The sequence below is a fragment of the Luteimonas rhizosphaerae genome (assembly GCF_002849595.1).
Lineage (GTDB): Bacteria > Pseudomonadota > Gammaproteobacteria > Xanthomonadales > Xanthomonadaceae > Luteimonas > Luteimonas cellulosilyticus.
In genome coordinates, this window is record NZ_NRQR01000004.1 from 57,672 (window position 1) to 112,759 (window position 55,088).

Genomic DNA, 55,088 nt, shown 5'->3' on the forward strand with positions numbered 1-55,088 from the left:
TCCACAAGGCGTGCGCGGTGTTGAACGCGGGGTTGTTCGGCGCCAGCCGCTGCGCATACCAGAGGCCGGCCTGCGCTTCGGTCAGCGGCCAGCCCGTGCCCGACGTGGCGGCGTCGGCTTCGACGCGGGACGCCGTCGCGGTCATCCGGCGGCGGGCGCGTCGCGCTGCAGGCCCTGCACGACCTGCCACCAGCCGGCGAGCGTGGTGTGCTCGGCGAGCTGCGAGAACTCCAGCGCGATGCCGTGCTCGCTCCAGGCCATCACCAGGCCCAGCACGCGCATCGAATCGAGGCCGAGGTCCATCAGGTTGTCGTCGTCGCGCACGTCTTCAGGCGCTTCACTGATCAGCTTGGCGACATCGGCGCGCATGCGCTCGAGGGTCAAGGGGCCGGTGCGGTCCACAGTCACTGCAGCATCTCCAGAAGTCGGTCGGTGGTCAGCGGCACGCCGCAGGTGCGCGCGATCCAGTGCAGCGCGAGGTCGTGGTCGGCGCGTGAGAAATCGGCGACCGCGTCGGCGACGACGAAGGTCTCGATATCGCGCTGGAAGGCGTCGGTCGCCGTCGACAGCACGCCGATGTGCGCGTAGACGCCGGTGATCAGCAGTTGGTCTCGACCGCGCGCGCGCATCAGCGTGTCGAGATTGCTGCGCTGGAAGGCGCTGTAGCGGTGCTTGACCAGCACGTGGTCGCCTTCGGGACTCGCCTGCATGCCCGGGCCCCAGAGATCGGCCTGCAGGCCGCGATCGCGCCGGTCCTGGTGGCCGCGCTGCGCGGTGTAGAAGACCGGGATGCCGGCGCTGCGGCAATGCGCGAGCAGGTGCGCGAGGTTCTGGATCGCGGGCGCCAGCGGCGCGTCGTCCTGCGCGAAGGCGGCGAGGAAGTAGCGCTGCATGTCGTGGACGAGCAGCGCCGCGCGGGAGGGCTCAGGTATCCACCGGCCGCGCGCGGCCGGGAGTTCGGCCGCGGTAGGCAGCGGATACGGTGCGATCTTCGGCAGGCCCATCAGCCGGCGTCCTTCTGGTCTTCGAGGAAACGCGCGCGCAGCTGTGCACGCAGCTCGCGCCGGCTGATCTTGCCGACCGCCGTAGTGCCGAAGGCATCGACGAACACGATCTGGTCCGGCACCTTGAACGCCGCAAGGCCGCGGCCGCGCACCCAGGCCTTGAGCTCGGCCGGACGCGGTTTCTCGTCACCCGGAATCACGAACGCGCAGCTGCGCTCGCCGAGGAAGTCGTCGGGGATCGACACCACCGCCGCATCGAACACCTGCGGATGCGCGAGCAGGTGGTCTTCGATTTCCTCGGCCGAGATCTTCTCGCCCGCGCGGTTGATGTGGTCCGTCGCCCGGCCCTGCACGATCAGATGGCCGCTCGGCAGGCGCTGCACCATGTCGCCGGTGCGGTAGAAGCCGTCGTCGGTGAACGATCGCGCGTTCGCCGCGTCGTCGTTGTGGTAACCGCGGATCGTGTACGGGCCGCGCGTCAGCAGATGGCCGATTTCGCCATCGGCGACCGGTGCACCGTGATCGTCGACCACGAGGACTTCATCGTCGGCGCTGATCGGCCGGCCCTGTGTGGTCAGCACGAGATCGTCGGCATCGTCGAGCCGTGTGTAGTTCACCAGCCCCTCAGCCATGCCGAACACCTGCTGCAGCGTGCAATTCAGGCCTGCGACGACGCGGCGGGCGGCCTCCGGCACCAGCTTGGCGCCGCCGACCTGCAGCACCTGCAGGCTCGACAGATCATGTGTCGTCTTGCCTGCGGCATCGGCCCACAGTAATGCCAGCGGCGGCACCAGGCCGACGCAGGTCACGCGCTCAGCCGCGATCAACGGGAACGCGGCATCGGGGCCCGGACCGGGACTCAGCACCACGCGCGCACCGGCATACAGCGCGCCGAAGAAACCGGGCGAACTCATCGGGAAGTTGTGCGCGGCCGGCAGCGCGACCAGGTAGACGCTGTCCGCATCGATGCCGCATAGAGCGTTACTTGCGCGAAAGCTGTAGATGTAGTCGTCGTGCGTGCGCGGAATCAGCTTCGACAGGCCGGTACTACCGCCGGAGATCTGCAGGAATGCGACCGACTGCGGATCGGGATCGCCCGGCAGCGCGTCGCGCCGGCCATCGAGCGCATCGACGGCCACGAACTCGGCCGCATTGCCGACCACGAAGACATGCCGCACCGCCGGCACCTCGGCCTGCAGGTCGCGCGCGAGCGTGCGGTAGTCGAAGGCATCACCGCGTTCCGCGCAGACATAGGCGCTGGCCTCGGCCTTGCGCGCGAAGTGCGCGACCTCGGTCAGCCGATGCGCGGGCAAGGCGTAGACCGGCACCAGCTGCGCGCGGAACAGCGCGCAGACCACGGCGATGAATTCCGGGATGTTGCCCAGCTGCACCACGACGCGGTCGCCGGGCGCGAGACCTTGCGCGAGCAGACCCGCGGCGATGCGCTCGGCCTCCGCCCACAGGTGCGCATAGGTCCAGCGGGCGTCACCGCCGACGACGGCAATCGCGTCCGCAAACCGCGTCGCGCGTTCGCGCAGGAAAGCGGGGAAGGTCTCGCCGCGCCAGTGGCCGGCGGCGCGATACCGCGCGACGAAGGCATCGGGCCAGGTCTGGCGCAGCGGCAAGGGCGTGGGCGATGGATCGGACATACGGACAAACGGGTCTTCTGGATCGTCGGGAGAAAAGTCGCTCAGGCTGCGCCGGCGTCGTCGATGCCCAGCGCATTGCGGAGCGCCATGAACTTGGCGGCGGTCTCGTCGACTTCCGACTCGGGCTGCGAGCCGGCCACGATACCGGCCCCGGCGTAGAGGTGCATCGTGCGGCCCTGCACGCGCGCGCAGCGGATCGACACGTACCAGTCGCCATCGCCCGCCGCGTCGGTCCAGCCGACCGCGCCGGCGTAGAAGCCGCGGTCGAACGGTTCGTAGGCGCGGATCGCCTGCAGCGCCGCCAGGCGCGGCGTGCCGCAGACCGCCGGGGTCGGATGCAGCACGCCGGCCAGCGTCGCCGACGACACGTCGGCGTCCTTGAGCGTGCCGGTGATGCGGGTCGCGAGATGCCACATCGTTGCGGTGGCGTGCAGCGACGGGCGCGGCGGCGCCGCCAGTTCGCGGCACAGCGGCGCGAGGCCGTCGAGGATCGCTTCGACGACCAGCCTGTGTTCGTGCAGATCCTTGCCCGACGCCAGCAGCGCGTCCGTGCGATGCCGGTCTTCGACCGGATCGCCGATCCGGCGCGCCGAGCCGGCCAGGGGATGCGAGACCACCGCGCGGCCGCGACGCGAGACCAGCAGTTCCGGCGTCGCACCGACCAGCCACGCGGGCGCATCGCCCGGGGCGACCGGCAGCGGCACGACGAAGGTGGTGACGCTCGCATCGGCGCCGAGCCGCAGCGCCAGCGCCTGCGGATCGATCGGGGCGGCTGCTTCGACCCGCAGCCCGCGCGCCAGCACGACCTTGCGCAGGGCATCCGCGTCCCCGTCCGGCGCGTCGCGCAACATGGCCACGCAGCGCGCGACGGCGTCGGCATAGGCGGCCGCGGTCGGTACCTCGGACGTCGCCACCAGCGGGCCGATCGCGGCCGGCGTTGCCGGGTCCGAGGCCGGCGGCGACAGGCGCACCGGCTGATGCAGGGCGTCGTCGTGGCGCGGGTCGAACGGCAGCGCGCCGACGAGCAACGCCGGCCCGGAACGCGGCGCAGCGAAGAACGCGGCGACCCGCGCCCCCAGTGTCGCCGCCGGTCCGGACGGCAGCCGCGCCTGCACGCCTTCAGTGGCCAGATGGCGATCCGGCGCATGCAGCCGGAACGGCGCCTGCGTGCCGGCGTCGCGCAGCTCGTGCAGCAAGGACGCCGCGTGGTTCATGCGGCGCGTCTCACGTGCGCCGCCGCGGCCAGCGACAGGCCGAGCAGCACGACACCGACCAGCACATAAGGCGCGTTCGGCGACCAGCGGTACAGCAGCGTGCCCAGCAGCGGGCCGGCGACCATGCCCATGCCCTGCACCGAGGCGACCGTGCCCGCGGCGGCGCCCTGCTCGTGCGCCTCGACCGAATCCGCGGCCAGGCCCTGGAACGACGGAAACACGAATCCCATGCCGAAAGCCGCGACGCCGTAGGCCGCCAGCAGCTGCCACTGCGCCGCGACCAGGGCCGAGGACCCGAAACCGATCGCCGAGATCAGCGCGCCCAGCGCGATCCAGCGCGCCGGCGGCACCGACGTCAGCCGCATCACCAGCGCCTGGGCGAAGATCAGCCCGACGCCGACGGCGGTCAGCGACAGGCCGGCGACGCGGGCGCCATCTTCCGGCGACAGCTGCAGCCGGTCGATCGCGAAGAAGCCGACGACGACCTGGGCGATCGTCACCGACATCATCGCCGCGAACACCGCATACACCGGCAGGCGCAGGCGACGATCGAAGACCGCCATCGTCGGCCGCGGCCCGTTGCGGGTGGCATCGGCGGGCGTGGTGGCCGGCAGCCGCCACCACAGGGACAGCAGCGACAGCAGCGGCAGCGCGGCGGCGATGTACAGCGCCAGCGCGATGTCGTGGAACGCGATCCAGCCCGCGGCCGCCGGGCCGAGCACCATGCCCACCGCGTTCGCCGTGCCCAGGCGCGCCATCACGCTGGCGCGGCCGCCGGGCGGCACTTCGTCGGCGACGACCGCGGCCGCCGTCGGCGGCACCGCGGCGTAGAACAATCCGACCAGCGCGCGGGTGCCGACCAGCACCACGACCGACAGCCACACCGCCGGCGGGTTGCGCAGCGCCAGGTCCACGAACACCGCCATTGCGATGTAGACCACCGCGTAGCCGGCCAGCGAGATCAGCAGCACGCGCCTGCGGCCGATCCGGTCGCTGAGCACGCCCCAGCGGCGCGCCGACAGCATCCACAGCACGCCGGCCGCCGTCACCGACAGCCCCGCATGCCATTCGGCGAGCCCGAGGATGCGCACCACCGGGCCCACCACGGCGACGAACGCCATCATCGCCATGGTGCCCGCGAGGGCGGTGAACACGAGCGCGGGCAGACCGGAAACGGCGGGGCGGGACGACATGTCGGAACTCGCAGGGGCGTTGCGTCACGGCGCACGAGGGACGCGGAACAGCGCGCGACGGCGGCGCCGTCGGCGTGGACATCGGCGCCCCAGCAATGCGGTGCGACGACATCCGGTCGAGCTGCGAAATGATAGCAGTTCTCATCTTTGGCGCTGCCTTTGCCACAGGACGCTGGGTTGCGGAGGGTTGCCGACGAACGGGGAATTGCGCGCCGTCACGGCACGGATCCGGACCGCCATGCGCGGAGTTGACCGCTCGTGGTTGAGAATGACTCCTATTCACCCTATGATGCGCGCCTGCCGGCCTGGCCGGTGTCCATCCCTGCCCCCGAGGTCTCAGCTGCCGCCAGAGACACAGGCGTCTGCTTGCCGGAGTCCGCATGTCCGTCCGTCCGTTGCATCCCGCCCGCGCCGTCCCGCGCGCCCTGCTGTCCACCGCGATCGCGCTGTCGCTGTCCCCGGTCGCGTCGGCCCAGTCGCAGACCGACGACGATCCGCGGGAACTCGACACCGTCCACGTGACCGCGGAAGCCATCGCCCGCCAAGCGCTCGGCACCTCGGTCATCACCGTCGAGGACATCGAACGGCGGCCGCCGGCCAACGACCTGGCCGAACTGATCCGGACGATGCCGGGCGTCAACCTCACCGGGAACAGCTCCTCCGGCCAGTACGGCAACAACCGCCAGATCGACCTGCGCGGCATGGGGCCGGAAAACACCCTGATCCTCGTCGACGGCAAGCCCGTGGGCTCGCGCGATTCGATCCGCATGGGCCGTAGCGGCGAGCGCAACACCCGCGGCGACACCAACTGGGTGCCGGCCGAGGCGGTCGAGCGCATCGAAGTGCTGCGGGGTCCGGCCGCGGCCCGCTACGGCTCCGGCGCCTCGGGCGGCGTGGTCAACATCATCACCAAGCGGCCGACCGGCGACCTGACCGGTTCGCTGAGCCTGTACGGCCTCGTACCGCAGCACGGCGAGGAAGGCGGCAGCCACCGCGCCGGCGTGACCCTCAGCGGTCCGCTCACCGAGGCGCTGTCGTTCCGCGTCTACGGCAACGTCAACAAGACCGAGGCCGACTCGCTCGATCTCAATTCGGACTTCCTGACCGACGTCGGCGTCACCCCGCCCGCCGGCCGCGAAGGCGTGCGCAACCGCGACGTCAACGCGCTGTTGCGCTGGGACGTCAACGCCGCGCACGTGCTCGAGTTCGAGGCCGGCACCAGCCGCCAGGGCAACCTCTACGCCGGCGACCGCGCCGTCAGCCTCGACGGCACGCCGCTGCTGACCGAACTGGCCGAAGCAGGCGCCGAGACCAACCGCATGTACCGCAACAGCGGCGCGATCACCCATCGCGGCGTCTGGGGCGACGCCAGCTCGCGCCTGACGCTTGGGTTCGAAGGCACCAACAACAAGCGGCTCAACGAGGGCCTGGCCGGCGGACCGGAGGGCAGCATCGGCACCGCGACCGCATGGTCGACCTCGCGCCTGCGCAACGCCAGCATCGACGGCGAGGTGAACCTGCCGACGACGCTGGGCACGATCGAACACGTGTGGACCGTCGGCTTCGAGCATCGCGACAGCGAGCTCGAGGATCCGTACTCGGTCACGCAGTCGGGCAACAACGGCGGCGGCATCCCGGGCCTGGATCCGGACCGCGGCGGCGGCCGGGCCGATGCCCAGACCAGCGCGGTGTTCGTCGAGGACAACATCTATGCCGGCGAGCGCTGGATCGTGACGCCCGGCGTGCGCTTCGACCACCACAGCCAGTTCGGCAACAACCTGAGCCCCAGCCTCAACGTGCAGTTCGCACTGGGCGACGATCTCAAGCTCAAGGGCGGCGTGGCGCGTGCGTTCAAGGCGCCGAATCTCTACCAGTCGAATCCGAACTACCTCTACTACACGATGGGCTTCGGCTGCCCGGACAACTTCCCCAGCCTCGGCTCGGGCTGCTACATCCTCGGCAACGACGCGCTCGACGCCGAGACCAGCCTCAACAAGGAGATCGGCATCGAATGGGCGCCGCTGTCGGGCTACCACGCGTCGTTGACCTATTTCCACAACGACTACGAGGACAAGATCGTCTCGGGCGTGGAACCGGTCGGCCAGACGCCGGGCACGCCGGTGGTGGCGCCCGCGCGGATCTTCCGCTGGGAGAACGCACCGGACGCGGTGGTGCAGGGACTGGAGGGCAACATCAATGTGCCCCTGCTCGGCGACGCCGGCGACGTGCTGAAGTGGACCAACAACCTCACCTACATGATCGAGAACGAGAACACGCTGACCGGGCAGCCGCTGTCGGTGATCCCCGAGTACACGGTCAACACCGCGCTCGACTGGCAGGCCACCGACGCGCTGTCGCTGCTGCTGACCGGCACGTTCTACGGCCGCCAGGAACCGGCCACGCGCGACATGAACAACGACGACCGCTGCGACGAGGTCGGTGCCGACTGCACAGCGGTGCGCCAGGTCCGCGAGGCCTACAACGTCTGGGGCATCGGCGCGCGCTACCGCATCACCGATACGGTCAGCCTCGGCGGCGGCGTCAACAACCTGTTCGACAAGCGCCTGTTCCGCGAATCCAACAGCAGCTACGCCGGCGCCGCGACCTACAACGAGCCCGGCCGCGCCTACTACGTGAGCATGAACATCGGCTTCTGACCGATACTCGGACGCATGAGCAAACGCCCCCGCAAGCCCGCCCTGCGCACCCGCGCCGCGACGTTCGCCGTCGCGGCCGGCGTGCTGTTCGCGCTGCAGTCCATCGCTGCGCCGCCCGCATCCGCGCAGCAGCGCAACCCGACCCAGGCGATCGGCGAGACCGTCGCCGACCGCGCCTCGGCGCACTACGCGTTCACGCGTTTCAACGTGACCAGCGCCGATGGCAGCCGGGTCTGGCGCGTGCACGTCGCGGTGCCGAAGACGCCGGCGCCGGATGCGGGGTTCCCCGCATTCTGGATGCTCGACGGCAATGCCGCGCTGATCGAATTCGACGACGCGCTGCTCGCCGAACTCGCCGCGCAGCCGCAACCGCAGGCGCTGGTGTTCGTCGGCTACGACAATGCGCTGCGCATCGATTCGGAAGCGCGTACGCGCGACTACACGCCCGTCCCCGGCGAGCGGCCCGTGCGCGGCGGCGGCACGATCACCGGCGGCGGCGGCGCCGATGCGCTGCTGGAGACGATCGAGCGCGACATCCGTCCGCAACTCGCGACGCACGTCGCGATCGATCCGCAGCGCGAGACGCTGTGGGGCCATTCGCTGGCCGGCCTGTTCACCCTGCATGCGCTGTATACGCGCGCTGGCGCGTTCGCCACCTACGCCGCCGGCAGTCCCTCGCTGTGGTGGGGCGACGGCGCGCTGCTCGGTGCGCCGGAGCAGCGCTTCATCGCCCACAACGCCGGGCGCCCGGCGCGCGTGCTGATCGGTCTGGGCGAAGGCGAGCGCCAGGTGGCCCACCGCGACCTCACCGATCCGCGCGTCCAGGTGCACCTGCGCCGCATCGAGGCCGCGCCGCCGGATTCGGCCGAGAAGCTCGCGCAGCGCCTGTCCGCGGTCGACGGACTCGACGTCGAATACCGGGAATTCCCGGCGCTGACCCACGGCCCGATGTTCCGCGCGTCGCTGATGTGGGCGCTGCATGCGATCGCCGGCATCGCCGATCACAGCGCGACGCCGAGCCACGCCGACGGCGTGGACCCGAACCGGTGAACGCGGTCGCGACGGACATCGACGGCTATGTGGCGGATGCCGGTGCCGCCTACCCGATGCATTTCCATCGCGAACAGATGCCGGCGTGGCTGCACGCCAGCGCCACCGCGCTCGGCTTCCGCGCGCCGGATCTCGCCACTCCCTACCGCTGGTGCGAGCTCGGCAGCGGCGCGGGCCTCACCGCGCTCGTCGCGGCGGCCTGCAATCCGTCGGGGCGCTTCACCGCGGTCGATGCGGACACGGCGCAGATCGCACGCGCGCGCGGCATCGCCGAACGCGCGGGCCTGGCCAATCTCGACTTCATCCACGCCGACCTGCGCGAATACGCGACGCACGGCGGGGAACCGTTCGACTTGGTCGTCTCGCACGGCCTGTGGGCATGGGTGTCGGACGAGGTGCGCAACGCGATGCTCGCGATCGTTGATCGGCGCCTCGCACGCGGCGGGCTGCTCGAACTCGGCTACATGAGCCATCCGGGCGCCTCGCAACTGCAGGGCGCGCAGCGCCTGCTGCACGAGGCCGGGCGCCTTCTCGAAGGCGAGACGCCGGCACGCGTGAGCGGCGCGCTGTCGCTGCTGCGCGATCTCGCCGACGGCGGCGCCGGCTTCTTCGCCGAGCACCCGGGCGCGTCGCGCCAGCTCGATGCGATGGAGCGCGAGCCGGCCGGCTACATCGCCCACGAATTCCTCGGCGCGCACTGGCAACCGCAGCACGTCGCCGACGTGATCCGCGCGTTCGCCGGCGTGGGCTGCGGTTTCCTCGGCAGCGCGACGCCGATCGAGAACATCGATGCGCTGTCGATCCCCGGCCGGCTGCAGGCGCGTCTGCGCACCCTGCCCCCGGGCCCGCTGGCCGAAACCGCGCGCGATCTCGCCCGCAACCAGAGCCTGCGCCGGGATCTGTTCCAGCGCGACGCGCATCGGCTCGACGCCGCCGCACACCTCGCCGCGCTCGATGCGCTGGTGTTCGCCGCCCTGCCCGGCGCGCCGTCGACCCTCACCGGCGATCTGCGCTTCGAGACCCGCATCGGCCCGGTGACCGGCGCGCGCGATCTCTTCGCACCCGCGCTTGACGCATTGGCGCAGGGACCCCGGTCGTTCGCGACCCTGCGCGCGCTGGCGCCCTACGACGCCGCCCCGGGCCTGCTCAACCAGGCGCTGCAGGCGCTGACCTGGGCCGGGTTCGTGCATCCCTGCCTGTCGTCGCGCCGCGACACCCCGGCCGATGCGCTGGCGCGTCAACTCGCTCCGCTTGCGGACGCTCCCGCATTGGCGCTGCTGCCGGCGATCGGGTCCGCCGCCTTGCGCCGGGCACCGCGATGACCTCCCCCGCACGCCCGCCCCACGTCGTGTCCGCGCACCCCGCACTGTCTTTCCGGCGCTACGCAAGGCCGGTCCAATCCACGCTCCAGGAGTTCGTCATGCAAAAGCTGTCCTCGCGTCGTCTGCGTCTCGCCGCCCTGTCCCTCGCCCTGTGCGCCGCCGTCGGCGCCGTGGGGGCGCAGGGCTTCGGCCCGCCGGCGATCGACTTCAAGGGGTCCGTGCGCCCCGGCAGCCCGGTGATCAGGGCGGGCGATGCCGTCGAGATGACCGGCCAGGGCTTCCAGCCAGGCCAGGCCGTGACCCTGCTGCGCGGCGAGACCGTGCTCAATGCCACCCCGTGGACCGCCGATGCCGAAGGCCGTGTCAGCGGCCAGGTGCAGATTCCCGCCGATGCCGTCGTGGGCCGCCATCCGGTGGTGATGCGCGTCGCCAATCCGGATGCCGCCGCCGTGATCGATCTGAAGGTCTCCAAGGACGTGCCGCTGTCGGGCGCGGATCGTTACGACGTGACCACCAACAAGCTGGTGCAGGGCCTGTACCAGGTCGCGCACAGCGAGGCGTCGGACGCACTGTTCGTCACCGCCGCCGTCGGTCGCCCGCCGGTCACCCAGTCCGAGCTGCTCAAGCTCGATCCCGACACGCTGGAGATCACCGCGCGCGTCACGCCGGCCCAGGTCGAGGGGCAGACCGACGGTCGCGTCTATGCGGTCTACGGCGTGGCGGTGGACGATGCCAACGGCAACGTCTGGGTGACCAATACCCGCGACGACACGGTGGCCGTGTACCGCCAGTCGGACCTGTCGCTGGTCAAGCAGTTCGACACCGGCGTGCTCCCGCACGGCCGCGACGTCGTCGTCGACACCAAGGACAACCGCGTCTGGGCCAGCGGCTTCGGCGGCGGCAAGTTCGTGGCCTTCGACGCGACGACGCTCGAGGTGGTGCAGGACCTGACCGTGCCGTCGGAGGTGCGCGGCGAGGAATTCGGCCCGATGGCGCTGACCGTCGACCCGGTCGGCGGCAAGCTCTATTCGGTGGGCCTGTCGACGGGTGAGGTGGTGGTGCTCGATGGCGCCACCGGCGAGGTCGACAGGATGTTCCGCTTTCCGACGATCAACGGCGGCATCGGCGTCGCGATCGACCCCGAGGGCCGTCGCCTCTACGTCGCGGCGCAGGGCAGCGACAACCTGGTGATCGCCAACGCCGACACCGGCGAGGTGCTGCATGACGTCTACGTCGGCGCGGGCGCGGTGTACGTCGCGTTCGACCCGCACACCAAGCTCGCCTACGTCGCGAGCCGCGGCGCGGGCACGGTGACCGCAGTCGACGCCGACGGCACCATCGTCGCCAACCTCGACGGCGGCACCTTCCCCAACCACGTGCTGCCGGTCGGCGACGGCACCGTCTACGCGATCAACAAGTCGCGCGGCGCCGAGGACCAGGAAGGTGACCAGATCCGCCGGATCACGCCGAAAACCAACTAAAATCGTGCCCTCGCAGCGGCCGGACCCGGTCCGGCCGCTGCTTTTTTTTGCCGGGATGGAACTGCTGATGTCCGATCACCGCCTGCGCGCGCCCCTCGCCATCGCGCTCGCCTGCGCGCTCGCGGCCTGCGCGCCGTCGACGACGCCGCCTGCCGCGACCGAAACGGCAGACGACGCCGTCGCGCCCGCCGCCGACGCCCCCCTGCCCGCCGGCTGGCGGCGTATCGCCGGCACCGACATCCCGCGCGTCGCGCGCTCGGCGCAGGACCTGCCCGTCACCGTGCGCTCCGACGACGGCGTCGACGTCACCATCGCCGACACCGCCCGCACGATCGTCGGCAACGACGACATCGTCCTGGTCATGGAGGCGCTCGGCCTCGGCGAGCAGGTGTTCGCCGCCCCGACCAACAGCGTCACCACGACCGGCCGCAACGCGCCGCATCATTTCCTCTTCAACCGCACGACCGGCATCGAAGGCGTGCTGAGCCTCGACGGCACCCTGTTTGTCGGCAACAGCCTGCGCCGCCACGGCAAGCTCGCCCAGCCGCTGCGCGACGCGGGCCTGACCCTGGTCATCGTCGACGAACTGCAGCCGATCCCGGACAAGGTGCGCAAGCTGGCCGCGGTGTTCGGCCATGCCGACGAAGGCGAACAACTCGCCGCGCAGGTGCAGCAGCAGCTCGACGAGGCGCTGCGCATTGCCGCCACGCACACCCGCAAGCCGCGCGTGATCCACGTCTCGGCCACCGGCGGCGGCGGCACGCCGACGGTCGGCGGGGCCGACACCGCGGCCGCGGCGAGCATCCGCCTCGCCGGCGGCGTCAACGTCGGCGACGAGGCCAAGGTCGCCAACTATTCCCAGCTCAGCAACGAAGGCATCGTCGCGGTCGAGCCGGACGTCATCCTCGTCAGCGAGGACGACCTGCGCGTGTTCGGTGGCGAAGCCGGCCTGTGGCAGGCCTATCCGTCGCTGCGGCAGACGCCGGCCGGCATCGCCAACCGCGTCTGGGTCATGCCCGACGTGCAGCTCAAGGTCAGCAGCATCGCCGGCGGCGCCGGCGCGATCGCGCTGGCCGAAGCGCTGGCCACGCTGGCGGCCGAACTCGACGCCCCACCCGGCGCATGAGCGACGCGATGCGCACGGCCCACCGCGCTGGCGGCAGCGTGCGCCGCCCGCCCGGCGGCCTGCTGTTCGTCGTGTCGCTGGCCCTGCTCGTCGCGGTGATCGTGCTGTCGTTCGGCATCGGACCGCTCCGCATTCCGCCGGGCGACGTGATCCACGTCATCGCCCACAAGCTGGGGCTGGTCGACGCCGGCGCGCTGAGCCAGCGCGACATCTCGGTGGTGTGGACCCTGCGCGTGCCGCGCGCACTGCTGGCCGTGCTGGTCGGCGCGTCGCTGGCGATGGCCGGCGCCGGCCTGCAGGGCCTGTTCGGCAATCCGCTCGCGGATCCGGGCATCGTCGGCGTGACCCACGGCGCCGCGCTCGGCGCGGTCGCGGCGATCGTGCTCGGCGCGACCGCATTCGGCGCGTGGACGATCCCGGTCGCCGCCTTCGCCGGCGGCGCGGCGACGACGACGCTGATCTATTTGCTGGCGCGCCCCGATCGCGGCAGCGGCACGGCGCCCATGCTGCTGGTCGGCGTCGCGACTTCACCTACATCGCCGATGCCGGCGAACTGCAGTCGCTGGTGTTCTGGCAGATGGGGTCGCTGTCGCTGGCGAACTGGACGTCGCTGCTGGCCGCGGTGCCGGCGTTCGCCATCGGCACGGTCGCGCTGCGGCTGCTGGCGACGCCGCTCGACATGCTGGCGCTGGGCGAACGCCAGGCGCAGCACATCGGCTTGGACGTGCGGCGCGCGCGGATGCTGCTGGTCACCGTGTGCGCGCTGCTGGTCGGCTCGGCGGTCGCGTTCGCCGGCGTCGTCGGTTTCGTCGGCCTGGTGGTGCCGCATTTCGTGCGCCTGCTCGCCGGCCCCGGCCATCGCTGGCTGATCCCGCTGTCGGCGGTGGTCGGTGGCCTGCTGATCGTCGTCGCCGACACCGCCGCGCGCAGCCTGGATCCGCCGTCGGAAATTCCGCTGGGCCTGTTTTCGGCCGCGCTCGGTGCGCCGTTCTTCCTGTGGCTGGTGCTGCGACGCCGGCACCGGGGCATGGCATGAGCACGCAGGCGATCGACGACGTGCTCGCGATCGACGGGGTCAGCGTGCACATCGACGGGCGCGCGATCCTCGACGCGGTCGACCTGCGCTTCGCACGCGGCACGCTCACGGCGCTGGTCGGCCCGAACGGCGCCGGCAAGTCGACGCTGCTGGCCGTCGCGGCCGGCGACCTGGCGCCGCATGCCGGCCAGGTGCGGCTGGCGGGCACGGACCTGCGTGCATGGAAGGCCCGGGCGCTGGCCCGCGAACGCGGCGTGCTGCCGCAGGACCACGCGGTGCGCTTCGGCTTCAGCGTGCGCGAGGTCGTCGCGATGGGTCGCCTGCCGCATGCGCCCGATCCTGCGGCGGATACCCGCATCGTCGACGCGGCGCTGACGGCGGCCGACGTCGTGCCGCTGTCGGATCGCGACGTGCAGACGCTGTCGGGCGGCGAAGCCTCGCGCACCGCGTTCGCGCGCGTGCTCGCGCAGACCACGCCGGTGCTGTTCCTCGACGAACCCACGGCCGCCCTCGACCTGCACCACCAGGAAAGCGTGCTGCGCGAGGCGCGCCGGCTCGCCGATGGCGGCGCCTGCGTCATCGTCGTGCTGCACGACCTCAACCTCGCCGCCGGCCATGCGGACCGCATCGTCATCCTGCACGGCGGCCGCATCGCGGCCGACGGCACGCCGCGCGACGTGCTCACCCGGGACCTGATCGAACGCGTCTACGGCCAGCCGGTGCTGGTGCTCGAACACCCCACGCGCGGCGTGCCACTGGTCGTCAACGACGATCCGCGCGACTGAGCGCGCGGGTCCCGGCGGGCCGCCACAAGACGCGACCAGGAGCCGCGGCACGCTGCAGGCTGCGCGTGCGTGCCCGGTCTGCGACTAGCGCGGTTCGCCGACGATCGCGACCGCCGCCGTCGGCCGGCCGATCAGATAGCCCTGGGCGAAATCGCAATCCGCCGCCTGCAGCAACGCCAGCGTCGCCTCGTCCTCGATGCCCTCGGCGACGTGCCGACCATGCGCCGCGCGCGGATGTCGTCGCCGATGTCGCGGATGAAGCTGCGGTCGATCTTCAGGCTGTCGACCGGCAGGCGCCGCAGATAGGCGAGCGAGGAGTAACCGGTGCCGAAATCGTCGATCGCGATCCGCACGCCCTCGTCCCGCAGGGCGCCGAGCAGATGGCTGCACCGGGTGACATCGCGCATCAGCGCGCTCTCGGTGATCTCGAGCTCCAGCGCATCGCCGGGCACGCGCCACAGCCGCAGCAGGTCGAGCACCTGGTCGACGAAGCCCGGCAGCTGCAGGGCTTCCACCGACAGATTGACCGCGATGCGCACGGCGCGCCCGTCCTGGCGCAACGCGGCCAGGGTGCGCAGCGCGACGTTGAGGTTCCAGCGGGTCAGCTCGCCGATCAGGCCGCCGCGCTCGGCCACGCCGATGAACACGTCGGGCGGCACCACGCCGAGCACCGGATGGGTCCAGCGCGACAGGGCTTCGTAGCTGCCGATCGCGCGGTCCGGCAGCGTCGCGATCGGCTGCAGGAACATCTGCAGCTGGTTGTCGGCGATCGCGATCCGCAATTCGTCGTGAAGGATGTCGAGCGGCAGCGCCGGCGCGACCCAGAACGCGTGCCGCTCGGGCGTGGCCAGCGCATCGAGGCTCGCCTGGTCGGCGCGCCGGCACAGCAGCGCCGCGTCCTCGCCATCGTGCGGGCACACGGCGATGCCGACCACGACCGCGGGCTGCACGCTGCGCCCGTCGATCGCCACCGGCTGCTGCAGCGTGCGCACGATCTTGGCCGCGCCCAGCGCCGCGTGCGCGCGGCCGTGGAGACCGGGCAGCAGCACCAGGAAATCGTATTCGCCGATGCGCAGCACCGTGTCGCCCGCACGCACCGAGGCGCGGATCGCCGCCTCCATCGCCTCGCCCAGCGCCGCGCCGGCGTCGTAGCCGAGTGCAAGTTCGACATCTCGCGCGCGCGGCGTGCGCACGACGAGGAACGCCGTCGGCGCGTCCTCGCGCGCGTCGGCCGCGATCGCCGCGGCGCGAGCCAGGACCTCGGTCCGGTTCAGCACGCGGCGTCCGCCGGTCCGGAGGTGCGGCGATCCGCGTTCGGGCGCGTCAGGAGACTCACAGGAACAGCGCGACCGGATCGAGGCCGTAGGCGCCGGGCGCCAGCTGCGCTGCGATCCGCACCGGATCGTCGCCGTTGGCGCGCAGCATCAGGTCGAGGCTCTGGAAATCCGACAGCGGCTGCTTGTCCGGCGCGGTCAGCAGCATCACCTTGGGCTGCAGCCGGCGCGCGAGGTTCTGCGCCATGACGATCGCCACCTCGCCGGTGTTGAGCTCGACCAGCGAGCCCACCGGATACGCCCCCATGCACTGCATGAACTGCTCGACGACTTCGGCCGCGTAATGCTGCCCGCGCGCCCGGTACAGCGCCTGCAGCGCGACGTGCGGCGCGACCGCCGCGCGGTGCGGGCGGTCGCTGGTCATCGCGTCGTAACCGTCGACGACCGCTGCGATGCGGCCGAGCAGCGGGATCCCATCGCCTTCGAGACCATGCGGATAGCCGCGACCGTCGACCTGTTCGTGGTGGGTGCGGATCATGTCGCGCACGTGCGCCGGCACCGCGCCGCGTTCGTCGACCAGCGCGAGCGCGTGCTCGACGTGGGTCTGCACGGCCTGGCGCTGCGCCGGCGACAGCGGTCCGGCGTGCGCGAACGCCGCCGCGTCGACGCGCAGCTTGCCGATGTCCAGCAGGAGCGCGCCGCTGGCCATGTCGACCAGCAGCGATTCGGGAAAGCCGACATGGCGTCCGAATGCGGCGGCGAGCGCGCTGCAGTTCAGCGCGTGGTGATAGGCGTAGGCGCCGCGCGCGCGCAGGCTTTCCAGCCACAGGAACGCGTCGACGTTGCGCACCATGCTGCGCACCATCGGTTCGACCGCGCCGCGCACGTCCTCGGGTGCGATCGCGCGGCCGCTGCGCACGTCGTCGAGGATGCGTCGCGCGAATGCGGACGCCTGTGCCTGCGCATCGCGCGCATGCGGCAGCTCGTCGTCGAACGGGACCGGATCGGGATAGCGCACCGCGCCCTGCAACGCCTCGATCTCGCCGGGCGCGTAGTCGCGACGCGCGGGGGGCGCGGGCGGCTTTACCGTCTCCGCGCGCTCCAGCGTCGACAGGGACAGCGGCGGCAGCGTCGTGCTCTGGGCGACATCGACGAACACGTGGCGGCAATGCGCGGTCAGCGTCGCGATGTCATCGTCGCTTTCCACCATCACGCCCTGCAACAGGAACGGCGTGCCTTCCCAGTCGCGGTCGAGCCGGGAGACATACATGCCCGCCTTCAGGTCCGCGACCGCGACCCGGCGTTCCTCCAGCTCCATATGCACCCCTGACCGGTCCCCGAGGCGCGGATTCTAGGGGGCATCGCGCCACGACAGTGCGAAACTTCGCAAGCCCGGTGCGGCATGCCGGCGGCGGCGTTTCCGCACCCCCGTCACCTGCCGCAGACGTCCTGAAAGCGACCGCCCGGGCCCGTTTCCGCCCCACTGCGGCAGGCCGGTTCCGGACGGCTCCGTTCAGCTGCGCGGCGCGCCGGCGCCGTGCACTGGGATGGACCGTCCGACGCAGCGTCACGCGATCCGCGCGATCATGCCGGTCCCCCGCACCACCAGGCCCGAGCGGCCGCAGGACCTCCCCATGCAGAAAGGCACCGCACTCATCGTCGGCAGCACCGGCATTTCCGGCCACAACCTCGCCAACGTGCTCGTCGCCAGCGGCTGGACCGTGTACGGCCTTGCCCGCACGCCGCTGCCGCAGACCGGCGTGCTGCCGGTCGCCGCCGACCTGCTCGATGCAGAGGCCAGCGCCGAGGCATTGCGCGGCCTGCCGATCACGCACGTGTTCTTCTGCACCTGGACCCGGCGCGACACCGAGCGCGAGAACGTCGACGCCAACGGCGCGATGATGCGCAACCTCTGCGCCGGGCTGGCCGGTGCGCCGCTGCAGCACATGGCGCTGGTCACCGGCACCAAGCACTACCTCGGCTCGTTCGAGCACTACGGCAGCGGCCGCGCCGAGACGCCGTTCCGCGAGGACACGCCGCGCCAGCCGGGCGAGAATTTCTACTACACGCTCGAGGATCTGCTCTTCGCCGCGGCCGCCGAGCACGGCTTCGGCTGGAGCGTGCACCGCTCGCACACGATGATCGGCCGCGCGCTGGGCAGCAACGCGATGAACATGGGCGTGACCCTGGCGGTCTACGCGAGCCTGTGCCGCGAGACAGGCCAGCCGTTCGTCTTCCCCGGCTCGCGCACCCAGTGGGACAGCCTGACCGACCTCACCGACGCCGGCCTGCTCGGCCGCCAGCTGGAATGGGCGGCGCTGTCGCCGGCCGTGCGCAACCAGGCCTTCAATACCGTCAACGGCGACGTGTTCCGCTGGCGCTGGATGTGGGGCGAGATCGCCGCGTTCTTCGGCCTGGAACCCGCGCCGTTTCCGGAGACGCCGATGCCGCTGGCACCGCGCCTGCAGGAGTCCGCCCCCGCGCAGTGGGCGGCGCTGGCCGAGCGCCACGGCCTGGTCGAGCGCGACGTCGATCGTCTCGCCTCGTGGTGGCACACCGATGCCGATCTCGGCCGCGAACTCGAGTGTCTCAACGACATGACCCGCAGCCGCGAACTCGGTTTCCTCGGCTACCACGACAGCCGGGCCTCGTTCCTGGAACTGTTCACCAGCCTGCGCGCGCAGCGGATCATCCCGGGCGCCTGACGCGTCGGCGCGCGACGGCCGGGCCGTGAGGACGGGTCCGGTCGACGCTCTATGATCGGATGACCGAATCCGCAGCCGGAGCAGACGACCATGACGTCACGACGCCGTTTCCTGACCACCGCCTCCCTCGCCACCGCCGGTTTCGCGCTGGCGCCGCTGGTCGCCTGCAGCCGCGAACCCGCGCCGCCGGCGACGGGCGCAGCGCCGGGTCCCGCGACGCCGGCCGCGTCGCCCGCGACGGGCGGGCTGATGACGCGGGCGATCCCCGCGAGTGGCGAGCAGATTCCGGTCATCGGCGCCGGCACCTCGGGCAGTTACGAAGTCGCGCTCGGCTCGCCGGACTTCGAAACGCTGAAGCAGACCATCCGCACCTTCTTCGACGGTGGCGGCGCGGTCTTCGACACCTCGCCCAACTACAGCAACGCCGACGAGGTGCTCGGCGCCCTGCTCGCCGACGGCGGCGATCGCGACCGTTGCTTCCTGGCGACCAAGATCGCGGCCGACGACCGTGCGGCGATGGAGGCGCAGTGGGCCGAGAGCCAGCGCCGCCTGCAGACCGAAAACGTCGAGCTGCTGCTGGTGCACAACCTGCGCGCGCTCGACATCGCCTGGCCCTATGCGCAGGAACTCAAGGCGCAGGGCCGGGCGAAGTACATCGGCATCACCCATTACCTCGAGAGCGGCCACGCCGCGACCACGCGCGCGTTGCAGCAACTGAAGCCCGACTTCGTGCAGATCAACTATTCGGTCAACGCACCGCAGGCGGCACGGACGGTGTTCCCGGCGGCGCAGGACGTGGGCGCGGCGGTGATGGTCAATCGCGCCTTCGACGACGGCAAGCTCTTCGCCGCCGTGCGCGACCGGCCGCTGCCGGGCTGGGCCGCCGAACTGGGCATCACGTCGTGGGCGCAGGCCTTCCTCAAGTTCGCGATCAGCCATCCGGCCGTCACCGTTGTCATTCCCGCGACCAGCCGTCCCGACCGCCAAGCGGACCAGCTGCGGGCCGGCAGCGGCGCCCTGATGAGCCAGGCGCAGCAGGACGAACTCGTCGCACTGTTCGCGTAAGCGGAGACCCGACATGCGCGACCGGATCGCCGACCTGTTCAACCTGCGCCGCGACGAGGTCGCGCCCGTGCTCATCGCCGGCCTGTTCTTCTTCTGCATCCTGACCGCGCTGATGATGCTGCGCCCCGCGCGCGATGCGCTGGGCATGGAACGCGGCATCGAGAGCGTGCGCTGGCTGTTCATCGGTACGGCGGTGGTGACGCTGCTGGTCAATCCGCTGTTCGGCTGGATGGTAAGCCGCCTGCGCCGGCTGCAGTTCATTTCGGCGACCTACGCGTTCTTCGCCGCCAGCCTCGTCGGCTTCTGGGCGCTGCTGGCGTTCGCGCCGGGCGCGATCGGCGCGCGCAGCGGCCAGGTGTTCTATGTCTGGTTCAGCGTCTTCAACCTGTTCGTGACGATGGTGTTCTGGGCGCTGCTGGCGGACCGGTTCTCCAGCGAACAGGCGAAGCGCTTCTTCGCGCTGATCGCGGTCGGCGGCACGCTCGGCGCGATCTTCGGGCCGTGGCTGGCGTCGCGCCTGGCCGAGCCGCTGGGCACGGCCAACCTGCTGCTGGTCGCGGCGGGCTTCCTGACCCTGGCGATCGGCACCGCGTGGCTGCTGGTGCGGATCCGGCCGGACACGCGCACGCATGACGACGCCGGCACGGCGCCGGCGGACGACGAGGCCCGGCGCATCGGCGGCAGCGCCTGGGCCGGCATCCGCGCGGTGTTCGCGTCGCGCTATCTGATGGGCATCGCCGGCTACGTCGTCATCATGACCATCGTCGCGACCTTCATCTATTTCACCCGCCTGCAGATGGTCGCCGGCGCGGAGACCGATCTCGATGCGCGCACCGGGCTGCTCGGCAGCATCGACATGTGGACCCAGATCGCGGTGCTCGCGCTGCAGCTGACGCTGACCGGCCACATCATCCGGCGCCTGGGCCTGGCGTTCGCGCTGGCGCTGCTGCCGATCGCGATGGCGGTCGGTTTCATCGCGCTGGCGGTCTACGGCTCGTTCCTCGTACTGATCCTGCTGGAGGCGGCCAACCGCGCGATTCAGCGCGGCCTGACGCGTCCGGCGCGCGAGACGCTGTTCACCGTCGTGCCGCGCGAGGACAAGTACAAGGCCAAGGCGTTCATCGATACCTTCGTCTACCGCGTCGGCGACGTCGTCGGCGCGCAGACCGAAGGCGCGCTGGGCCGCCTGGGCCTGGCACTGGGCGGCCTGGTCAGCGTGGTCGTGCCGCTGGCGCTGGTCTGGGCGGCGCTCGGCCTCTGGCTGGGCCGCGCGCAGCAACGCCTCGCCGAGTCGGACGTAACGGACCCCGTGCCACCGCCGCCGCGTTGATGCCGTTGCGGGAGGGCATTGCGTCCTCGCCCGCGCGCGCCGCTCGACGGGCGCGCCGACAGCGCCGGATGCGGCCGCCCGCGCGCTCGTGAATAATGCGCAGCCCCGCTCCGTGCCGCCGCCATGACTCCTGCCGTCAAAGCCCAATGGCAGATCCACGTCTGCGTGCTGCTGTGGGGCGTCACCGCGATCCTCGGCAAGCTGATCACCCTGCCCGCGCTGCCGCTGGTCTGGTGGCGGATGCTGCTGGTCACCGCGGCGCTGGCGCTGGTGCCGCGCGTCTGGCGCGGCCTGCGCGCACTGCCGTCGCGCCTGGTGTGGTCCTACGCCGGCATCGGCGCGCTGGTCGCGCTGCACTGGCTGACCTTCTACGGCGCGGTCAAGCTGGCCAATGCCTCGGTCGCGGCGACCTGCATCGCGCTGGCGACCGTGTTCGTCGCGCTGATCGAACCGCTGATCGCGCGCAGCCGGTTCTCGTGGCGGGAGCTCGCGCTGGGCGTCGCCGTGCTGCCGGGCGTGGCCCTGGTGGTCGGCGGCATCCCCGACGGCATGCGCGTGGGCGTGGCGGTCGGCGCGCTGTCGGCGTTCTTCGTCGCGTGCTTCGGCTCGCTCAACAAGCGCCTGGTCGAACGCGCCGATCCGCTGACCGTGACCGCGGTTGAGCTCGGCGCCGGCACGCTGACGCTGACCCTGCTCGCGCCGCTGATGCCGCTGCTGTTCCCCGCCTTCGCCGGCAGCCTGCTGACCCTGCCGAGCCTGCAGGACGCCGGCTACCTGCTGCTGCTCGCGTTCGCGTGCACGCTGCTGCCGTTCGCGCTGTCGCTGGTCGCACTGCGGCACATGAGCGCGTTCGCCGCGCAGCTGGCGGTGAACCTGGAGCCGGTCTACGCGATCGCGCTGGCGATCGTGCTGCTCGGCGAGCAGCACGAACTGTCGCCGCAGTTCTACGCCGGTGTCGCGATCATCCTCGCGGCGGTGGTGGCGTATCCGATGCTGCAGCGGCCGCGCCGCATCGTGCACGTCGAGAACATCGCCGCCGGCGAGTCCAAGCAGATCACCGACTGAGCCCTCAATGCGCCAGGCGCACGCGGTCGCGACCGTCGCGCTTGGCCTGGTAGAGCGCGGCATCCGCGCGCGCGAACAGGCCGGTGGCATCCTCGCCCGCACGCAAGGCGGCGACGCCGATGCTGACCGTCACGGGCAGGCCGGTCGGCGCCAGCGCCACCGCTTCGCGCAGGTGCTCGCAGTGCAGCGCGGCCGCGGCGTCGGTGAGGCCCGCGAGCAGCAACACGAACTCCTCGCCGCCATAGCGCGCGACCCGGCCGCGCGCCGCGCCGGCATCCTGCTTCAGCAGTGCGCCCAGCGCCTGCAGCACGCGATCGCCTTCGGCATGGCCATGCAGGTCGTTGATCGTCTTGAAGTGGTCGATGTCGACCACCGCGATCGCGAGCGGCGTGCCGTCCCGGGTCGCGGCGTCGATGGCCGCGTCCACCGCCTGCGCGAACGCGCGCCGGTTCGACAGTCCGGTCAGCGGATCGGTCATCGACTGCTCGGTCAGGTCCGCGTTCTGCGATTCGAGTTCCTGCTGGTAATGCAGCAACTGCTGCTCGTACCAGCCGCGCTCCTCGATCTGCAGGCGCAACTCGCCGCTGACGCGCTGCAGCTCCATCAACCGCGAGGCCTGCCGCGACAGCGCCTCCAGCGCGGCGCGCTGGTCCGGCGCCAGATCGCGCGGGCGGTCGTCGACGACGCAGAACGTGCCCATCGGCAGGCCGTTAGTCGCCAGCAGCGGCGCGCCGGCATAGAAGCGCACGTGCGGCGTACCGCTGACCATCGGATTGTCGCGGAAGCGCGGATCCTCGGTCGCGTCGCGGACCACCATCGTCTCCTGCGGCTGCAGGATGGCGTGGGCGCAGAACGCGGTGTCGCGCGCCCCTTCCCGGTCGTCGAGGCCGAGCTTGGCCTTGAACCACTGCCGCTCGTGGTCGATCAGCGTGACCACGGCGATCGGCACGTCGCAGATCGCGGCCGCGATCGCTACCAGGTCGTCGAACGCCGCTTCGGGTGGGGTGTCGAGGATCCGGTAGGCATCGAGCGTCGCCTGTCGCAGGACCTCGTTGTCGGGAACGCCGGGGCGGATCACGCGGCGTCGCCTGGGCACGGGAACGAGCGTGGAAATGCGGGCATGCAGTAGGTCTCCAGAATGCGTAGGACTTACCTTACCCGACGCTTCCGGGGCGTATCGGATCACCTCCTGAACCGGCGGACCGGCGCAGACCCGCGTGGGTGACGCGTTGCGTGGTGAACCGCGCTGCTGCCCGCACCAGGCGACCGGGCCGCACGCAGGGTCGCGGACGCTGACGACACCGGTGCGATAATCGCGCCCCTCGTCGTTTCCACGGTTGTCCGCCATGCCCGCACCGGTGCCTTTCCTGCTCGAAGCCGAGCACGTCGAACTCAACCAGCTGCTGAAGCTGGCCGGCCTGTGCGACAGCGGCGGCGCCGGCAAGGCGCTGGTCGCCAGCGGCGCGGTGCGGGTCGACGGCGCGGTGGAGCTGCGCAAGACCGCGAAGATCCGCGCGGGCCAGCGGGTCGCGTTCGACGGCCACGAGATCCACGTGGTCGCCGGCGACGCGGCCTGATCCACGGGTCGCGGCGGCACGGGCCGGACACGACGACGGCGCCTCGCGGCGCCGTCGTGCGTTGTTGCGCTGGCGGGGATCAGCGGACGCTGTAGCCCGACACGCGCCAGGTCCGGTCGGGATCGAAGCGGAACGACACCAGCTCGCGGATCGGCGCCTCCTGGTTCGCGAACTTCGTCGGCGACCCGACGTTGATGTAGATGCCCTCCGGCACTTCCTGGCCGGCGCCGAACTGCGAGCGGCTGACGACCGGCTGGCTGCGCTGGGTCGCCGCGCCGAGGCGGTTGCGGTCGATGTTGATCTGGCGGACGAATTCGTCACGCGTGACCGACGTCTTCATCGCGTCCGAGGCGCCGTCCCAGACTTCGCCCGCGCGGTTGCCGTCGATCATCTGCATCACCTGCAGCGCGGCCTCGCCCATTTCCTGGTCCTGGCGCGCGATCTGGGCGGTCTGCTCCGGCGTCAACGCCGCCTGCTGCGGCGCGGCGGCCTGCGGCGCGGCCGGCGCCGGCGCGGCGGGCGGTTGTTGTGCGGCCACGGCCCCGCAGGCGGCGACGAGCACGGCGGATACAGCCAGACGAAGGGTATTCATAATCGTGACGTTCCTCGCGGTACGGGTGTGATTGGGTCGAGTGTACCGCCCGCCGGAACCGCGGCAAGTCGTGTCACCGCAATCTGGGTATCCTCCGGAATCCACCGCGATCGAGTCGCCCGTGCCGTCTTTCCGCCCTGTCGCAGCCCCCGTTTCCCGATGACTGCCGGCCTCGTCGTCGCCGCGTGTCTGGGCGTGCTGCTGGTCTGGGGCGTGGTCGTCTTCAATCGCCTGGTGCGCCTTCGCAACCAGGTCCGCACCGCATGGGCGGACATCGACGTGCAGCTGATGCGGCGGCACGACCTGGTACCGCCGCTCGTCTCCGCGGTGCAGGCGTATGCCGGCCACGAGCGCGCGACGCTCGAGGGCGTCACCGACCTGCGCGCACGCGCCCTGATGACCCGCGAGCCGACCGCGCTGGGCGATCTGGAGACCGCGCTCGGGCAGGGCCTCGACCGCCTGCTCGCGCTGCGCGAGGCCTATCCGGACCTGCGCGCCAGCGCCAACTTCCTGCAGCTGCAGCGCGATCTGGTCGATGTCGAGGCGCAACTGCAGTACGCGCGGCGCTTCTACAACGGCGCGGTGCGCGACCTCAACGATGCGGTGCAGCGCGTGCCCGACCTGCTGGTCGCGCGCGTCGCCGGCATCCGCGCCGCCGGGTTCTTCCAGGCCGGCGAAGGCGCACGCGACGCGATCGCCATCGGCGCGCTCCCATGACGGCGCGCAGCGCGGCACCGGGCCTGCGTCATCGCCTGGGCGTGCGCTGCGGCGCGGCGCTGGTGCTGCTGCTCGCGTTCGGCATGGCGCCGGCATCGGAACGCATCCTGGCCCACGACATCGACATCCGGGTGCTCGACGACGGCCGCCTCGACGTCACCGAGCGGCTCCACGTCCGCGCCGAGGGCCGCCGGATCCGCCACGGCATCGTCCGCGACATTCCCACGCACGGCGTCGACCGCCACGGCGCGCGCATCACCGGCGGATTCGCCATGGGCGACGTGCAGCGCGACGGCCACGTCGAGCCCTGGCGGCTGGAGCGGCACGCGGGCGGCGTCCGCGTCCACATCGGCGATACCGGCTTCCTGCCGCTGCCGTCGGAACCGGTCTACACGCTGCGCTACCGCACCACGCGGCAGATCGGATTCGGGCTCGACGGCGACGCGCTGGACTGGACCGTGATCGGTCCGGACCACCCGTTGCCGGTCGATCGCGCCCGCGTGCGCGTGACCCTGCCGGCCGCCGTCCCCGTCGCCCGCCTGCAGGCCGATGGCGTCACCGGCAACGCGGGCCGCGATGTCCAGGTCGCGCTGTCTGCGAGCGGCAGCGCGACCTGGACGACGACGCGCGCGCTCGTGCCCGGCGAGGCGCTGGCGATCCGGCTGGCCTTCCCCCGCGGTCTCGTCGCCCCGCCCTCGCGTGCGCAGACCGCGCGCTGGTGGCTGCAGGATCACCTCGGGCCGCTGCTGGCCGGCGCCGGACTGCTGGTGCTGCTGGCCTACTGCGCGCTCCGCTGGCGCCGGCTCGGCCGCGATGTCGAGGCCGGTGCGCCCGAGGCGCGGCCGCAACCGCCGCCGGGGCTGTCGCCGGGCGGCCTGCGGTACATCCGGCGGCGCCGCTACGACATCCGCTGCGCCACCTCGGACCTGCTGGCCAGCGCCGTCGACGATCATGTGCACCTGCGCCGCGAACGCGACGGGCGGGACACCGGCTGGCGCGTCACCCGGACCCGCGCCGGCGCGCACACGCTGCCGACGATGGAACAGCGTGCGCTGCTGGCCTCGCTGTTGCCGGACGACCGGGACACGCTGACGCTGGATCCGTCCGACGCCGCCCGCGTGCGCCAGGCGCTGCAGGCCCACCACACCGCGCTGCGGCGCCGCTTCCAGCCGGCGATGTTCCGCCCCAACGGCGCCAGCATCCTGATCGCGCTGGCCATCGCCCTGGTCAGCGGCAGCGCCGCCATCGCGGTCGCCGCCGGCAGCGCTATGCTGCTGGCGACACTCGGCCTCGTCACGCTGATGTTGCCGGTGCTGCTGGTGTTCGCCGCGCTGGTCAAGACGCCGACCGACGCGGGACGCGCGATGCTCGGCGAGATCGAGGGCCTGCGCCGTCATCTGGTCGCGAGCGGCCGCGTGACGCGCGACGCCGCGCCGGCGCTCGACGCCGCGCGCTACGCGTTCCTGTTGCCGTATGCGGTGGCGCTGGAGGTCGAGGACGCGTGGACCCGGCAGTTCCGCGCCGCGGTGGGCGATGCCGAAGCGACCCGCGCCGTCGACGCCCTGCCCTGGTACACCGGGATCGCCGTGACCGACCTGGGCCGCTTCAGCCGCTCGATGGGCAGCAGCCTGGCAGCGCGCCTCGCGGCGGCGTCGACCCCGCCGGGTCGCCGCGGCCCACCGCAACCGGATCCGTCGGCCGCAGGCGACGTCACGGATCGCTGAGGCGCCTCGCGCGGCGCCCCGTCGGATCACTCGACGCAAGGTGCCAGATAGCGCGCGCCAGGACCGTCGCGTCCGGCGGCGTCGTCCGGGTTGCGCAGCGGGCACGCGGCCAGCGACAGGCAGCCACAACCGATGCAGCCGTCGAGCTGGTCGCGCAGCGTCGTCAGCTGGGCGATGCGCGCGTCGAGCTCGCCGCGCCAGCGTCGCGACAGCCGTGTCCAGTCGGCCTGGGTCGGCGTGCGCGCATCGGGCAGCGTGTCCAGCGCGTCGCGGATCGACGCCAGCGGGATGCCGGCACGCTGCGCGACCTTGATCACCGCGACCCGGCGCAGCACGTCGCGGCCGTAGCGGCGCTGGTTGCCGGCGTTGCGCCAGCCGTGGATCAGGCCCTCGCGCTCGTAGAAATGCAGCGCCGACACGGCGACGCCGCTGCGGGCGGCGAGGTCGCCGACCGACAGCGGATGGAGCGACGGGGACGTGGCCATGCAGGCGCCTCTTGACCTCAACAATTGTTGAGGTTCTACCCTGACTGCCGTCGCCGCACAAGCGCGCGCCCTGCCGGAGCGTCCATGTCCACCGCACTGCCTGCCGTCCGCCCCTTCCGCCTGCCCGCCGACACCGCCCCCGAGACGATGCAGGCGATGGGCTTCAGTCGCTTCGGTGGCCCCGACGTGCTGGGGCCGATCGAACTGCCGGTGCCGCGCGCCGGTCCGGGCCAGGTGCTGATCCGCGTGCTCGCTGCCGGCGTCGGCCACTGGGACGTGCTCGAGCGCGAAGGCGTGTTCGCCGCGCGCAGTGGCCAGCCGCTGTTGATTCCGCACGTGCCCGGCTCCGAAGGCGCCGGCACCGTGGTCGAGGTCGGCGAGGGCGTGACCGCGTTCCGCGAAGGCGACCGGGTCTGTGGCCTGGTGCCGCTGCGCGCGCCGAAGGCCGGCTTCCACGCGCAGTTCGTCGTCCTCGAGGCGGATCACGTCTGGCAGATCCCGGCGCGCCTGACCCTGCCGCAGGCCGCGGCGATGCCGGTCGACGCCGCGCTGGCGATGCGCGGCGTCACCGACGTGCTGGGCATCGGCTCGGACCGGTCGCTGCTGGTGTTCGGCGCAAGCGGCGGCATCGGCCACATCGCGCTGCAGTTCGCACGCCAGCGCGGCGCGCGCGTGCTCGCCGTGGCCTCCGGCGCCGACGGCCAGGCGTTGTGCGAGCAGCTGGGCGCGGACATGGCGATCGACGGGCGCCGGCACAATCTCGCCGCGGCGCTGCGCATCTTCGCCCCGGACGGACTCGATGCCGCGTTGCTGACGGCAAGCGAGCCGGCGCTGGCCCGCACCATCGTCGGGGCCCTGAAGCGCGACGGCCGCATCGCCTGGCCGCAGGGCGTCGCGCCGCCGCCGACGCGCGACGGCATCGTCGCGAACGCGATCGGCACCCGGCACGATGCGGCGCTGATGCGCGCGGTCTGTCGCGCGATCCACGTCGGGCCGTTCCATCTGCGGGTGTCGCACCGGTTTCCGCTGGCGCGCCTGGCCGATGCCCAGCAGGCGCTGGCCGCGCACCACCTGGGACGCATCGTCGTCGACGTGCCCTGACACGGCGCGACAAGCACCGCGGCGATCCCGGACAATGGGGCACCGCCGCGCCCGCCGCGCACCTCATTCCTCGAGCACGCTCCGGCTGCCGCCACGCGCAGCCGATCGTGCCCATCCGACTGGACCCCCCATGTTCCGCTGGTTCGAACGCCGCATCGCCCCCTTCCCGCCCGCCGCGCCGACGCAACCGCCGACGACGCTGTTCGCGTTCTGCATGCATTACGTCCGCGGCAGCGGCCACTGGCTGCTGCTGATGGCGCTGGCCACCGCGGCGATCGCGATCGCCGAAGTGGTGCTCTACGCCTACGTCGGCTCGCTCGTCGACCGGCTCGGCGCGAGCACGCCGGAGACCTTCCTCGATGGCGAACGCGGCCGGCTGCTGGCGATGGCGCTGCTGGTGCTGGTCGGCCTGCCGGCGCTGACGCTGTTCAGTTCGCTGGTGATCCACCAGACCCTGCTCGGCAATTTCCCGATGCGGATCCGCTGGAACGTGCACCGCTACCTGCTGCGGCAATCGATGTCGTATTTCCAGGAAGAGTTCGCCGGGCGCATCGCCACCAAGCTGATGCAGACCTCGCTGGCGGTCCGCGAAACCGTCATCAAGCTGCTCGACGTCGGCAACTACGTGCTGGTCTACCTGACCGGCGCGCTGGTCGTCGCCGCGGCCGCGGACTGGCGGATGATGCTGCCCTTCCTCGGCTGGGTGGCCGGCTACGCGCTGCTGATGTGGCGTTTCGTGCCGCAGATCAGCCGCATCTCCGAACGCCAGGCCGACGCCCGTGCGGTGATGACCGGCCGCATCGTCGACAGCTACACCAACATCGCGACGGTCAAGCTGTTCTCGCATTCGCAGCGCGAGCAGGCCTATGCACGCGAGGCGATGGACGGCTTCCTCGACACCGTGCACCGGCAGATGCGCCTGGTCACGGTGATCAACGTCTGCAACTACACGCTCAACATGCTGCTGCTGTTCTCGGTGACCGCACTGGGCCTGTGGCTGTGGCACGGCGACATCATCACCGCCGGGTCGATCGCGGTCGCGGTGGCGCTGGCGCTGCGCATGCTCGGCATGTCGCAGTGGATCATGTGGGAGCTGTCGGCGCTGTTCGAGAACATCGGCACCGTGCGCGACGGCATCAACTCGATCTCGCTGGCGCCGACCGTCGACGACGACAGCGGCGCGCCGCCGCTGGGCCGCATCGCCGGCGACATCCGCTTCGAGCACGTCGACTTCCACTACGGCCAGAAGCGCAGCGTCATCGAGGACCTCAACCTGCACGTGCGGCCGGGCGAGAAGATCGGCCTGGTCGGGCGCTCGGGCGCGGGCAAGTCGACGCTGGTCAACCTGCTGCTGCGCTTCTACGACCGCGAGGCCGGCACGATCCGCATCGACGGCACGGACATCGCCACGGTGACGCAGGATTCGCTGCGCGCGCAGATCGGCATGGTCACCCAGGACACGTCGCTGCTGCACCGCTCGGTGCGCGACAACATCCTCTACGGCCGCCCGGACGCGAGCGAGGACGAGATGCTCGACGCCGCGCGCCGGGCCGAAGCGCACGACTTCATCCTCACCCTCAGCGACGCCAAGGGCCGCACCGGCTACGACGCGCACGTCGGCGAGCGCGGCGTCAAGCTGTCCGGCGGCCAGCGCCAGCGCATCGCGATCGCGCGCGTGCTGCTGAAGAATGCGCCGATCCTGGTCCTCGACGAGGCGACGTCCGCGCTCGATTCCGAAGCCGAGGCGGCGATCCAGGAAAACCTCTACCGGCTGATGGCCGGCAAGACGGTCATCGCGATCGCCCACCGGCTGTCGACGATCGCGGCGATGGACCGGCTGATCGTCATGGACCGCGGCCGCATCGTCGAACAGGGCACGCACGAGGCGCTGGTCGCCGGCGACGGCGTCTACGCGCAGCTGTGGAAGCGGCAGTCCGGCGGCTTCATCCCCGACGATGTCGTCGATGCGCCCGCGGCGCCCGGCAACGGCTGAGCCGGCCGCTCAGTCCCGGGCGTCGGCGCGCATCGCATCGGCGCGGTCATCCGCACCCGTCGCGTCCGCATGCCTGTCGCGGCGGCAGGGTATCGAGGCGCAGGCGGCTGGCATTGTCGGCGGCGTCGCCGAGCTCGCCGGCCAGGTCGTATTCCGACAGCGGGCTCTCGACCGGACAGGTCGCATCCGGGAAGCCGAACGTGGTGCGCAGCTCCAGGCCGCAGGCGGTCATCGCATCAACCTCGCGGTCGGGCGCGCTGCAGCGGCTGTCGAAGGCGCGTGCGAAGGCATCGCGGCGGGCGACGAAATCCTCGCCGCACTTGCGCATCAGGCGCAGGCGGTCGAGATCGTCCTGGGCCGGATTGATGCCGTCGAGGCCGTAGAGCTTGAGTTCGTCGGCGCTGAGGATGCGCAGGCTGCGGTTGGGCACCGCCATCATCATGTCGGCGACCGCGACCGCGGCGCCGTTGCGCTCCAGGTAGTCGCGGACGCGGCCGTAGACCGCGCGCAGCTCGCGGTTGAGTTCGGCGCGCGTCACCGCGCTGGAACTCATGCGGATGATGCGGTGGATGCCGACGCGACCGCCGATCAGGCGGTTGTCGCCGCCGGCCAGCACAAACACGCAGGCGCTGTGGCAGACCGCACCTTCGCGCACCCAGATCGTCCAGCCCGACTCGGCGATGACGTCGCCGCTGCGGATCGCTTCCTCGACCATGCCGCCGCTCGAATCGATGTCGAGCACGCGCTTGTCGATTGACAGCCCGTCGGCGACCAGCGCCACGCGCTGCATCAGGTGGGTGAATTCCTGGGTGACGCGACCCTTGAAGCGCAACCGCGCGACGCCGCGTTCGGCGCAGGGCGCGAGCAGCGCGGTCAACGCCTCCTGCTCCAGCGCCTGGAGCGGCTCGCCGTCGCCCTGGGTCGTGTAGTCGAGTTCGCAGCTGATCGATGCGGCGCCCTCGGTCAGTGCCATGTCGGACCAGTCCACGGGTTCGACGGCAGGCACGGCCGGCGGCGCGGGGGCGATCCCCATGTCCTCGACCGGCGCCGTGCTGACCGCGCCGCCCTCTTCGGGCGTGTCGACCTGCACCGTCTCGACCGGCGCAGCCGTCTCGGGCGCACGCTGGCAAGCGGCGGCCGTGAGGCAGGCGGTCAACAACAGGCACAACTGCCATTTCGACATGGGAAACCGGGGATCCGACAGGAAGGAACGCGCGACATGGAAGGTGCGGACGCGTGCGATCCAGTGTAGGGGCTGCCCCGATCCGCAGTCGAATGCCGAATGAACCGGACCGGCGGCCCGGCACTGCAGCGTCGGGCGGTTTCGCAGCGCGCGCCCGCGCCGGATGGCCGACAATGCAGCCTGCCCGACCGGACCCTTCCATGGACGCCACCGACCGCGACCTGCGCATCGACTACATCGAATTCGACGTCGTCGATCTCGACGCCAGCAAACGCTTCTACGCCGCCGCGTTCGACTGGACCTTCACCGATCACGGCCCGGCCTACTGCGAGTTCCGCGATGGCGGACGCATGACCGGCGGGTTCGCGCAGACCGACGTGGTGCGCACCGGCGGGCCGCTGGTGATCCTCTACGCCCGCGATCTGGCGGCCGCGCGCCGACGCGTCGAGGCGGCGGGCGCGAGTGTCGAACCGACGTTCGCCTTTCCCGGCGGCCACCGCTTCCACTTCCGCGATCCCAGCGGTCACACGCTCGCCGTCTGGTCCGACGCCGACGCCTGAACGCCGGCGCGGTTACTCCGCGCCGAGATTGCGCAGCAAGGCGGCGTGGAATTCGTCCGGCGACTCGACCTGCGGCGAGTGCCCCAGCGCCGGGAACTCGACCAGGGTCGCCTGCGGAATCGCCGCCGCGGCCGCGCGGCCGAGCGCCGGGTAATCGCCGAGCGTCGACGCGATCTCGGGCGGCGCGCGGTTCGCGCCGGGTGCCGTGCGGTCGGTGCCGCCGATCAGCAGCAGCGTCGGCACGCGCAGCCGCGGGAACTCTTGCACGACCGGCTGGGTGAACACCATCTCCGAGGTCTGCGCCTGGTTCCACGCGACGATCTCGCGGTCCGGCCCGGCGTACATGCCCGCCAGCATCGCGACCCAGCGGTCGTAGGCCGGCGCCCAACGACCGTTGTAGTAGAACCGCGTCTGGTAGGTCTTGATGCTGTCGAAGCTGGTCTTGCGCTCGCTCTCGGCCAGCTGGTCGATGGTCGCGTACGGCACGCCCGCGGCCTGCCAGTCCTCGAGCCCGATGGGGTTGACCAGCACCAGCTGCGACACGGCCTGCGGATACTGCAGCGTGTAGCGCGTCGCCAGCATGCCGCCCATCGAATGGCCGATGACGGTCGCGCGTTCGATGTCCAGTGCGTCGAGCAGCGCATGCGTGTTCGCTGCGAGCTGGGCGAACGAGAACTGGTAGCCACGCGGCTTGGTCGAGCTGCAGAAACCGATCTGGTCCGGCGCGATCACGCGCCAACCCGCATCCACCAGCACGGTGATCGTCGCGTCCCACGTGGCGCCGCAGAAGTTCTTGCCGTGCAGCAGCACCGCGGTGCGTCCATTGGCCGCATCCGCCGCCGGGCGCACGTCCATATAGGCCATAGACACGGCCTGCCCCTGCGATTCGAAGGCGTGCTGCTGGCGCGGATGCGGATAGTCGAACGTCGACAGCGTGCCGTCGTAGGGCACGGCGGGCCCGGCCGCGCGCGCGAGCGTGCCGGCGCACAGCAGCGACAGGCCGACGCCGGCAAGACCTAGAACGTGGCAACGCGTGACGGACATCGATCGAATCTCCGGATAAATGGTGGGTCGCCAGTATGCGCAGCGGGGACGACGACGGCGTGACCGCACGGCACGGCCCGGTCGTGCGACGCGGCGCGCGCGGAATCAGCGTTCCGGCACGGTCCACATGTAGATCGTGCTGCTGCCGACCTTCTGCGTGACCTCGGGCTCCCACTGGTCGGCCATGTCGAAGGCGTGGCTGACGATGCGCGTCCCCGGCTTCAGTTCCGACAGCAGCTTCGGGCGCAGCTTCACGTTGAGGCTCTGCAGCAGGTACAGGGTCACGACGCTGGCCTCGCTGATGTCTTCCTCGAACAGGTCCGCCTCCTTGAACGTCACCAGGTCGGTGACGCCGGCCGCCTCCGCGTTCGCGTTCGCTTCGCGGATCCGCACCGGGTTGATGTCGTAGCCCACCGCGCGCACGCCGAACCGCGTGGCCGCGGCGATCGGAATGCGACCGTCGCCGGAGCCGAGGTCGTAGAGCACGTCGCCTTCCTTGACCTGGGCGAGGTTGAGCATCGCGTCGACGACGGGCTCGGGCGTCGGCACGTAGATGACATCCGGCTCGCGCGCCGGCGCCGGCGCGCCTTCGGCATACGGCGAGTCCGGGCCGATCGAAGCGGTGACCGTGTGCGTGGTCTCCATGGCGGGCGCGTCGGAGTCCGCGGCGGTTTCGGTGATCTCCGCGTCTGCGGGCTCGTAGGCGTTGACGGCCTGATCGGCGCAGGCGAGCAGGAACGGCGTGCAGATCGCCAGGGCGATCAGGGACTTGGTCGGCTTCATGACGGCGACTCCTCGGGGCGGGTGGACGGTTTCAGAACGCACAGCAGCACGGCGCCGATCGCGAGGACCGCGACGCCGACGAGCGCGCCACGGCCGGTATAGGCCAGGCTGGAATACAGCAGATAGGCGCTGGTCGCGCAGAACAGCAGCGGCAGCACGGGATACAGGGGCACGCGGAACGGGCGCGGCAGGTGCGCATCGCGCCGGCGCAGGACGAACAGGGCGATCCCGACCAGCAGGAAGAACAGCCAGAACACCGGCGCGGTGTATTCGACCGCGACCTCGAAGCCGTCGCGCGCGAAGGCGCCGAGGACGACCAGCCCCAGCGCGAGCACGCCCTGCACCAGCATCGCGGCGCGCGGCGTGCCGGTGCGCGCATCCCAGCGTCCGATGAAACCGAGCGCCGGGAAATCGCGCCCGACCGCGTACACGCTGCGCGCGCCGGTGATCATCGTCGCGTTCGCCGAGGTCAGCGCCGCGGCGACGACGATCGCGCTCATCGCCACCGCGCCGGCGGGCCCCAGCACGCGGCCCATGACCTCGGCCGCGACCGCGTCGTGTTCGGCCATGCCGCCGAGGCCGAGGACCCGCAGATAGGCGAGGTTGACGAGGACGTACAGCGCGGCGACCGCGACCAGGCTCAGCACCAGCACGCGCGGCATCCACTTCTGCGCGTCGCGCACTTCGGCGGTGATGTAGACCGCCTCGTTCCAGCCGCCGTAGGTCAGCAGCACGAAGACCAGGATCAGGCCGATCGCGCTGTCGCCGCCGCTGCCCGGGATCGGCTGCAGGTCCGCCGGCGCGAACAGCAACCCGGCGCCGACGATCACCAGTACGCCGACGATTTCCGCGACCGTGAGCCAGGTCTGCACCGCCGCGCCCTGGCGCGTGCCGAGCCAGTTGATCGCGGTCAGCGCGAGGACCGCGAGACCGGCGTACAGCGCCGACGACCACGGCCCGAGATCGAACAGTTGCGCCATGTAGTCGCCGACGATGAAGCACAGCAGCGCGATGGACCCGGTCTGGATCACCGAGACACGCGCCCAGGCGAACAGGAACGCGAGGCGCCGGCCGAAGGCGCGGCGCAGATAGTTGTAATCGCCGCCGGCCTGCGGATACGTGGTCGCGAGTTCCGCGTAGCAGAGCGCCCCGACGATCGACAGCAGGCCGCCGCCGACCCAGGCCGCCAGCATGACGAACTCGCTGCCCGACGCGCCGGCGATCAGCGACGGGGTGCGGAAGATGCCGGCGCCGACGACGACGCCGATGGTGATCGCGATCGCGTGGCGGGCGCGGAGCGTGGCACGTGGCGACGCGGGGTCGACCGCGGCCACGCGGGGTGGGCTGGCATCCATGGCGCTCCAGAGTGACGCGACGGGTCGCCGGTGGAACGGCGATGCGGGGGCTGCTGGGCCGTCCGATTCAAGCATCACGGCGATGCCAGGCGCGTGAATGGGCCCCGCACGAAGCCGCCGCGCGACGCGCGTAGTGCGCCTCGACTCGCTCGGGCCGGTGACATCCCGCGCCCCACGCGCTGCCTGATTCCGTTGGCGTGCAGCATGTGTTTGTAGGAGCGCGCTCGCGCGCGACCACGGCGACGGAGCGGCCATTCCGCGCGCATCCTGCCCGGTCGCGCGCAAGCGCGCTCCTACACGCGCGGCGCTCGCATTTCGGATTCCTCACCCGATCCGTCGAACCCGTCGGAGATGCCGGCTTCGCACGCCTCGGAGGCTTCCGGCGCATCCCGCATCGCTTCGAGCACGCCGAACAGGCTGCGCAGGTCCTGCGCGTTGTGCAGGCCGACGCGGCGCAGCTTGTCGGCGCTGCCGCCGCGCAGATAGGCCAGCCACGCGCCCGGCGCCTCGCTGCCGGGCAGGTCGTCCTCGCGCAGCACACCGAGCAGTTCGCGCTCGACGGTCGCGAGCTTGCAGTTCGCCCACACGCCGCGATAACGCCGCCGCACCGGATGCAGCAGGTCGACGTGCCGCAGGGCCAGCACCGGATCCGGCAGCCGCGCCAGCCGGTAGCGGGTCGACAGCAGCGGCCGGTCGTAACTGCGGCCGTTGTAGCTGACGAGCACGGTCGCCGGCGACAGCCAGTCGGCGAAGGTGCGCAGCATCGCGCTCTCGGCGCCCAGGGTCGTCATGCACAGCTGCCGGATGCGCAGGCCGCCGTCGCGGAAATCGGCGGCGCCGATCATGAAGGCGCGTGTGCCAGTGCCGCCGGCGAGGCCCGTCGTCTCGGTGTCGAAGGCGAGCAGATCGCAACGCGATGCGGTGTCGTGGCGGATGTCGTGCAGTGCCAGCAGCGCGTCGTCCTGCGGCCACGGCGTCCATTGTTCGAGATAGCGCAGGCCCGGCGCGATCTCTTCGCCCGGCAGGTGGCGGTCGACCGGCCCCGTCGGGCGCTGCGCGACCGGCACCCGCAGCCGCATCAGCTTGCGCAGCTGGGCGACGACCTCTTCGGGCGAGCGCTCGCCGCGCGCGGCGGGATCGACGCGCGGCCACGCGGCCTTCGGCGGCAGCGCCCCCTCGCCGAGCGGCCGCGCCGGCCGGGTCACGTCGGTGGCCGTACCCGCCTGCCCGCGCAGCAGCCCCAGTCGCTTTGCCAGCGCACTCATCGACGTGCGCTCATGCGGCCGCCAGCAGTGCGATCACCCGCGATGCCAGCTGCTTGGGCGTGCGCTGCTGCGCTTCTTCCGCCGCGAGGATCGGACCGACGCAGGCCGGGCAGCCCGCGCGACAACTGCAGCCCGCGACCAGCGCGGCGGCCTGCGCCAGCAGTTCGTCGCGCCGCTCGTACAGCGGCGACGACAGACCGACGCCACCGGGATAGTTGTCGTAGAGATACAGCGTCGGCGCGAACCGGCCGAGCAGCTCGATCGAGGTGCTGGCGCCGTCGCCGTCGCGCAGCTGCCCGCGGCCGCGCTGGTCGGCGGTCGCGAACCAGGTGCCGTCACCGCTGCCGACCGCCTTCTGCAGGTCGCGGCTTTCCGCCATCACCGCGACCTGCGCGACCAGATGCAGCGCGTACGAAGCACCGAGGAAGCCGTCCAGCGCTTCGTGCCGCGCATCGAAGGCGGCGTCCAGTGCGCGTTGCGGCAACTGCCACCAGACCGCGCTGGTGTGCAGCTCCTGGTCGGGCAGGTTGACCGGCCCGTAGCCGATGTTCTCGTGGGTGTGGAAGCGGATTTTCTTGTAGCCCGATACGCGCCGCACCACATGCACTTCGCCGAGGTGCGCGCTGCCCTGCCCCGCGTCGGCCTGCTCGGCGTCGTCGAGCACCTTGAGTTTGGTGTAGTCGATGGCGTCGGTGTAGTAGTCGACCCGCGTGCGGGTGACGTAGGCCTTGCGGCCTTCCCAATCCAGGCGCTCCACCTGGAAGGGCTCGGACTGGATCATGTGGATCGCGCCTTCGTACAGGGTCAGCGCGGCGGCGGAATAGTCGACCTCGGCGATGATCGTCTGCCGGCCGTCGGTGCGGTCGACGACGACGAAGTTGCCGTCGGCGACCGAGCGCAGGTTGACCGCCTGCGCCGGGTAGCTGTCGGCGATCCACTCCCAGCGGTCGCCCTCGTGGTGCAGCACGCCGGATTCCGCGAGCACCTCCAGCCACGGCGCCGGCGCCACCGGTCCGAAGCCGTCGCCATCGATGAACGGCAGCTCGAACGCCGCGCAACGGATGTGGTCGAGCAGGATCAGCGGCTGGTCGGGCTCGATGCGTGCGTGCTCGGGATTGGCGTCGGCGAAGAACTCCGGATGCCGCACCACGTACTGGTCCATCGGCTCGGAACTGGCGACCAGCACGCCGACCGATGGCTGTTGCCGGCGGCCGGCGCGGCCGAAGCGCTGCCAGGTCGCCGAGATGCTGCCGGGGTAACCATTGAGCACGACGACATCGAGGCTGCCGATGTCGACGCCCAGCTCCAGCGCCGAGGTGCTGACGATGCCGTCGATGTCGCCGGCGCGCATGTCGCGCTCGGCCGCGCGGCGCTCGGTCGGCAGGTACCCGCCGCGGTAGGCGCGGATGCGGCGCGGCTTGCGCGGGTCGTGGTCGAAGACCTCTTTGAGGTACTTCGTCAGCACCTCGACCATCAACCGCGTCTGGCAGAACACCAGCGTCTTCAGGCCGGAGCGGATCGCCAGTCGCGCGATGCGGTTGGACTGCGACCGCGCGGATGCGCGCAGGCCCAGATCCGGGTTCACGACCGGCGGATTCCACAGCAGGATGTGCTTGTCGCCGCGCGGTGCGCCGCCGTCGAGGATCGCGTCGATCGTGTCCTCCGTCGCTTCGATCAGCGCCTGTCCATGCGCGTGCGCGTTGCCGATCGTCGCCGAGCACAGGATGAACTGCGGTGTCACGCCGTAGAACGCGCAGACGCGCTTGAGCCGCCGGATCACGTTGGCGACGTGCGAGCCGAACACGCCGCGGTAGGTGTGGATCTCGTCGATGACGACGTAGCGCAGGTTCTCGAAGAACTGCGCCCACTTGGTGTGATGCGGCAGGATCGCCTGGTGCAGCATGTCGGGATTGCTGACGACGATGTCGCCGCTGACGCGGATCGCCTGCCGCGCGTCGCCCGGCGTGTCGCCGTCGAAGGTCGCCGCGCGCAGGCCCAGCGCGCCGGCCCTGTTGAGTTCCAGCAGTTCGGCCACCTGGTCCTGCGCCAGCGCCTTGGTCGGAAACAGGTAGAGCGCCTTGCTGCGCGCGGTGATCGCCGCCGACAGCACCGGCAGCGTGTAGCACAGCGACTTGCCCGAAGCGGTCGGCGTCGCGACGACGACATGGCGGCCGGCCTGCGTCGCCGCCCAGGCCTGGGCCTGGTGGCTGTAGAGCCGGTCGATGCCACGCGCGCGCAAGGCATCGGCCAGTGCGGCGGGCACATCATCCGGCATCGGCGCGTAGCGGCCTTCCTGGCCGGGCAGCAGCAGGTTGCCGGTCACGCGCCCGGGATATTTCGCCGCGAGCTTCGTCGCCAGCGAGGTGCCGCCGCCGGTCGCCGCCAGGGCCTGCACGGGTTTGAGGATCGCGTTCAGGGTCGGCTCCGGTCACAGCAGAAACGGAGCGCGACTGTGGGCTCGGCGCGTCTCACCGGGCGAGACTGCGGCCGGCGCGTGCATGCGGAATGCCGCCTTGGACCGGGCCCTTCGTCGCATCGCGGGATGCGCGAGACGCCGGCGTGGCGTCGTCGTGACGGTTCCGATCGTCCCGGCGTGTGCGCCGCGAAGGCGCGGCGGCGCGCAGTCGAACGGTGCGCGCAACCCGGCATGTTTCACCGCGTTCCAACGCCGGCGCGCCTAGCCTCGCCGTTCCCTCACGACCCAGGAATTCCAATGCAGGATCTCAACGGCAAGACGATCGCCATCCTCGCCACCGACGGCTTCGAGCAGTCCGAGCTCGAGAAGCCGCTGCAGGCGCTCAAAGACGCCGGCGCCACGGTCCACGTGGTGTCGCAGGACGACAAGCAGCAGATCAAGGGCTGGGACCAGAAGGACTGGGGCAGCAGCGTCGATGTGGACGTGACCCTGTCCAAGGCCGACGCGGGCGGCTACGACGCGCTGGTGCTGCCGGGCGGCCAGATGAACCCGGACGTGCTGCGCGCCGACAAGGCGGCGGTCGCGTTCGTGCGCGCATTCGGCGACGCCGGCAAGCCGGTCGCGGCGATCTGTCACGGCCCGTGGCTGCTGGTCGAAGCGGGCCTCGCGACGGGCCGCAAGGTCACGTCGTGGCCGTCGCTGAAGACCGACCTGACCAACGCCGGCGGCACGTGGGAAGATTCGGAAGTCGTCGTCGACGGCAACATCATCACCAGCCGCAAGCCCGACGACATCCCCGCGTTCAACGACGCGATCGCACGCGCCGTCGCCGGCTGATCCCGGCCGGCCGCACCGACAGGACCCGCGACGATGCAGAGCGAACTCCAGATCCTGGCCTGGTCCATCCTGTTGGGCCTCGCCTACGTGCTCGTCGCGGGCGCCTGCAGTACCTGGCAGCGCGGCGTGCGCTGGAACGCGAGCAATCGCGACGGCGACGCGCCGCCGCTGACCGGCGTCGCGATCCGCGCGAACGCGGCCAGCCGCAACTTTCTCGAGACGTTTCCGTTCTTCGCGGCCGCCGCCCTGGCGGTCGCGTTTCTCGATCGCGGCACTGCCGACACCCTGCTCGGCGCGCAGGTGTATCTGTGGGCCCGCGTCGCCTACCTGCCCATCTATCTGATCGGCATTCCCTACCTGCGCACCGCGGTGTGGATCGCCTCGTTGTGGGGACTGTTGCAGCTCGTGCAGGCGCTGTTCTGATCGCGTCCTGCCGCGTGACTGCGACGTGCGTCGCACGTTCCATCGATGAATGCGCTGCATCGAATCCGGATGGCTGAACCGCGCCCACGCACCCTGCGCACTGTCATCGAAACGCGCTTTTAGTTTCACCAAAAACAGACGATTCGCTGCGTAGCCTGCGCGCTCTTCCCGGCCGCACTGGTTGCACGCACGACATGAGCGACATCGAATTCGATCGCAATCTGGTGATCACGCTGGGACGCAGCGGACGCGATTCCTATCCCGACCGGTCGTGGGAAGAGATCGAGCCGGTGCTGCGCACCACCTGGGAATTCGACCGCAGGCTCGGCGCCTGGACCGACGTGCGCGCCGCGGTGCACGCGGCCTGGCGCGCCTGCGATGTCGACGTCGCCCCGGCGCGGCTTCGCGCCGGGCGCCACGGCGTCGGCGCCCGCGCCGCCTGATCGCCCCACGTCACCGTATCGGCGGTCGCGCATGGTGGTGGGCCCTGGATGCAGCCTCGCCTGGCGTCACGACCTGTCGCTCAGCTTGCCCGCCGCGTCCGCGTCCAGCGCATCGCGGAACCGCGCGGCCGTCATCGGCCGACCGAACAGCCAGCCCTGCGCATACAGCGGAAAATCCACGCTGCGCAGATAGTCCCGCTGCGCTTCGGTCTCGACGCCTTCGATCACGACCTGCAGGCCCAGCGTGCGCGCGAGTTCGATGATCTGCGGCACCAGGCTGACCTTCACCGCATCGGTGCCGATGGTGCTGGTGAACGAGCGGTCGATCTTCAGCGCATGGACGTCGAGCTCGGCGAGATAGGCGAGGCTCGAGTAGCCCGTGCCGAAATCGTCGATGTAGACGCGGTGCCCCAGTTCCCGCAGCCGCCGCGTGCCCGAGACCGCGACGGCGCGCTCGGTCGTCGAATGCTCGGTCAACTCGATACCGATGCGCTCGGGCGCGATGCCGGTCGTCTCCAGCGTGGACGCCATCGCGTCGTGGAAGTGGCTGCTGTCGAGATCGGCCGCGGAGATGTTGATGCTGATGCGGAAGGTGCCGGGCTCGCGCAGCAGATCGCCGAATTCCGTCGCCACCCGCCGCAGCACCTGCACGGTGATCTGCTGGACGCTGCCGTTCTCCTCGGCGATCGGCACGAAGCGCGACGGCGGGACCATGCGGCCGTCGTCGTCGCGCCAGCGCACCAGCGCCTCGGCGCCGACGATCGCGCCGTCCGCCAGGCGCACCACCGGCTGGTATTCCACCTCCAGCGCGTTGCGCGCGATCGCCTGCTGCAGGCGACCTTCCAGCGAATGCCGCCGCCGATGCGACAGCAGCAGGGCGAGGCCTGCCGCCGCGCCGGCCAGCGCACCCAGCACCGTGCAGACCAGCAGCAACAGCCAGTGGTCCGCCAGCACCGCGGTCTTGGGCTGGGCGCTCGCCACGCAGAAGGTGCCCGCCGCCGTGCACAGCGGATAGGCCAGCACGCCGTCACGATCGACCGGCCGGCCCGCGCGCAGCGTCGCCACGTCGAGCCGCGTCGCGTTGCCGTACAGCGGCAGCAGGCGGGTCGCGTCGGCATCGAGATAGCCGACGACGAAGCCCATGTCCGTCGACGGCAGCAGATGGAAAGCCAGCGGATCGAGGATGACCCGCGTCTGCCCGAAGCCGATCACCGGCGCCCGGCTGCCGCTGGCCAGCAGTTGCAGCTCCATTGATGCGACGTCCCAGCCTTCGACCGTGGTCAGCTGCGCAGGCGGCACGGCGACGGGCGGTGCGAGGTCGAGCAGGCTGGCGGTGCAGAACATCCGGCCGCCCCGGACCCGGCCGATGTCCTTGACGAAGTAGGCCCGGTAGACACGCTCGCGCAGCTGCTCCGCTTCCCGCGTCGTGCACAGCCGGGCCGGCTGGCGGTTGAAGGTGTCGAGCGTGGTGCGGACTTCGGCGTCGAGTTCCGTGGCGCGGTCGTAGAGCATCGAGGCATACGCACCCAGCCGCTGCTCGCTGATGTGCAGCACGGCCTGCCAGCTCGACGCGGCGGCGACCAGCGCCGTGGCCAGGGCGAAGCCGCCGAGTACCGCCGCATCCAGCACGCGGCGCACACCGGGCGCCGGAGTGGACCGTCTCGTCTGCACAGCTGACGCCATCCGCGCGCTCCCTCGATGCATGCCGGCATTCCCGGGCCGGTCCTGCTGCGCACTATAGACGGCGCTGCCGGCGGCACATCGCGGGAGGTGCGGTCGTGCGGCCCGGTGCCCGGGCGGCCAGACCTGCGATCATGTCGCCATGAGCACACTCGCCCCGTTTTCCGACCTGTCCCTGTCCCCCGCCCTGCTGCAGGGTGTCGACGCGCTCGGCTACACCGCCATGACGCCGGTGCAGGCCCAGGCGCTGCCGCCGATCCTCGAAGGCCGCGACGTCATCGCCCAGGCACCGACCGGCAGCGGCAAGACCGCCGCCTTCGGCCTCGGCCTGCTGCGCGACATCGACGCCACCGCCGTGCGTACCCAGGCGCTGGTGCTGTGCCCGACGCGCGAACTCGCCGACCAGGTCGGCGGCCAGCTGCGCAAGCTCGCCGTCGCGGTGCCCAATCTCAAGGTGTCGGTGCTGTGCGGCGGCATCCCGCTCGGGCCGCAGCTCGCGTCGCTGACCCACGCGCCGCACGTCGTCGTCGGCACGCCCGGCCGGATCCAGGAACTGGCGGCGAACGGCGCGCTGCAACTCGGCGGCGTGCGCACCCTGGTACTCGACGAGGCCGACCGCATGCTCGACATGGGCTTTGAGGACGCGATCCGCGACATCGTCAAGCGCGTGCCCCGCAACCGGCAGGGCCTGCTGTTCTCGGCGACCTTTCCCGACGCGATCCGCACGCTGGCGACGGCGATGCTGCGCGAGCCGGCCGAGATCCGCATCGACGAAGCCAGCCGCGCCTCGACGATCACCCAGCATTTCTTCGAGATCGATCCCGCCCGCCGCATGCCGCTGCTCGCCGCGCTGTTGCTGCGCTACAAGCCGGTGTCGTGCGTGGTGTTCTGCAACATGCGCCGCGATGCCGACGAGGTCGCAGGCTCGCTGCAGCACCACGGCTTCGACGCGCTGGCGCTGCACGGCGACATGGAACAGCGCGACCGCGACGAGGTGCTGGTGCGCTTCGCCAACCGCAGCTGCAGCGTGCTGGTCGCCAGCGACGTGGCCGCGCGCGGCCTCGATGTCGACGACATCGGCGCGGTGGTGAACTACGAGCTGCCGACCGACGTCGATACCTACCTGCACCGCATCGGCCGCACCGGCCGCGCGGGCCGCGACGGCCTCGCGCTGAGCCTGTGCACCGCGCGCGAACTGCCACGCGCCCAATCGATCGAGGAACGCCTCGGCGCCACGCTGCGCTGGGAGAAGCTGCTGCCGCTGTCGGGCAAGGCCCCCGACGTGCCGCCCGCGGCGATGGTGACGCTGCGCATCGACGCCGGCCGCACCGACAAGCTGCGCCCCGGCGACATCGTCGGCGCCCTGACCGGCGACGCGGGCCTGCACGTGGACGCGATCGGCAAGATCGGCATCTTCCCCACGCGCAGCTACGTCGCCATCGCCCGCCGCCAAGCCGACCAGGCTTTGGCCCGCCTGCGCGCCGGCAAGATCAAGGGACGCAAGTTCCGGGTCAACCGCCTGTAGCGCAGGTGGCAACGCGTCCCGTCTACGCCGGGACCGGAGCGGGCGTGGCGCGCCCCGTCAGCGGTACAGCGCCTCGTACCCCGCCGCATCGACCTCCGACAGGCCCATCGCATCGAACTGGGCCCACATCGGGCGCCAGCGGCCGGCGTCGCGAACCACGGGCGACACGAAGCGTGGGCAGGTGTCGGCGATGATCGCGTCCATCAGCGGTGTCGGGGTCTCGCCGGTGTGGGCGTACCAGAGCCGGGCCGCTTCGGCCGGATCGTCGCGACACAAGGCCGCGCCGCGTCCGATGAGCTCCGCCACCGTCGCGACCACGTCGGGATGTTGGGCCAGGAAGGCCTGGCCGGTGAACAGCTCGAGCGCGGAGAAATTTTCCAGCCCGACATCATCACTGGCGACGAAGACCGTCTCCAGCCCGAGCAGCCGTGCCTCCACGCCTTCGAAATTCGCGAAGCACAGCCAGGCGCCGTCGAAGCCTTGCTGCAGGTTCTCCAGATGGGCGAAGCCGGCGCTCTCGATGGCTACCTGCGCCGGATCGAAGGCCATGCCCTGCTGCCGGCACCAGCGCGCGACGATCTCGACCGCGATGGCATCGGTGACGCCGCCGGCCACCGGCGATGCCAGGCGGATGCGCCCACCCGACAGCAGGCGGGCCGCCGACGCGCGATGCAGCAGGATGCCGCCCGAGGTCTCGAAGAAGCAGCCCAGCGCGGCGAGGCCGCTGCGGGCTTCGTCCACCATGTGCAGCGGCTCGTTGCAGGAAAACGCGATCTCGCCGCTGGCGGTCGCCGCGAGCCCGTCGTAGTGGTCGTCCGGCGCGACGAGGGTCAGCGAAAGACCGGCGTCGCGGTACCAGCCCCGCTCGATGCCGACGATCATCGGCAGGTGATCGGGATTACGGAACCATTCGAGACCCAGCTGCAACTGCATGCGCGCTCTCCACGGAAACGGTCCCGCAGGCTACCGGACCGGGCCCGCGCGCGTCAGCCGACGCGCACGGACGTGCGGCCACATTGCGTCAGACCGGACGCCGGAACATCGCCGCATTGATGCAGGCGAACACGCTGACGACGAACCAGCCGAACGGGAACAGCGACAGCGTCAGCAGCCACGTGATCGCGCCGGCGGCGCAGGCGGCTAGGAACCACAGGATCGCGGACAGCAGCCGGCCCTGGATCAGCTGGCCGAGGCCGGGAATGAAGAAGCTGCAGATCGCGGCGATGACGTTGCCGGTGGAACCCTGGCTCATGGGGGCGCTCCGAAATCATGGGAAGGCGGCGATCGTCGCCGATCAAGCTGAATGCGATCGTGAAGACCGCTCACATGGGCGCGGCCATGGGCATCCCCGCGGGTGCGGCCAGCATCCAGAGCGCCATCGCGATCATCATCAGGTTCTCGGTCAGCGACACGAACCCCAACGGCACCTTGCTGCCGCCGCCAACGCAGGCGCAATTGAGCTCGCGACGGTCGATGTAGACCGCCTTGACCACCGACACCGCCCCGATGCCGCCGATCACCAACGCGATCGGCACTGAAAGCCACGTCAGCGCCCCGGCGACCATCAGCACGCCGGCGAGTCCCTCGGCGAACGGATAGAGGTAGGCGTAGGGCACCCAGCGGCGCGCGAGCAGGTCGTAGTTGAGGAACATGCTCGAAAAGCGTTCGATGTCCTGCAGTTTCAGCAGCGCCAGCACACACATGCTGAGTCCGACGAACCACTCCGCGGCGCGCACCGTCAGCACCGTGCCGGACACCGCATACGACAGCGCCAGCGCCATCAGCGCGGTCATCGCGAACAGCGCGGCGACCGGACGGTAGCTCGCCACGGCGGGGTCGCGGACCCGCAGGCCGAGATGCCGGCGCAGCGCGTCGTAACCACCGATTCGGGCGCCGTCGATGAACACCTGCGGCGTGGTCTCGACGCCGTGCGCCGCCTTGAACGCGTCGACCTCGGCGCGCGTCGTCAGCCAGCGGTCCTCGACCTCGAACCCGCGCCGGCGCAGCAGATGGGCGGCCTTCTGGCCGAAGGGACACCGATGGCCCGGCATCACCATCCGGTGGAGGACGGCCCGGGGTCGGGCGGCATGCGTGGTCATCGTCGATTCCTCGGTCGGGCGCTTGTCGCAGCGCGTGTCCCGCCTGTATACCGTCCGTACCGTGGTACGGAGTCAAGCGATGCAGCCGATGACGATCTCGCAGCTGGCCCGGGCGGCCGGCGTCGGCATCGAGACGGTGCGCTATTACCAGCGGCGTGGCCTGCTCGAGGTGCCCACGACCGGGCCGATCGGGACGCCGGGGCGCGGCATCCGCCGCTACGGCGACGACGCGCTGCGGCGGCTGCGCTTCATCCGGTCCGCGCAGGCCGCCGGCTTCACGCTGGAGGGCATCGTGGAACTGCTGCAGCTGGACGCGTCCGACGACCGCGCGCGCGTGCGTGCGCTGGCGACCGAGCGGATCGCCGCGCTCGATGCCAGGCTGGCCGAGCTGCAGGCCGCGCGCGACGCGCTGGCCGGCCTCGCCCGCCGCTGCAGCGCTTCTGACGCCGGCCCCTGCCCGATCCTCGAAGCCTTCGATCGCCCCGTGGACGCACCGGGCGCCGCGCGGCGCTGAGCTGTCCGGGCCACCCGCGCACGCGCGTTGTCTGGCGATGTCGAATCACGCGTCCTCCATTCGTCGTCCCGTAGGAATCGGAGTCCACGCCGTTTTCCGCCGGCCGCGTGCCGGCATCCTCTTTCCCGACAGGAGCACTGCAATGGCCTACATCGACGGATTCGTCCTCGCCGTACCGACTGCGAACAAGCAGAAGTTCATCGACCACGCCAATCTCGGCGACTCGTTCTTCGTCGAGCTGGGCGCGACCCGCGTGCTCGAATGCTGGGCCGACGACGTGCCGGACGGCAAGCTCACCGACTTCCGCAAGGCGGTCCAGGCCAAGGACGACGAGACCGTCTGCTTCTCCTGGATCGAATGGCCGGACAAGGCCACGCGCGACAAGGCCTTCGCCAAGATGATGGACGGCAGCGACCCGCGGATGGATCCCGAGAAGAACCCGATGCCCTTCGACGGCAAGCGGATGATCTTCGGCGGCTTCACGCCGGTCGTGGAACTGGGCGGCAAGTCCTGAGCCGACGCACCCGGCCGAGGGGCTCGACCCCGACGCATGACCGGGGTCGGCACCGACAGCGCGCGCGTCGTGTGCAAGTGGTTCATGCCTACGTCCGCAGCGATCGCGCCGCAATCGACGCGCTGCTCGACAAGGAGCTGCGGTTCTACAGCCCCCGGGATAACGGCATCGGGCGCGACACGCATCTCGCGCTCTGCTGGCCGACGCATGTGCACGTCGCCGGTTTCGACTCGGTCCGGCTGCATGCGATCGGGCACGAGGTCGTCGTCACCGACGTGCAGCATCGCGTCGACGGCAGTGCGTCGCGCCACACGGGGTGATGACCGTCCGGCACGGGCGGATCAGGACGGTCGAGATCCATGTCGGTTGGTCGCTGCCCCACCCGGCGCCCGGCACGCATCGCCGGCCGGAGGCGTCGCACGGGATCGGGCAAGCCGATGCACACCGTCAAGATGCCAGACGCGTTTGCGCTGGATCAGTCTCTGTCGGCGTGAGGTGACGGAGACGCGCGGATGAAGGCGGGCCGCGCGCCCGAAACGTATGCACGACGCACTCGCGAATGAAAACGCCCCGGCGAGCCGGGGCGTTCCAGGTGGTGCGGAGGCGTCGCGATCAGCCGACGCGGAAGCGATCCGGGTTCTCGCCATTGTCTGCGTAGGTGCCGCCGCTGTAGCGGTCGTGCGAGACGTAGGCGTCCTGCACCGCGGCCTTGGCGCGGTCCCAGGTCAGCGCCGAATTGCCGCGACGGGTTTCCCAGTCGCGACCGAGCTCGGCTTCCAGCGCGTCGTCCCAGTCGCGGTCCGAATACCGGCTGCGCGCATGGGTGCCGTAGCGGTAGGCCGGCTGGTAGTCCTCGAAGCGCGCATCGGCATCGCGATACTCGGCACGCTCGAACGACTCGGCGTGGTACTTGTCGCTGCGCTCGTAGGTGTCGTACGTGCGATCCGTCCGGTCCCAGGCATCGCGGACCGCGCCGCGCGCGTCCTCCCAACCCAGGCGCGACTCGCCACGGGTGGTTTCCCAATCACGCTTCAGCGATTCCTCGGATTCGCCCCAGTCGCGGGTGCGCTCCGCTTCGCGCGCCTGCAGGCCGAAGCCGTAGGCCGGCGCATAGTCGCGGTCGTAGTCGTGATCGGGCTTGACGTAGGGACGGTCGCGATGCGCCTCGCGCCAGTATTCGACCTCACCCGTCGGGTCGATCCGCTCGGCGACACCCTTGCCGAGCGCGGCGCCTGCGACCACGCCGACGGCGGCGCCGACCAGCGTGCCGACCGGTCCGAAGATCGTGCCGGCCGCTGCGCCGGCCGCCGCGCCGCCGGCGACGCCACCGACGCCGACACCCACGGGATGCGCGCCGGGCGCGTTGGTGATCGGGTCGCGATTCATGTCGCGCGCGCCGTCGTTCGTTTCGTCGTGCTTGCTCATTCGGGCCTGCTCCAGATTCGGGGGTAGTTGCGAGCCGATACCGTGCCCGGCGCCAGGTGAAGCCCTCGTCCGGGCCGCGTGAGCCTGCAACTAACGGCGTTCAGTCATGTCGCGGCGGCATCGCGATGCACGGCAGTTGCACGCGTGCTAGCGTCGAGGCGTGCACGTGGAGAGGTCGCCAGTCGAGGATCCTCCGGGAGGAATGTGCGGTGCCGGCCCAGCCCAGCCCAGGAGCGCATGCATGTCCCACGACGTGAGTCCGGCCGATGCCGGTCGCCCCGTATCCGCCCGCGACGCGTCGCGTCCCGTCGCCGTCGTCCACGTGCCCGGCCGCGCGCAGGAATGCGCCTACGAGGTCGACAGCGTGGTGCACATCGCGACGCGTCTCGCCGCGCTGCTCGGTCACGCCTTCGCCGGTCACTACGATCCCGCACGCCATGCCGCGCTGCGGCCCTATCTCGTACCTACCGATACGCTGGTCGGTCTCGCGACCGCGCACGCGCTCGGCATCGGCGGGCCGGCGGATTTCTTCGGCGGCCTCGTGCCCGAGGGGTTCATGGCGACGAAGGCGATCACCCAGCCGCTGGTGCGCCCGCATGCACGCGCGCCGGTTGCGTGGTCGCCGCGGTTCCGGGCCCAGACCCATCTGGCGGTCCTGCGCGGCTACACCGTCTTCGACACCGATGACGCCGACGAAGCCGCGCGCCGCCTGTTCGACTACGGGCCGCTGCGGATCAAGCCGGTGCACGCGCGTGGCGGCATGGGCCAGGAAGTCTGCGACGACATGGCCGCCGTGCGGCGCGTGCTGGCGCAATGCGAGCCCTCCGCGCTCGCCCGCGACGGTCTGGTGCTGGAGGAGAACCTCACCGAGGTCGTGACCTGCAGCGTCGGCCTGCTGCGCGTCGGCGGAATGATGGCCACCTACTACGGCACCCAGCGGCTGACCCGCAGCAACCGCGGCGACGAGGTCTACGGCGGCACGGCGATGCACGTGGTGCGCGGCGACTTCGACGCGCTGTTGGCGCGCGAGCACGATCCGCACGTGCGCATGGCGATCGGCCAGGCGCGCAGCTACGAGCATGCCGCGCTGGCCGCGTATCCGGGCATCGTGCTGTCGCGCAGCAACTACGACGTCGCGCAGGGCCGCGACAGCCGGGGCGACTGGTGTTCCGGCGTGCTCGAGCAATCCTGGCGCATCGGTGGTGCGAGCCCGGCGGAACTCGTCGCACTGGAAGCCTTCGCGGCCGATCCCGACGTGCAGGCGGTGCGCAGCGAGGTGATCGAGATCTTCGGCGACGACACGCCGGCGCCGGCCGACGCGCAGCTGCTGCTCGATGCCGACGACCCGCGTGCCGGCCGGATCCGCAAGTACACCCGCTGCACGGAGCGCGCCGATGCGTAGCACGCCGACGACGATCGCGGTCGACGACCAGCAGCTCGCCGCCACGCTGGCCGCACCGTCGACCCGCATGCCCGGCCTGCTGTTCGTGCACGGCTGGAACGGCAGCCAGCGACGCGATCTGCTGCGCGCGCGCGAGATCGCCGCGCTGGGCTGCATCTGCCTGACCTTCGACATGCGTGGCCACGGCGATCTCGAAGGCCTGCGTGCCGATACCACCCGCGCCCACAATCTCGAGGACGTGCTGGCCGCCTACGACCGGCTGGCCGCGCACCCCGAGGTCGACACCACCGCGATCATGGTCGTGGGCTCGAGCTACGGCGGGTATCTCGCCAGCATGCTGACCGCGATGCGGCGCGTGCGCTGGCTCGCGCTGCGGGTGCCGGCGCTGTATCGCGACGAGCACTGGGACATTCCCAAGGGCAACCTCGACCAGACCGATCTCGCCCGCTATCGCAGCGAAGTCCAGCCGCCGGAGGACAACCGCGCGCTGGGCGCCTGCACTGCATTCGAAGGCGATGTGTTGATCGTCGAATCCGAACACGACGACCGCGTGCCACACGCGAACATCGTCAGCTACATCGGCGCGTTCCGTCGCGCGCGGTCGATGACCTACCGCGTCATCCAGGGCGCCGACCACGCGCTGACCGACGTCGCCGCGCGACGCGCCTACAGCACGTTGCTGACCCACTGGACCTCGGAGATGGTGCTCGGCGCACGCCGTCGCGCGGTGTTGCCGCCGGCGCTGGACGCCAGCGGCGGCGACCCGCGCTTCGCACCCTGACGATCGCGCGCGCGTCGTGCTGCGCCGGCACCTTCCTGACGCAGCAGCTGCGGCCGGACGTCACTATCCGCCACTGCCTCTCAGTGTCGAATTGACCGAGGGTCCTGCGCTTGCGACGCCGGTATTGCTGCGTTCGGCGCTACAGCGCCCTGGCGCTGCAGTCGCCGATATCGACGTGTGGCTGGAACCGGCACCGGTCGCGCGCGGCACCCTTGCGCCGCGCGCCAGTTCGTCAGGGCGCGGTGTCGACCAGCACCAGCTCGGCATCCTCGAGCGCGGTGATGCGGAGCGTCGCCTCGTCGCGGATCGCCGCGCCGTCACGCGCCTCGATGCGCACGCCATTGATGTCGACGCTGCCGGTCGCCGGCACCAGATACCCGTAACGCGTGCCGTCGAAGCGGTACTCGGCGGTCTCGCCGGCCTTCAGCGTCGCGCCGAGCACGCGTGCGTCGGTGCGGATCGGCAAGGCGTCGTCGTCGCCGGCGATGCCGCTGGCCAGCGCGACGAAGCTGCCGCTGCGGTCGCTCTTCGGGAACGGCTTTGCACCCCAGGCCGGCGCATCGCCGCGGCCGTCCGGAATGATCCAGATCTGGAAGATCCGGGTCTCGTCCGATTCCAGGTTGTACTCGCTGTGCTGGATGCCGGTGCCGGCGCTCATGACCTGCACGTCGCCGGCCTCGGTGCGCCCGCTGTTGCCCAGGCTGTCCTTGTGGGTGATCGCGCCGCTGCGCACGTAAGTGATGATTTCCATGTCCGCGTGCGAATGCGGCGGGAAGCCGGTCTTCGCGGCGATGGCGTCGTCGTTCCAGACCCGCAGCGCGCCCCAGCCCATGCGGGCGGGGTCGTGGTAGCCGGCGAACGAAAAGTGGTGCTTCGCATCGAGCCAGCCGTGGTTGGCGCCGCCGAGGGAAGCGAAGGGCCTGCGTTCGATCATGACGTTCTCCTGTGTCGGTCGCGGTTGCGATGGGGGAACGTTACGCCTGCCCGATCGTGTTTAGAATGGAACCCATGGAATTCCATTGTTTCCGTTTTCGACATGGTCGGTGCCGCGCGTGAGCACCCTGCCCGATCTCGAAGGCTGGGCGATCTTCGCCCGCGTCGCCGACACCGGCTCGTTCGCACGCGCGGCCGAGGCGCTGTCGGTGTCGCAGGCGACGGTGTCCAAGGCGATCACGCGACTGGAGAAGCGCCTGGGCACGGTGCTGTTCCACCGGACGTCGCGGCGCATGACGCTGACCGAGAGCGGCCGCGGCGCACTCGAACGCGCGACACGCATCCTCGCGGAAGGCGAAGCCGTGGAAGCGGAAATCACCGCGCAGGCGACGGTGCCGCGCGGCCTGGTCCGCATGGCCGCGCCGATGTCGTTCGGCGTCGCCCACCTCGCGCCGGTGCTGCCGGAGTTCATGGCCGCGTATCCCGATGTCGCGCTGGACCTGACCTTCGGCGACCAGACCATGGACCTGGTCGGCGAGGGTTTTGACCTCGCGCTGCGCATCGGCACGCTCGACGACTCCAGCCTGCTCGCGCGGCGGCTGTGCGGCGTGCGCGTGCTGCTGGTCGGCGCGCCCGCCTATTTCGAGCGGCACGGGCGACCGCGGCATCCGCGCGATCTCGCCACCCACCGCGCGCTGGCCTACGCGTATGCGCGCTCGGGCGCGGCGTGGCGGTTCCGCCATCGACGCAACGGCGACTATTCGATCGGCGTGTCGTCGACGCTGAAGGTCAACAACGCCGAAGCGCTGAATCCCGCGTTGCTCGCCGGGCTGGGCCTGGCGCTGCAGCCCGAATTCCTGGTGTGGCGCGAACTCGCCGCGGGCACGCTGGAGATCGCCCTGGCCGACTGGACACCGCCGCCGATCGCCGTGCATCTGGTCACGCCGCCCGGGCGCGACCGGCCGGCGCGCGTGCAGGTACTGATCGAGCATCTGGCGGCGCGCTTCGCACGCGCGCCGTGGGCCAGCGACGCCTGACCGCGACTCAGGCCGTGGGCACGATCCGCTGTCCGGCGGCGTCGAGCACGGCCTCGCCGTCCTCCTTGGCGAATGCGCCGGTCATCGCGGGCAGAATGTCGAGCACGACTTCCGACGGCCGCGACAGGCGCACGCCGAGGTCAGTTTCGACGAACGGCCGGTTGATCAGGATCGGATGCGCGAGCATCGCATCGAGCAGGGCGTCGTCGGACAGGGACGGGTCGTCGAGGCCGAGTTCCTGATACGGCGTGCCCTTCTGGCGGATGGCCTCGCGCACGCCGAGGCCGGCGCGTGCGATCAGATCCGACAGGCGCTCGCGCGTCGGCGGATGGGCCAGGTAATCGACGATCTCCGGCTCGATGCCGGCATGGCGGATCAGCGCCAGCGTATTGCGCGACGTACCGCACGCGGGGTTGTGCAGGATGACGGCGTTCATGCGGATTCCTTCTGGGTCTGGGCGGTTTCGATCGCGCCCGATGCCGCCGCCAGTGCGCGGACGGCGAGATCGCCCTTGCGCTCGCTGTAGCGGCTGGTCAGAGTCTCCCCGCGGTCGCGCACGATCCGGGTGAATTTCAGCAGTTCTTCCATCACGTCGACGACGCGGTCGTAGTACGGCGACGGCTTCATGCGGCCGTCGGCGTCGAACTCCTGCCACGCCTTGGGCACCGACGACTGGTTGGGGATCGTCACCATGCGCATCCAGCGGCCGAGCAGGCGCAGCGCGTTGACGACGTTGAACGACTGCGAACCGCCGCAGACCTGCATCACCGCCAGCGTGCGTCCCTGGGTGGGGCGCATGCCGCCTTCCTCCAGCGGCAGCCAGTCGATCTGGTTCTTGAACACCGCGGTCGGCGCGCCGTGCCGCTCGGGACTCACCCACACCTGGCCCTCGGACCACATCGACAGCGCGCGCAGTTCCTGCACCCTGGGATGGGTCGCCGGCACGGAATCGAGCATGGGCAGGTCGTGCGGATCGAACACGCGCGTCTCGGCGCCCATCGCATCGAGCAGGCGCTGCGCTTCGAGCGCGAGCTTGCGGCTGTAGGACTCGGGCCGCAGCGCGCCGTAGAGGATGAGGATGCGCGGCGGATGCGCGGCGGCACTGGGCGGCTGCAGCGATGTGCCGTCGGGGATTTCGAACGCCTCGGCGGTCACGTTCGGCAGCGCGGCGAGGTCGGGTTGTTCGGTTATATTCATTCGACTATTCTAGAAACATGGAACATCAGTCCGCAACCCAGGCCCTGTCCGCGCTCGGCCATGCCACCCGCCTGTCGGTGTTCCGGCTGCTGGTGCAGACCGGCCGCGGCGGCAAGCTGGCCGGCGACATCGCGACGGCGCTGTCGCTGCCCGGCGCCACCCTGTCGTTCCACCTCAAGGAACTCAGCGCCGCCGGCCTGATCGCCGGCGAGCAGCGCGGTCGGACGATCTGCTACCGCGCCGACTTCGATGCGATGAACGCGCTGGTCGGCTACCTGACCGAAAACTGTTGCGCCGACGACGGCAGCGCCTGCACCGCCCCGGACGCCTGCGCGCCCTGAGCGCCACCTTCTTCTCCTGTTCCGACGACCCGGCCTTCCCATGACACGACGCGTCCTTTTCCTGTGCACCGGCAACTCCGCGCGGAGCGTGCTGGCCGAATCCACGCTGCGCGCCTGGGGCGTGGGCCGCTACGACAGTTTCAGCGCGGGCAGCCAGCCCGCCGGCCAGGTGAATCCGTTCGCCATCGCCCAGCTGGAACGCGAGGGCTTCCCGACCGACAACCTGCGCAGCAAGTCGTGGGACGAGTTCTCGATGGAGCAGACCGCACCGATGGATCTGATCGTCACCGTCTGCGACAGCGCGGCGAATGAAGCCTGCCCGATCGTGCACGGCGATTTCACCCGCGTGCACTGGGGTCTGTTCGACCCCGCCGCGGTGACCGGCAGCGATGCCGACAAGCGCGCGGCCTTCGCCAAGGCGCACGCGATCATCCAGCAGCGGCTGCGCGTGTTCCTCGAGATCCGCGACGCGGTGTGGCAGGACAAGGCACAACTGAAAGCACTGCTCGAGCCGATCGCGGAGGTTCAATGAGCACGCCCGCGCCCGGACGCCTGTCGTTCCTCGACCGCTGGCTCACGCTGTGGATCTTCGCCGCGATGGCGCTGGGCGTCGCGCTCGGCACGCTGTTCGACGGACTGCCCGACGCCTTGAACGCGATGTCGTGGGGCTCGACCAACGTCCCGATCGCGATCGGCCTGATCCTGATGATGTATCCGCCGCTGGCCAAGGTGCGTTACGCGGAACTGCCGAACGTGTTCCGCGACAAACGCGTGCTGGCGCTGTCGCTGGTGCAGAACTGGATCATCGGCCCGTGGCTGATGTTCGGGCTCGCGGTGGTGTTCCTGCGCGACCATCCGGAATACATGACCGGGCTGATCCTGATCGGCCTGGCGCGCTGCATCGCGATGGTGCTCGTGTGGAACCAGCTCGCGCGCGGCGACAACCAGTACGTCGCCGGGCTCGTCGCATTCAATTCCGTGTTCCAGATCCTGTTCTTCAGCGTCTACGCGTGGTTCTTCCTGACCTGGCTGCCGCCGGTGCTCGGCCTGCAGGGCAGCGTCATCGACGTCAGCATCTGGACGATCGCCGAGGCGGTGCTGCTCTATCTCGGCATCCCGTTCCTCGCCGGCTTCCTGACCCGCCGCTGGCTGGTGAAGTCGAAAGGCGAAGCCTGGTACGAGACGC

Annotated in this window: 53 protein-coding genes and 2 pseudogenes (2 of these 55 cut by a window edge); 30 read left to right on the plus strand and 25 right to left on the minus strand. The window is 71.0% G+C overall.

Features of this window, described 5'->3' with window-relative positions:
• From CJ022_RS01825 to CJ022_RS01850, 6 genes and pseudogenes are all read right to left on the minus strand, one after another.
• A pseudogene (locus CJ022_RS01825) lies at positions 1-145 on the minus strand (phosphopantetheine-binding protein) (its annotated part extends 2,933 nt beyond the left edge of the window); the annotation flags it as partial.
• Complete coding sequence (locus tag CJ022_RS01830; protein ID WP_101925084.1) at positions 142-369, minus strand: phosphopantetheine-binding protein; 228 nt, start codon at positions 367-369, stop codon at positions 142-144. The pseudogene CJ022_RS01825 and the gene CJ022_RS01830, both read right to left, overlap by 4 nt.
• Before the next feature lie 35 nt (positions 370-404).
• Positions 405-1,004, minus strand: coding sequence for an isochorismatase family protein (locus tag CJ022_RS01835; protein WP_101924999.1), 600 nt, complete (start codon positions 1,002-1,004; stop codon positions 405-407).
• Positions 1,004-2,653 carry a (2,3-dihydroxybenzoyl)adenylate synthase gene (locus CJ022_RS01840; RefSeq protein ID WP_101925000.1) on the minus strand — a complete coding sequence of 550 codons (1,650 nt, stop codon included), beginning with the start codon at positions 2,651-2,653 and terminating at the stop codon, positions 1,004-1,006. Before CJ022_RS01840 ends, CJ022_RS01835 begins: the two co-directional genes overlap by 1 nt.
• Positions 2,654-2,694: 41 nt before the next feature.
• A complete protein-coding gene (locus CJ022_RS01845) occupies positions 2,695-3,867 on the minus strand; it encodes an isochorismate synthase (protein ID WP_101925001.1) in 1,173 nt (390 codons plus the stop codon).
• Positions 3,864-5,060, minus strand: coding sequence for an MFS transporter (locus CJ022_RS01850; protein WP_101925002.1), 1,197 nt, complete (start codon positions 5,058-5,060; stop codon positions 3,864-3,866). Before CJ022_RS01850 ends, CJ022_RS01845 begins: the two co-directional genes overlap by 4 nt.
• Positions 5,061-5,440: 380 nt before the next feature.
• On the opposite strand from CJ022_RS01850, the gene CJ022_RS01855 reads away from it, so the two are divergent.
• From CJ022_RS01855 to CJ022_RS01885, 7 genes and pseudogenes are all read left to right on the plus strand, one after another.
• On the plus strand, positions 5,441-7,717 hold the full coding sequence (locus CJ022_RS01855) for a TonB-dependent siderophore receptor (protein WP_101925003.1): 2,277 nt from the start codon (positions 5,441-5,443) through the stop codon (positions 7,715-7,717).
• A gap of 15 nt (positions 7,718-7,732) precedes the next feature.
• Complete coding sequence (locus tag CJ022_RS01860; protein WP_101925004.1) at positions 7,733-8,767, plus strand: alpha/beta hydrolase; 1,035 nt, start codon at positions 7,733-7,735, stop codon at positions 8,765-8,767.
• Complete coding sequence (locus tag CJ022_RS01865) at positions 8,764-10,089, plus strand: class I SAM-dependent methyltransferase (protein ID WP_101925005.1); 1,326 nt, start codon at positions 8,764-8,766, stop codon at positions 10,087-10,089. Before CJ022_RS01860 ends, CJ022_RS01865 begins: the two co-directional genes overlap by 4 nt.
• A 98-nt stretch (positions 10,090-10,187) precedes the next feature.
• Positions 10,188-11,570: a Vgb family protein gene (locus CJ022_RS01870; RefSeq protein WP_101925006.1), complete on the plus strand. Its 1,383-nt coding sequence runs from the start codon at positions 10,188-10,190 to the stop codon at positions 11,568-11,570.
• Between the two features lie 67 nt (positions 11,571-11,637).
• A complete protein-coding gene (locus CJ022_RS01875) occupies positions 11,638-12,696 on the plus strand; it encodes an ABC transporter substrate-binding protein (RefSeq protein ID WP_101925085.1) in 1,059 nt (352 codons plus the stop codon).
• An 8-nt stretch (positions 12,697-12,704) separates the two neighbouring features.
• Positions 12,705-13,732: pseudogene (locus tag CJ022_RS17695) on the plus strand (FecCD family ABC transporter permease).
• Complete coding sequence (locus CJ022_RS01885; protein ID WP_101925007.1) at positions 13,729-14,517, plus strand: heme ABC transporter ATP-binding protein; 789 nt, start codon at positions 13,729-13,731, stop codon at positions 14,515-14,517. Before CJ022_RS17695 ends, CJ022_RS01885 begins: the two are co-directional and overlap by 4 nt.
• Before the next feature lie 131 nt (positions 14,518-14,648).
• On the opposite strand, the gene CJ022_RS01890 is transcribed toward CJ022_RS01885, so the two are convergent.
• Complete coding sequence (locus CJ022_RS01890) at positions 14,649-15,794, minus strand: GGDEF domain-containing phosphodiesterase (RefSeq protein ID WP_101925008.1); 1,146 nt, start codon at positions 15,792-15,794, stop codon at positions 14,649-14,651.
• 55 nt (positions 15,795-15,849) lie between these two features.
• Positions 15,850-17,109: an HD-GYP domain-containing protein gene (locus CJ022_RS01895; protein WP_101925009.1), complete on the minus strand. Its 1,260-nt coding sequence runs from the start codon at positions 17,107-17,109 to the stop codon at positions 15,850-15,852.
• 316 nt (positions 17,110-17,425) lie between these two features.
• Here CJ022_RS01895 and CJ022_RS01900 point away from each other — a divergent pair, with 316 nt between their 5' ends.
• From CJ022_RS01900 to CJ022_RS01915, 4 genes are all read left to right on the plus strand, one after another.
• Positions 17,426-18,496 (plus strand): SDR family oxidoreductase, encoded by a 1,071-nt coding sequence (locus CJ022_RS01900; RefSeq protein ID WP_101925086.1) that lies wholly within the window; start codon positions 17,426-17,428, stop codon positions 18,494-18,496.
• 90 nt (positions 18,497-18,586) lie between these two features.
• The gene (locus CJ022_RS01905; RefSeq protein WP_101925010.1) at positions 18,587-19,561 is read left to right on the plus strand and encodes an aldo/keto reductase; all 975 of its coding nucleotides are present in this window, start codon (positions 18,587-18,589) and stop codon (positions 19,559-19,561) included.
• A 13-nt stretch (positions 19,562-19,574) separates the two neighbouring features.
• Complete coding sequence (locus tag CJ022_RS01910; RefSeq protein WP_101925011.1) at positions 19,575-20,891, plus strand: NTP/NDP exchange transporter; 1,317 nt, start codon at positions 19,575-19,577, stop codon at positions 20,889-20,891.
• Between the two features lie 123 nt (positions 20,892-21,014).
• Positions 21,015-21,956 (plus strand): EamA family transporter, encoded by a 942-nt coding sequence (locus tag CJ022_RS01915; RefSeq protein WP_101925012.1) that lies wholly within the window; start codon positions 21,015-21,017, stop codon positions 21,954-21,956.
• Positions 21,957-21,960: 4 nt separating this feature from the next.
• Here the strand turns inward: CJ022_RS01915 and CJ022_RS01920 are convergent, their stop codons facing one another.
• The gene (locus CJ022_RS01920; RefSeq protein ID WP_101925013.1) at positions 21,961-23,034 is read right to left on the minus strand and encodes a sensor domain-containing diguanylate cyclase; all 1,074 of its coding nucleotides are present in this window, start codon (positions 23,032-23,034) and stop codon (positions 21,961-21,963) included.
• A 268-nt stretch (positions 23,035-23,302) separates the two neighbouring features.
• On the opposite strand from CJ022_RS01920, the gene CJ022_RS01925 reads away from it, so the two are divergent.
• Positions 23,303-23,533, plus strand: a complete 231-nt coding sequence (locus CJ022_RS01925) for an RNA-binding S4 domain-containing protein (protein ID WP_101925014.1) — start codon at positions 23,303-23,305, stop codon at positions 23,531-23,533.
• A 79-nt stretch (positions 23,534-23,612) separates the two neighbouring features.
• Here CJ022_RS01925 and CJ022_RS01930 read toward each other — a convergent pair whose 3' ends face one another.
• Positions 23,613-24,125, minus strand: a complete 513-nt coding sequence (locus CJ022_RS01930; protein ID WP_101925015.1) for a DUF4019 domain-containing protein — start codon at positions 24,123-24,125, stop codon at positions 23,613-23,615.
• A 159-nt stretch (positions 24,126-24,284) separates the two neighbouring features.
• On the opposite strand from CJ022_RS01930, the gene CJ022_RS01935 reads away from it, so the two are divergent.
• Positions 24,285-24,842: a LemA family protein gene (locus CJ022_RS01935; protein ID WP_101925016.1), complete on the plus strand. Its 558-nt coding sequence runs from the start codon at positions 24,285-24,287 to the stop codon at positions 24,840-24,842.
• Positions 24,839-26,566 (plus strand): DUF2207 domain-containing protein, encoded by a 1,728-nt coding sequence (locus CJ022_RS01940; RefSeq protein ID WP_101925017.1) that lies wholly within the window; start codon positions 24,839-24,841, stop codon positions 26,564-26,566. Before CJ022_RS01935 ends, CJ022_RS01940 begins: the two co-directional genes overlap by 4 nt.
• 26 nt (positions 26,567-26,592) lie before the next feature.
• Here the strand turns inward: CJ022_RS01940 and soxR are convergent, their stop codons facing one another.
• Entirely contained in the window at positions 26,593-27,051 is a 459-nt protein-coding gene (gene soxR / locus CJ022_RS01945) for a redox-sensitive transcriptional activator SoxR (protein WP_101925018.1), read from the minus strand.
• A gap of 84 nt (positions 27,052-27,135) precedes the next feature.
• On the opposite strand from soxR, the gene CJ022_RS01950 reads away from it, so the two are divergent.
• Both CJ022_RS01950 and CJ022_RS01955 read left to right on the plus strand, forming a co-directional pair.
• The gene (locus tag CJ022_RS01950) at positions 27,136-28,152 is read left to right on the plus strand and encodes a quinone oxidoreductase family protein (RefSeq protein ID WP_199171407.1); all 1,017 of its coding nucleotides are present in this window, start codon (positions 27,136-27,138) and stop codon (positions 28,150-28,152) included.
• A gap of 130 nt (positions 28,153-28,282) precedes the next feature.
• Complete coding sequence (locus CJ022_RS01955) at positions 28,283-30,145, plus strand: ABC transporter ATP-binding protein (RefSeq protein WP_101925019.1); 1,863 nt, start codon at positions 28,283-28,285, stop codon at positions 30,143-30,145.
• Between the two features lie 46 nt (positions 30,146-30,191).
• On the opposite strand, the gene CJ022_RS01960 is transcribed toward CJ022_RS01955, so the two are convergent.
• Entirely contained in the window at positions 30,192-31,328 is a 1,137-nt protein-coding gene (locus CJ022_RS01960; RefSeq protein WP_101925020.1) for a COG3904 family protein, read from the minus strand.
• Between the two features lie 200 nt (positions 31,329-31,528).
• On the opposite strand from CJ022_RS01960, the gene CJ022_RS01965 reads away from it, so the two are divergent.
• A complete protein-coding gene (locus CJ022_RS01965) occupies positions 31,529-31,888 on the plus strand; it encodes a VOC family protein (RefSeq protein ID WP_101925021.1) in 360 nt (119 codons plus the stop codon).
• 12 nt (positions 31,889-31,900) lie between these two features.
• Here CJ022_RS01965 and CJ022_RS01970 read toward each other — a convergent pair whose 3' ends face one another.
• The 5 genes from CJ022_RS01970 to CJ022_RS01990 form a co-directional block, all read right to left on the minus strand.
• Positions 31,901-32,932, minus strand: a complete 1,032-nt coding sequence (locus tag CJ022_RS01970; protein ID WP_101925022.1) for an alpha/beta fold hydrolase — start codon at positions 32,930-32,932, stop codon at positions 31,901-31,903.
• 105 nt (positions 32,933-33,037) lie between these two features.
• Complete coding sequence (locus CJ022_RS01975) at positions 33,038-33,715, minus strand: SAM-dependent methyltransferase (protein WP_199171408.1); 678 nt, start codon at positions 33,713-33,715, stop codon at positions 33,038-33,040.
• A complete protein-coding gene (locus CJ022_RS01980; protein ID WP_101925023.1) occupies positions 33,712-35,070 on the minus strand; it encodes an APC family permease in 1,359 nt (452 codons plus the stop codon). The genes CJ022_RS01975 and CJ022_RS01980 overlap by 4 nt, the downstream gene beginning before the upstream one ends.
• Before the next feature lie 293 nt (positions 35,071-35,363).
• A complete protein-coding gene (locus CJ022_RS01985; RefSeq protein ID WP_101925024.1) occupies positions 35,364-36,335 on the minus strand; it encodes a ribonuclease H-like domain-containing protein in 972 nt (323 codons plus the stop codon).
• 10 nt (positions 36,336-36,345) lie between these two features.
• On the minus strand, positions 36,346-38,730 hold the full coding sequence (locus CJ022_RS01990; RefSeq protein WP_425490839.1) for a DEAD/DEAH box helicase: 2,385 nt from the start codon (positions 38,728-38,730) through the stop codon (positions 36,346-36,348).
• Between the two features lie 318 nt (positions 38,731-39,048).
• Between CJ022_RS01990 and CJ022_RS01995 the strand changes: the two genes are divergently transcribed.
• The 3 genes from CJ022_RS01995 (at position 39,049) to CJ022_RS02005 (ending at position 40,454) form a co-directional block, all read left to right on the plus strand.
• Positions 39,049-39,588: a type 1 glutamine amidotransferase domain-containing protein gene (locus tag CJ022_RS01995; RefSeq protein WP_101925025.1), complete on the plus strand. Its 540-nt coding sequence runs from the start codon at positions 39,049-39,051 to the stop codon at positions 39,586-39,588.
• Positions 39,589-39,621: 33 nt separating this feature from the next.
• Complete coding sequence (locus tag CJ022_RS02000; protein ID WP_101925026.1) at positions 39,622-40,011, plus strand: MAPEG family protein; 390 nt, start codon at positions 39,622-39,624, stop codon at positions 40,009-40,011.
• A gap of 194 nt (positions 40,012-40,205) precedes the next feature.
• The gene (locus CJ022_RS02005; protein WP_101925027.1) at positions 40,206-40,454 is read left to right on the plus strand and encodes a hypothetical protein; all 249 of its coding nucleotides are present in this window, start codon (positions 40,206-40,208) and stop codon (positions 40,452-40,454) included.
• Positions 40,455-40,520: 66 nt separating this feature from the next.
• Here the strand turns inward: CJ022_RS02005 and CJ022_RS02010 are convergent, their stop codons facing one another.
• Positions 40,521-42,137: an EAL domain-containing protein gene (locus CJ022_RS02010; RefSeq protein WP_158238329.1), complete on the minus strand. Its 1,617-nt coding sequence runs from the start codon at positions 42,135-42,137 to the stop codon at positions 40,521-40,523.
• Positions 42,138-42,276: 139 nt separating this feature from the next.
• On the opposite strand from CJ022_RS02010, the gene dbpA reads away from it, so the two are divergent.
• Entirely contained in the window at positions 42,277-43,659 is a 1,383-nt protein-coding gene (gene dbpA / locus CJ022_RS02015; protein ID WP_101925029.1) for an ATP-dependent RNA helicase DbpA, read from the plus strand.
• A gap of 57 nt (positions 43,660-43,716) precedes the next feature.
• Here the strand turns inward: dbpA and CJ022_RS02020 are convergent, their stop codons facing one another.
• From CJ022_RS02020 to CJ022_RS02030, 3 genes are all read right to left on the minus strand, one after another.
• The gene (locus tag CJ022_RS02020; protein WP_101925030.1) at positions 43,717-44,592 is read right to left on the minus strand and encodes an ABC transporter substrate-binding protein; all 876 of its coding nucleotides are present in this window, start codon (positions 44,590-44,592) and stop codon (positions 43,717-43,719) included.
• Between the two features lie 88 nt (positions 44,593-44,680).
• Positions 44,681-44,911, minus strand: coding sequence for a hypothetical protein (locus CJ022_RS02025; RefSeq protein WP_101925031.1), 231 nt, complete (start codon positions 44,909-44,911; stop codon positions 44,681-44,683).
• Positions 44,912-44,981: 70 nt separating this feature from the next.
• A complete protein-coding gene (locus CJ022_RS02030; protein WP_101925032.1) occupies positions 44,982-45,758 on the minus strand; it encodes a MauE/DoxX family redox-associated membrane protein in 777 nt (258 codons plus the stop codon).
• A gap of 79 nt (positions 45,759-45,837) precedes the next feature.
• On the opposite strand from CJ022_RS02030, the gene CJ022_RS02035 reads away from it, so the two are divergent.
• The 3 genes from CJ022_RS02035 to CJ022_RS02045 all read left to right on the plus strand — a co-directional run bounded on the left by CJ022_RS02035 (position 45,838) and on the right by CJ022_RS02045 (position 47,106).
• Positions 45,838-46,272 (plus strand): MerR family transcriptional regulator, encoded by a 435-nt coding sequence (locus CJ022_RS02035; protein ID WP_101925033.1) that lies wholly within the window; start codon positions 45,838-45,840, stop codon positions 46,270-46,272.
• A 142-nt stretch (positions 46,273-46,414) separates the two neighbouring features.
• Complete coding sequence (locus tag CJ022_RS02040; protein ID WP_101925034.1) at positions 46,415-46,786, plus strand: DUF1428 domain-containing protein; 372 nt, start codon at positions 46,415-46,417, stop codon at positions 46,784-46,786.
• Between the two features lie 77 nt (positions 46,787-46,863).
• The gene (locus CJ022_RS02045; protein ID WP_101925035.1) at positions 46,864-47,106 is read left to right on the plus strand and encodes a hypothetical protein; all 243 of its coding nucleotides are present in this window, start codon (positions 46,864-46,866) and stop codon (positions 47,104-47,106) included.
• 292 nt (positions 47,107-47,398) lie between these two features.
• On the opposite strand, the gene CJ022_RS02050 is transcribed toward CJ022_RS02045, so the two are convergent.
• On the minus strand, positions 47,399-48,211 hold the full coding sequence (locus CJ022_RS02050) for a hypothetical protein (protein WP_101925036.1): 813 nt from the start codon (positions 48,209-48,211) through the stop codon (positions 47,399-47,401).
• 241 nt (positions 48,212-48,452) lie between these two features.
• Here CJ022_RS02050 and CJ022_RS02055 point away from each other — a divergent pair, with 241 nt between their 5' ends.
• Positions 48,453-49,613: a DUF3182 family protein gene (locus CJ022_RS02055; protein ID WP_158238330.1), complete on the plus strand. Its 1,161-nt coding sequence runs from the start codon at positions 48,453-48,455 to the stop codon at positions 49,611-49,613.
• Complete coding sequence (locus CJ022_RS02060) at positions 49,606-50,394, plus strand: alpha/beta hydrolase family protein (RefSeq protein ID WP_101925038.1); 789 nt, start codon at positions 49,606-49,608, stop codon at positions 50,392-50,394. Before CJ022_RS02055 ends, CJ022_RS02060 begins: the two co-directional genes overlap by 8 nt.
• Positions 50,395-50,626: 232 nt before the next feature.
• Here the strand turns inward: CJ022_RS02060 and CJ022_RS02065 are convergent, their stop codons facing one another.
• Positions 50,627-51,328, minus strand: a complete 702-nt coding sequence (locus CJ022_RS02065; RefSeq protein WP_101925039.1) for a pirin family protein — start codon at positions 51,326-51,328, stop codon at positions 50,627-50,629.
• Positions 51,329-51,446: 118 nt separating this feature from the next.
• On the opposite strand from CJ022_RS02065, the gene CJ022_RS02070 reads away from it, so the two are divergent.
• Entirely contained in the window at positions 51,447-52,364 is a 918-nt protein-coding gene (locus CJ022_RS02070) for a LysR family transcriptional regulator (RefSeq protein WP_199171409.1), read from the plus strand.
• Positions 52,365-52,371: 7 nt separating this feature from the next.
• On the opposite strand, the gene arsC is transcribed toward CJ022_RS02070, so the two are convergent.
• The gene (gene arsC / locus CJ022_RS02075) at positions 52,372-52,800 is read right to left on the minus strand and encodes an arsenate reductase (glutaredoxin) (RefSeq protein WP_101925041.1); all 429 of its coding nucleotides are present in this window, start codon (positions 52,798-52,800) and stop codon (positions 52,372-52,374) included.
• A complete protein-coding gene (gene arsH / locus CJ022_RS02080) occupies positions 52,797-53,561 on the minus strand; it encodes an arsenical resistance protein ArsH (RefSeq protein ID WP_101925042.1) in 765 nt (254 codons plus the stop codon). The genes arsC and arsH overlap by 4 nt, the downstream gene beginning before the upstream one ends.
• A gap of 17 nt (positions 53,562-53,578) precedes the next feature.
• Here arsH and CJ022_RS02085 point away from each other — a divergent pair, with 17 nt between their 5' ends.
• The 3 genes in view from CJ022_RS02085 to arsB are tightly spaced (at most 40 nt apart) and all read left to right on the plus strand, a layout consistent with a single transcriptional unit that may run on beyond the window.
• On the plus strand, positions 53,579-53,902 hold the full coding sequence (locus tag CJ022_RS02085; protein WP_101925043.1) for an ArsR/SmtB family transcription factor: 324 nt from the start codon (positions 53,579-53,581) through the stop codon (positions 53,900-53,902).
• A gap of 40 nt (positions 53,903-53,942) precedes the next feature.
• Positions 53,943-54,434, plus strand: coding sequence for an arsenate reductase ArsC (locus CJ022_RS02090; RefSeq protein ID WP_101925044.1), 492 nt, complete (start codon positions 53,943-53,945; stop codon positions 54,432-54,434).
• A protein-coding gene (gene arsB, locus CJ022_RS02095) for an ACR3 family arsenite efflux transporter (protein WP_101925045.1) crosses the window boundary here: on the plus strand, positions 54,431-55,088 show its 5' portion. It continues 416 nt past the right edge of the window; the window shows 658 of its 1,074 coding nt (coding positions 1-658); it begins with the start codon at positions 54,431-54,433; the stop codon falls past the right edge of the window. The genes CJ022_RS02090 and arsB overlap by 4 nt, the downstream gene beginning before the upstream one ends.

What these genes read in the sequence shown, in the direction of transcription:
- CJ022_RS01885 (WP_101925007.1), top strand. Translation starts at nt 13,729, where the DNA reads ATGAGCACGCAGGCGATCGACGACGTGCTCGCGATCGACGGGGTCAGC.
- CJ022_RS02040 (WP_101925034.1), top strand. Translation starts at nt 46,415, where the DNA reads ATGGCCTACATCGACGGATTCGTCCTCGCCGTACCGACTGCGAACAAG.
- arsC (WP_101925041.1), bottom strand. Translation starts at nt 52,800, where the DNA reads ATGAACGCCGTCATCCTGCACAACCCCGCGTGCGGTACGTCGCGCAAT.
- CJ022_RS01980 (WP_101925023.1), bottom strand. Translation starts at nt 35,070, where the DNA reads ATGGATGCCAGCCCACCCCGCGTGGCCGCGGTCGACCCCGCGTCGCCA.
- CJ022_RS01830 (WP_101925084.1), bottom strand. Translation starts at nt 369, where the DNA reads ATGCGCGCCGATGTCGCCAAGCTGATCAGTGAAGCGCCTGAAGACGTG.
- arsH (WP_101925042.1), bottom strand. Translation starts at nt 53,561, where the DNA reads ATGAATATAACCGAACAACCCGACCTCGCCGCGCTGCCGAACGTGACC.
- CJ022_RS02060 (WP_101925038.1), top strand. Translation starts at nt 49,606, where the DNA reads ATGCGTAGCACGCCGACGACGATCGCGGTCGACGACCAGCAGCTCGCC.
- CJ022_RS01870 (WP_101925006.1), top strand. Translation starts at nt 10,188, where the DNA reads ATGCAAAAGCTGTCCTCGCGTCGTCTGCGTCTCGCCGCCCTGTCCCTC.
- CJ022_RS02065 (WP_101925039.1), bottom strand. Translation starts at nt 51,328, where the DNA reads ATGATCGAACGCAGGCCCTTCGCTTCCCTCGGCGGCGCCAACCACGGC.
- dbpA (WP_101925029.1), top strand. Translation starts at nt 42,277, where the DNA reads ATGAGCACACTCGCCCCGTTTTCCGACCTGTCCCTGTCCCCCGCCCTG.
- CJ022_RS01840 (WP_101925000.1), bottom strand. Translation starts at nt 2,653, where the DNA reads ATGTCCGATCCATCGCCCACGCCCTTGCCGCTGCGCCAGACCTGGCCC.
- CJ022_RS01895 (WP_101925009.1), bottom strand. Translation starts at nt 17,109, where the DNA reads ATGGAGCTGGAGGAACGCCGGGTCGCGGTCGCGGACCTGAAGGCGGGC.
- CJ022_RS01995 (WP_101925025.1), top strand. Translation starts at nt 39,049, where the DNA reads ATGCAGGATCTCAACGGCAAGACGATCGCCATCCTCGCCACCGACGGC.
- CJ022_RS01960 (WP_101925020.1), bottom strand. Translation starts at nt 31,328, where the DNA reads ATGTCGAAATGGCAGTTGTGCCTGTTGTTGACCGCCTGCCTCACGGCC.
- CJ022_RS01915 (WP_101925012.1), top strand. Translation starts at nt 21,015, where the DNA reads ATGACTCCTGCCGTCAAAGCCCAATGGCAGATCCACGTCTGCGTGCTG.
- CJ022_RS01900 (WP_101925086.1), top strand. Translation starts at nt 17,426, where the DNA reads ATGCAGAAAGGCACCGCACTCATCGTCGGCAGCACCGGCATTTCCGGC.
- CJ022_RS01985 (WP_101925024.1), bottom strand. Translation starts at nt 36,335, where the DNA reads ATGAGTGCGCTGGCAAAGCGACTGGGGCTGCTGCGCGGGCAGGCGGGT.
- CJ022_RS02030 (WP_101925032.1), bottom strand. Translation starts at nt 45,758, where the DNA reads ATGACCACGCATGCCGCCCGACCCCGGGCCGTCCTCCACCGGATGGTG.
- CJ022_RS01845 (WP_101925001.1), bottom strand. Translation starts at nt 3,867, where the DNA reads ATGAACCACGCGGCGTCCTTGCTGCACGAGCTGCGCGACGCCGGCACG.
- CJ022_RS02010 (WP_158238329.1), bottom strand. Translation starts at nt 42,137, where the DNA reads ATGGCGTCAGCTGTGCAGACGAGACGGTCCACTCCGGCGCCCGGTGTG.
- CJ022_RS01835 (WP_101924999.1), bottom strand. Translation starts at nt 1,004, where the DNA reads ATGGGCCTGCCGAAGATCGCACCGTATCCGCTGCCTACCGCGGCCGAA.
- CJ022_RS02005 (WP_101925027.1), top strand. Translation starts at nt 40,206, where the DNA reads ATGAGCGACATCGAATTCGATCGCAATCTGGTGATCACGCTGGGACGC.
- CJ022_RS02085 (WP_101925043.1), top strand. Translation starts at nt 53,579, where the DNA reads ATGGAACATCAGTCCGCAACCCAGGCCCTGTCCGCGCTCGGCCATGCC.
- CJ022_RS01855 (WP_101925003.1), top strand. Translation starts at nt 5,441, where the DNA reads ATGTCCGTCCGTCCGTTGCATCCCGCCCGCGCCGTCCCGCGCGCCCTG.
- CJ022_RS01940 (WP_101925017.1), top strand. Translation starts at nt 24,839, where the DNA reads ATGACGGCGCGCAGCGCGGCACCGGGCCTGCGTCATCGCCTGGGCGTG.
- CJ022_RS02055 (WP_158238330.1), top strand. Translation starts at nt 48,453, where the DNA reads ATGTCCCACGACGTGAGTCCGGCCGATGCCGGTCGCCCCGTATCCGCC.
- CJ022_RS02090 (WP_101925044.1), top strand. Translation starts at nt 53,943, where the DNA reads ATGACACGACGCGTCCTTTTCCTGTGCACCGGCAACTCCGCGCGGAGC.
- CJ022_RS01975 (WP_199171408.1), bottom strand. Translation starts at nt 33,715, where the DNA reads ATGAAGCCGACCAAGTCCCTGATCGCCCTGGCGATCTGCACGCCGTTC.
- CJ022_RS01950 (WP_199171407.1), top strand. Translation starts at nt 27,136, where the DNA reads ATGTCCACCGCACTGCCTGCCGTCCGCCCCTTCCGCCTGCCCGCCGAC.
- CJ022_RS02000 (WP_101925026.1), top strand. Translation starts at nt 39,622, where the DNA reads ATGCAGAGCGAACTCCAGATCCTGGCCTGGTCCATCCTGTTGGGCCTC.
- CJ022_RS01860 (WP_101925004.1), top strand. Translation starts at nt 7,733, where the DNA reads ATGAGCAAACGCCCCCGCAAGCCCGCCCTGCGCACCCGCGCCGCGACG.
- CJ022_RS02025 (WP_101925031.1), bottom strand. Translation starts at nt 44,911, where the DNA reads ATGAGCCAGGGTTCCACCGGCAACGTCATCGCCGCGATCTGCAGCTTC.
- CJ022_RS01935 (WP_101925016.1), top strand. Translation starts at nt 24,285, where the DNA reads ATGACTGCCGGCCTCGTCGTCGCCGCGTGTCTGGGCGTGCTGCTGGTC.
- CJ022_RS02035 (WP_101925033.1), top strand. Translation starts at nt 45,838, where the DNA reads ATGCAGCCGATGACGATCTCGCAGCTGGCCCGGGCGGCCGGCGTCGGC.
- CJ022_RS01955 (WP_101925019.1), top strand. Translation starts at nt 28,283, where the DNA reads ATGTTCCGCTGGTTCGAACGCCGCATCGCCCCCTTCCCGCCCGCCGCG.
- CJ022_RS01905 (WP_101925010.1), top strand. Translation starts at nt 18,587, where the DNA reads ATGACGTCACGACGCCGTTTCCTGACCACCGCCTCCCTCGCCACCGCC.
- CJ022_RS01910 (WP_101925011.1), top strand. Translation starts at nt 19,575, where the DNA reads ATGCGCGACCGGATCGCCGACCTGTTCAACCTGCGCCGCGACGAGGTC.
- CJ022_RS01965 (WP_101925021.1), top strand. Translation starts at nt 31,529, where the DNA reads ATGGACGCCACCGACCGCGACCTGCGCATCGACTACATCGAATTCGAC.
- CJ022_RS01925 (WP_101925014.1), top strand. Translation starts at nt 23,303, where the DNA reads ATGCCCGCACCGGTGCCTTTCCTGCTCGAAGCCGAGCACGTCGAACTC.
- CJ022_RS02050 (WP_101925036.1), bottom strand. Translation starts at nt 48,211, where the DNA reads ATGAGCAAGCACGACGAAACGAACGACGGCGCGCGCGACATGAATCGC.
- CJ022_RS01970 (WP_101925022.1), bottom strand. Translation starts at nt 32,932, where the DNA reads ATGTCCGTCACGCGTTGCCACGTTCTAGGTCTTGCCGGCGTCGGCCTG.
- CJ022_RS01930 (WP_101925015.1), bottom strand. Translation starts at nt 24,125, where the DNA reads ATGAATACCCTTCGTCTGGCTGTATCCGCCGTGCTCGTCGCCGCCTGC.
- CJ022_RS02020 (WP_101925030.1), bottom strand. Translation starts at nt 44,592, where the DNA reads ATGCAGTTGCAGCTGGGTCTCGAATGGTTCCGTAATCCCGATCACCTG.
- CJ022_RS01850 (WP_101925002.1), bottom strand. Translation starts at nt 5,060, where the DNA reads ATGTCGTCCCGCCCCGCCGTTTCCGGTCTGCCCGCGCTCGTGTTCACC.
- CJ022_RS01875 (WP_101925085.1), top strand. Translation starts at nt 11,638, where the DNA reads ATGTCCGATCACCGCCTGCGCGCGCCCCTCGCCATCGCGCTCGCCTGC.
- soxR (WP_101925018.1), bottom strand. Translation starts at nt 27,051, where the DNA reads ATGGCCACGTCCCCGTCGCTCCATCCGCTGTCGGTCGGCGACCTCGCC.